General features: G+C 66.9%; 48 protein-coding genes, 1 other RNA gene and 1 pseudogene (2 of these 50 running past the window's edge). 21 read left to right on the plus strand and 29 right to left on the minus strand.

The annotated features are described in order from the left end of the window. Both XarjCFBP7645_RS06490 and XarjCFBP7645_RS06495 read right to left on the minus strand, forming a co-directional pair. On the minus strand, positions 1-7,347 hold the 5' portion of the coding sequence (locus XarjCFBP7645_RS06490) for a glycoside hydrolase family 94 protein (RefSeq protein WP_104536624.1). 1,311 nt of this gene lie to the left of the window's left edge; the window shows 7,347 of its 8,658 coding nt (coding positions 1-7,347); the start codon lies at positions 7,345-7,347; its stop codon lies off the left edge, out of view. Between the two features lie 30 nt (positions 7,348-7,377). After that, a complete protein-coding gene (locus tag XarjCFBP7645_RS06495) occupies positions 7,378-7,881 on the minus strand; it encodes a hypothetical protein (protein ID WP_146096273.1) in 504 nt (167 codons plus the stop codon). A gap of 360 nt (positions 7,882-8,241) precedes the next feature. Here XarjCFBP7645_RS06495 and XarjCFBP7645_RS06500 point away from each other — a divergent pair, with 360 nt between their 5' ends. The 5 genes from XarjCFBP7645_RS06500 to XarjCFBP7645_RS06520 all read left to right on the plus strand — a co-directional run bounded on the left by XarjCFBP7645_RS06500 (position 8,242) and on the right by XarjCFBP7645_RS06520 (position 13,074). After that, the gene (locus tag XarjCFBP7645_RS06500) at positions 8,242-8,628 is read left to right on the plus strand and encodes a BlaI/MecI/CopY family transcriptional regulator (protein WP_104536626.1); all 387 of its coding nucleotides are present in this window, start codon (positions 8,242-8,244) and stop codon (positions 8,626-8,628) included. 3 nt (positions 8,629-8,631) lie between these two features. Beyond that, positions 8,632-10,344 carry a M56 family metallopeptidase gene (locus XarjCFBP7645_RS06505; protein ID WP_104536627.1) on the plus strand — a complete coding sequence of 571 codons (1,713 nt, stop codon included), beginning with the start codon at positions 8,632-8,634 and terminating at the stop codon, positions 10,342-10,344. 859 nt (positions 10,345-11,203) lie between these two features. Next, positions 11,204-11,710 carry a hypothetical protein gene (locus tag XarjCFBP7645_RS21640; RefSeq protein ID WP_221230812.1) on the plus strand — a complete coding sequence of 169 codons (507 nt, stop codon included), beginning with the start codon at positions 11,204-11,206 and terminating at the stop codon, positions 11,708-11,710. A 60-nt stretch (positions 11,711-11,770) separates the two neighbouring features. Next, positions 11,771-11,842: non-coding RNA, sX9 sRNA (locus XarjCFBP7645_RS06515), on the plus strand. 101 nt (positions 11,843-11,943) lie between these two features. Then, the gene (locus XarjCFBP7645_RS06520) at positions 11,944-13,074 is read left to right on the plus strand and encodes a saccharopine dehydrogenase family protein (RefSeq protein ID WP_104536774.1); all 1,131 of its coding nucleotides are present in this window, start codon (positions 11,944-11,946) and stop codon (positions 13,072-13,074) included. A gap of 204 nt (positions 13,075-13,278) precedes the next feature. Here the strand turns inward: XarjCFBP7645_RS06520 and XarjCFBP7645_RS06525 are convergent, their stop codons facing one another. Next, positions 13,279-14,787 (minus strand): ribonuclease H-like domain-containing protein, encoded by a 1,509-nt coding sequence (locus XarjCFBP7645_RS06525; RefSeq protein ID WP_104536629.1) that lies wholly within the window; start codon positions 14,785-14,787, stop codon positions 13,279-13,281. Beyond that, positions 14,784-17,279 (minus strand): DEAD/DEAH box helicase, encoded by a 2,496-nt coding sequence (locus XarjCFBP7645_RS06530; RefSeq protein ID WP_181126194.1) that lies wholly within the window; start codon positions 17,277-17,279, stop codon positions 14,784-14,786. The genes XarjCFBP7645_RS06525 and XarjCFBP7645_RS06530 overlap by 4 nt, the downstream gene beginning before the upstream one ends. Positions 17,280-17,454: 175 nt before the next feature. Here XarjCFBP7645_RS06530 and trhA point away from each other — a divergent pair, with 175 nt between their 5' ends. The 3 genes from trhA to XarjCFBP7645_RS06545 are packed head-to-tail and all read left to right on the plus strand — an operon-like array spanning position 17,455 to position 18,717. Next, on the plus strand, positions 17,455-18,117 hold the full coding sequence (trhA, locus tag XarjCFBP7645_RS06535) for a PAQR family membrane homeostasis protein TrhA (protein ID WP_166775349.1): 663 nt from the start codon (positions 17,455-17,457) through the stop codon (positions 18,115-18,117). Between the two features lie 55 nt (positions 18,118-18,172). Continuing rightward, on the plus strand, positions 18,173-18,430 hold the full coding sequence (locus tag XarjCFBP7645_RS06540; RefSeq protein WP_016902922.1) for a type II toxin-antitoxin system Phd/YefM family antitoxin: 258 nt from the start codon (positions 18,173-18,175) through the stop codon (positions 18,428-18,430). Next, positions 18,418-18,717, plus strand: a complete 300-nt coding sequence (locus XarjCFBP7645_RS06545) for a type II toxin-antitoxin system RelE/ParE family toxin (protein ID WP_104536630.1) — start codon at positions 18,418-18,420, stop codon at positions 18,715-18,717. The genes XarjCFBP7645_RS06540 and XarjCFBP7645_RS06545 overlap by 13 nt, the downstream gene beginning before the upstream one ends. Before the next feature lie 118 nt (positions 18,718-18,835). Here the strand turns inward: XarjCFBP7645_RS06545 and XarjCFBP7645_RS06550 are convergent, their stop codons facing one another. Together XarjCFBP7645_RS06550 and XarjCFBP7645_RS06555 are read right to left on the minus strand one after the other, a co-directional pair. After that, the gene (locus tag XarjCFBP7645_RS06550) at positions 18,836-19,360 is read right to left on the minus strand and encodes a hypothetical protein (protein ID WP_104536631.1); all 525 of its coding nucleotides are present in this window, start codon (positions 19,358-19,360) and stop codon (positions 18,836-18,838) included. 335 nt (positions 19,361-19,695) lie between these two features. Further along, entirely contained in the window at positions 19,696-20,766 is a 1,071-nt protein-coding gene (locus tag XarjCFBP7645_RS06555; protein ID WP_104536777.1) for an ATP-grasp fold amidoligase family protein, read from the minus strand. Between the two features lie 462 nt (positions 20,767-21,228). On the opposite strand from XarjCFBP7645_RS06555, the gene XarjCFBP7645_RS06560 reads away from it, so the two are divergent. Beyond that, positions 21,229-21,942, plus strand: coding sequence for a hypothetical protein (locus XarjCFBP7645_RS06560; RefSeq protein WP_104536632.1), 714 nt, complete (start codon positions 21,229-21,231; stop codon positions 21,940-21,942). 138 nt (positions 21,943-22,080) lie between these two features. Then, a complete protein-coding gene (locus XarjCFBP7645_RS21335; RefSeq protein WP_146096274.1) occupies positions 22,081-22,380 on the plus strand; it encodes a hypothetical protein in 300 nt (99 codons plus the stop codon). Positions 22,381-22,501: 121 nt separating this feature from the next. Here the strand turns inward: XarjCFBP7645_RS21335 and XarjCFBP7645_RS06565 are convergent, their stop codons facing one another. After that, complete coding sequence (locus tag XarjCFBP7645_RS06565) at positions 22,502-22,723, minus strand: XAC0095 family protein (protein WP_181126195.1); 222 nt, start codon at positions 22,721-22,723, stop codon at positions 22,502-22,504. A gap of 609 nt (positions 22,724-23,332) precedes the next feature. On the opposite strand from XarjCFBP7645_RS06565, the gene XarjCFBP7645_RS06570 reads away from it, so the two are divergent. The 3 genes from XarjCFBP7645_RS06570 (at position 23,333) to XarjCFBP7645_RS06580 (ending at position 25,986) form a co-directional block, all read left to right on the plus strand. Beyond that, entirely contained in the window at positions 23,333-23,755 is a 423-nt protein-coding gene (locus XarjCFBP7645_RS06570; protein WP_104536634.1) for a SymE family type I addiction module toxin, read from the plus strand. Then, positions 23,745-24,485 carry an RNA polymerase sigma factor gene (locus XarjCFBP7645_RS06575; RefSeq protein WP_258079510.1) on the plus strand — a complete coding sequence of 247 codons (741 nt, stop codon included), beginning with the start codon at positions 23,745-23,747 and terminating at the stop codon, positions 24,483-24,485. The genes XarjCFBP7645_RS06570 and XarjCFBP7645_RS06575 overlap by 11 nt, the downstream gene beginning before the upstream one ends. A 274-nt stretch (positions 24,486-24,759) precedes the next feature. After that, entirely contained in the window at positions 24,760-25,986 is a 1,227-nt protein-coding gene (locus tag XarjCFBP7645_RS06580) for a M35 family metallo-endopeptidase (RefSeq protein ID WP_104536636.1), read from the plus strand. 157 nt (positions 25,987-26,143) lie between these two features. Here the strand turns inward: XarjCFBP7645_RS06580 and XarjCFBP7645_RS06585 are convergent. Together XarjCFBP7645_RS06585 and XarjCFBP7645_RS06590 are read right to left on the minus strand one after the other, a co-directional pair. Continuing rightward, positions 26,144-26,449 (minus strand): annotated as a pseudogene (locus XarjCFBP7645_RS06585) (hypothetical protein); the annotation flags it as partial. 254 nt (positions 26,450-26,703) lie between these two features. Continuing rightward, positions 26,704-26,883 (minus strand): CsbD family protein, encoded by a 180-nt coding sequence (locus tag XarjCFBP7645_RS06590; RefSeq protein ID WP_104536637.1) that lies wholly within the window; start codon positions 26,881-26,883, stop codon positions 26,704-26,706. Positions 26,884-27,095: 212 nt separating this feature from the next. Here XarjCFBP7645_RS06590 and XarjCFBP7645_RS06595 point away from each other — a divergent pair, with 212 nt between their 5' ends. After that, complete coding sequence (locus XarjCFBP7645_RS06595; protein WP_104536778.1) at positions 27,096-29,351, plus strand: ATP-binding protein; 2,256 nt, start codon at positions 27,096-27,098, stop codon at positions 29,349-29,351. Positions 29,352-29,419: 68 nt separating this feature from the next. On the opposite strand, the gene XarjCFBP7645_RS06600 is transcribed toward XarjCFBP7645_RS06595, so the two are convergent. The 4 genes from XarjCFBP7645_RS06600 to XarjCFBP7645_RS06615 form a co-directional block, all read right to left on the minus strand. Beyond that, positions 29,420-30,598: an HDOD domain-containing protein gene (locus tag XarjCFBP7645_RS06600; RefSeq protein ID WP_104536779.1), complete on the minus strand. Its 1,179-nt coding sequence runs from the start codon at positions 30,596-30,598 to the stop codon at positions 29,420-29,422. A 629-nt stretch (positions 30,599-31,227) separates the two neighbouring features. After that, positions 31,228-31,539 carry a protealysin inhibitor emfourin gene (locus tag XarjCFBP7645_RS06605; RefSeq protein ID WP_104536638.1) on the minus strand — a complete coding sequence of 104 codons (312 nt, stop codon included), beginning with the start codon at positions 31,537-31,539 and terminating at the stop codon, positions 31,228-31,230. Next, a complete protein-coding gene (locus XarjCFBP7645_RS06610) occupies positions 31,536-32,606 on the minus strand; it encodes a M4 family metallopeptidase (protein WP_104536639.1) in 1,071 nt (356 codons plus the stop codon). The genes XarjCFBP7645_RS06605 and XarjCFBP7645_RS06610 overlap by 4 nt, the downstream gene beginning before the upstream one ends. A 110-nt stretch (positions 32,607-32,716) precedes the next feature. Further along, a complete protein-coding gene (locus tag XarjCFBP7645_RS06615; RefSeq protein ID WP_104536640.1) occupies positions 32,717-33,373 on the minus strand; it encodes an SDR family oxidoreductase in 657 nt (218 codons plus the stop codon). A 186-nt stretch (positions 33,374-33,559) separates the two neighbouring features. On the opposite strand from XarjCFBP7645_RS06615, the gene XarjCFBP7645_RS06620 reads away from it, so the two are divergent. From XarjCFBP7645_RS06620 to proP, 5 genes are all read left to right on the plus strand, one after another. Continuing rightward, positions 33,560-34,018 (plus strand): NUDIX hydrolase, encoded by a 459-nt coding sequence (locus XarjCFBP7645_RS06620; RefSeq protein ID WP_104536641.1) that lies wholly within the window; start codon positions 33,560-33,562, stop codon positions 34,016-34,018. 289 nt (positions 34,019-34,307) lie between these two features. Beyond that, entirely contained in the window at positions 34,308-35,444 is a 1,137-nt protein-coding gene (locus tag XarjCFBP7645_RS06625) for an alpha/beta hydrolase (protein ID WP_181126196.1), read from the plus strand. A 101-nt stretch (positions 35,445-35,545) separates the two neighbouring features. Continuing rightward, complete coding sequence (locus XarjCFBP7645_RS06630) at positions 35,546-35,944, plus strand: host attachment family protein (protein ID WP_104536642.1); 399 nt, start codon at positions 35,546-35,548, stop codon at positions 35,942-35,944. A gap of 21 nt (positions 35,945-35,965) precedes the next feature. Next, positions 35,966-36,301, plus strand: coding sequence for a thioredoxin family protein (locus tag XarjCFBP7645_RS06635; protein WP_104536643.1), 336 nt, complete (start codon positions 35,966-35,968; stop codon positions 36,299-36,301). Between the two features lie 359 nt (positions 36,302-36,660). Continuing rightward, positions 36,661-38,151: a glycine betaine/L-proline transporter ProP gene (proP, locus tag XarjCFBP7645_RS06640; RefSeq protein ID WP_104536644.1), complete on the plus strand. Its 1,491-nt coding sequence runs from the start codon at positions 36,661-36,663 to the stop codon at positions 38,149-38,151. A 131-nt stretch (positions 38,152-38,282) separates the two neighbouring features. Here proP and XarjCFBP7645_RS06645 read toward each other — a convergent pair whose 3' ends face one another. After that, positions 38,283-38,756 (minus strand): SRPBCC family protein, encoded by a 474-nt coding sequence (locus tag XarjCFBP7645_RS06645; protein ID WP_104536645.1) that lies wholly within the window; start codon positions 38,754-38,756, stop codon positions 38,283-38,285. Positions 38,757-38,930: 174 nt separating this feature from the next. Here XarjCFBP7645_RS06645 and XarjCFBP7645_RS06650 point away from each other — a divergent pair, with 174 nt between their 5' ends. Continuing rightward, entirely contained in the window at positions 38,931-39,719 is a 789-nt protein-coding gene (locus tag XarjCFBP7645_RS06650) for an EcsC family protein (protein WP_104536646.1), read from the plus strand. An 88-nt stretch (positions 39,720-39,807) separates the two neighbouring features. Here XarjCFBP7645_RS06650 and XarjCFBP7645_RS21340 read toward each other — a convergent pair whose 3' ends face one another. Then, on the minus strand, positions 39,808-40,164 hold the full coding sequence (locus XarjCFBP7645_RS21340; RefSeq protein WP_146096275.1) for a hypothetical protein: 357 nt from the start codon (positions 40,162-40,164) through the stop codon (positions 39,808-39,810). A gap of 183 nt (positions 40,165-40,347) precedes the next feature. Between XarjCFBP7645_RS21340 and XarjCFBP7645_RS06655 the strand changes: the two genes are divergently transcribed. Beyond that, the gene (locus tag XarjCFBP7645_RS06655; protein WP_104536647.1) at positions 40,348-40,992 is read left to right on the plus strand and encodes a DUF938 domain-containing protein; all 645 of its coding nucleotides are present in this window, start codon (positions 40,348-40,350) and stop codon (positions 40,990-40,992) included. Between the two features lie 127 nt (positions 40,993-41,119). On the opposite strand, the gene XarjCFBP7645_RS06660 is transcribed toward XarjCFBP7645_RS06655, so the two are convergent. The 14 genes from XarjCFBP7645_RS06660 to XarjCFBP7645_RS06725 all read right to left on the minus strand — a co-directional run. Then, positions 41,120-43,024, minus strand: coding sequence for a carboxypeptidase regulatory-like domain-containing protein (locus XarjCFBP7645_RS06660; RefSeq protein WP_429001455.1), 1,905 nt, complete (start codon positions 43,022-43,024; stop codon positions 41,120-41,122). Continuing rightward, a complete protein-coding gene (locus XarjCFBP7645_RS06665) occupies positions 42,996-45,263 on the minus strand; it encodes a hypothetical protein (RefSeq protein WP_181126197.1) in 2,268 nt (755 codons plus the stop codon). Before XarjCFBP7645_RS06665 ends, XarjCFBP7645_RS06660 begins: the two co-directional genes overlap by 29 nt. Next, the gene (locus XarjCFBP7645_RS06670) at positions 45,260-46,447 is read right to left on the minus strand and encodes a BatA domain-containing protein (RefSeq protein WP_104536650.1); all 1,188 of its coding nucleotides are present in this window, start codon (positions 46,445-46,447) and stop codon (positions 45,260-45,262) included. Before XarjCFBP7645_RS06670 ends, XarjCFBP7645_RS06665 begins: the two co-directional genes overlap by 4 nt. A gap of 43 nt (positions 46,448-46,490) precedes the next feature. After that, the gene (locus XarjCFBP7645_RS06675) at positions 46,491-47,387 is read right to left on the minus strand and encodes a DUF58 domain-containing protein (RefSeq protein ID WP_104536651.1); all 897 of its coding nucleotides are present in this window, start codon (positions 47,385-47,387) and stop codon (positions 46,491-46,493) included. Between the two features lie 13 nt (positions 47,388-47,400). Then, complete coding sequence (locus tag XarjCFBP7645_RS06680) at positions 47,401-48,393, minus strand: AAA family ATPase (RefSeq protein WP_104536652.1); 993 nt, start codon at positions 48,391-48,393, stop codon at positions 47,401-47,403. 213 nt (positions 48,394-48,606) lie between these two features. Continuing rightward, positions 48,607-49,425, minus strand: coding sequence for a DUF4159 domain-containing protein (locus XarjCFBP7645_RS06685; protein ID WP_104536653.1), 819 nt, complete (start codon positions 49,423-49,425; stop codon positions 48,607-48,609). Next, positions 49,422-50,756 carry a TldD/PmbA family protein gene (locus tag XarjCFBP7645_RS06690; RefSeq protein WP_104536654.1) on the minus strand — a complete coding sequence of 445 codons (1,335 nt, stop codon included), beginning with the start codon at positions 50,754-50,756 and terminating at the stop codon, positions 49,422-49,424. The genes XarjCFBP7645_RS06685 and XarjCFBP7645_RS06690 overlap by 4 nt, the downstream gene beginning before the upstream one ends. A 14-nt stretch (positions 50,757-50,770) precedes the next feature. Next, the gene (locus XarjCFBP7645_RS06695; RefSeq protein WP_047129859.1) at positions 50,771-52,405 is read right to left on the minus strand and encodes a TldD/PmbA family protein; all 1,635 of its coding nucleotides are present in this window, start codon (positions 52,403-52,405) and stop codon (positions 50,771-50,773) included. A 570-nt stretch (positions 52,406-52,975) separates the two neighbouring features. Beyond that, positions 52,976-54,604: a TldD/PmbA family protein gene (locus tag XarjCFBP7645_RS06705; RefSeq protein ID WP_181126198.1), complete on the minus strand. Its 1,629-nt coding sequence runs from the start codon at positions 54,602-54,604 to the stop codon at positions 52,976-52,978. A 124-nt stretch (positions 54,605-54,728) separates the two neighbouring features. After that, on the minus strand, positions 54,729-54,884 hold the full coding sequence (locus XarjCFBP7645_RS21645; RefSeq protein WP_181126199.1) for a hypothetical protein: 156 nt from the start codon (positions 54,882-54,884) through the stop codon (positions 54,729-54,731). Between the two features lie 230 nt (positions 54,885-55,114). Next, positions 55,115-55,369, minus strand: coding sequence for a DUF2164 domain-containing protein (locus XarjCFBP7645_RS06710; RefSeq protein WP_104536656.1), 255 nt, complete (start codon positions 55,367-55,369; stop codon positions 55,115-55,117). 120 nt (positions 55,370-55,489) lie between these two features. Beyond that, the gene (locus XarjCFBP7645_RS06715) at positions 55,490-55,876 is read right to left on the minus strand and encodes a hypothetical protein (RefSeq protein WP_104536657.1); all 387 of its coding nucleotides are present in this window, start codon (positions 55,874-55,876) and stop codon (positions 55,490-55,492) included. An 80-nt stretch (positions 55,877-55,956) separates the two neighbouring features. Further along, positions 55,957-56,424, minus strand: a complete 468-nt coding sequence (locus tag XarjCFBP7645_RS06720; protein ID WP_104536782.1) for a LuxR family transcriptional regulator — start codon at positions 56,422-56,424, stop codon at positions 55,957-55,959. Positions 56,425-56,721: 297 nt separating this feature from the next. Further along, positions 56,722-57,030, minus strand: the final stretch of a protein-coding gene (locus XarjCFBP7645_RS06725) for a class 1 fructose-bisphosphatase (protein WP_104536658.1). 708 nt of this gene lie beyond the right edge of the window; 309 of the gene's 1,017 nt are visible here — the last part of the coding sequence; its start codon lies off the right edge, out of view — the gene reads right to left on this strand; the stop codon is at positions 56,722-56,724.

Raw genomic sequence — 57,030 nt, forward strand, 5'->3', positions numbered from 1 at the left:
GGCCAGCGCCGGCTGCGCGTGCACCATTGCCATGCTGTCCTGCAGCTGGTCGCGGAACCCATACGCGCCACCGGACTGGTAGTAGCCGCTGCGTGCCAAGAACCGGCAGGCGATGGTCTGATAGAGCAGCCAGCCGTTGGCCAGCAGGTCCACTGCCGGATCGGGCGTGCTCACCTGCACGCTGCCCAGCACCTGCTGCCACTGCGTGCGCACCGCCAGCAAGGCGGCCTGCGCTGCGGCAACCCCGCGGCTCTGGCGTGCCAGTGCCAGCGCGGTGTCGCGATCAACTGCAGCGCCCAGGCGGAACACCGTTTCGAAGCTCTGTTCGGGCGCCAGCGTCACCGGAATCTGGATCGCCGCGCACGGGTCCAGGCCCGCACCCACGCGCCCGGACAGGCGTTGCCGGCCGAGTGCGGCGGGCGCGGCCAGGCTGCCATTGCGCCCGATGAATTCGCTGCGGTCTGCGGTGATGCTGCGGCTGGGCGCATCGGCATCGAAGAACGCCACGCGCCCGTCGAACTCGGTGTTGTACGGGTTGCGCGCGGTCAGCACGCTGCTGCCCAGGTCCACCTCGCTGACCACATGCTGCTGCGAGCGTGTGCGGATGTCGCCCAGCACCCACTCCGCATAGCCGGTGACGCTGAGCCGGCGCGGGCGCCCTGACAGATTTTTCAGCCGCAGATGGCTGAACTTGATCGGCCGCTCCACATCGACGAACACCCACAGCTCGCTGCCGATGCCGTGTTCGATATGGGTGTAGACGCTGTAACCGAAACCGTGGCGCACCGTGTAGCGAGCGTTGCCGCGACACGGCAGCGCCATCGGCGACCACACCTGGCCGGTGCTTTCGTCGCGCAGGTAGAAGGCCTCGCTGGAGGTATCGCCGACCGGGTCGTTGTGCCAAGGCGTGAGCCGGAATTCGTGCGCGTTCTCGGCCCAGCTGTAGCCGGGGCTGCTGTCGCTGACCACCGTGCCGAACTGTGCATTGGCCATCACATTGCACCATGGCGCCGGCGTGGCCGCGCCTTCGTCCAGGGTGATGCGATATTCGCGGCCGTCGGCAGCGAAGGCGCCCAGGCCGTTGTCGAACAACACCGGTTCCTCGGCTGCGGCCTGCAGGGTGTTGTCCAGGTAGGCGGCGTGGGTGCTGGTCGGATGATCGACGCTGTCCGGCTGCTGCACCGGCTCAAGCAATGGCGGCTGCGCGCGTGCGCTGGGGTGACGTTGCAGTTGCGCGTCCAGGCTGCCGTTGGCATCGCTCAGGATCGCGCGCGCCACGGTTTGCAGCAGCACGCGATCTTCCTGCGAGATGTGTTCGATGGCACGCACGAAGATGCCGCCGGAGCGGTCGAGCACATTGGCCTCCGGGTCGGCGGCAATCAGGCCCAGGATGGCGTCCTGCAGCGATTGCCGATAGCCGGCCTGGCTTTCGTTCCAGATCACCAGATCCGCGCGCAGGCCTTTCAGGCGCCAGTACGCGTGCGCCTGCACCAGCTGCCGCACCAGCTCCAGATTGTCCGGGTCGGCGATGCGCAACAGCACGATCGGCAGATCGCCGGAGATGGCGTGACTCCACAACGCCGACTGGCCGCGATGGTTGTGCAGCAGCACCTCGTTGTCGGCGCGCAATTGCGGGTCGACGAACAGCACGCGTGCGGCCAGTCGTTCGTAGAGCATCGCGTCTTCCAGCGAGGCGTTGATCTGCCGGCGGGTGACCTGGCTCTGGGTCAGCGCCAGGTCGAACACGCGATCGGCCAGACGGCGGTCGCGGTACTTGTCGATCAACGCGGTGCAGGCCGCGCGCTGGGTGCCGACGCCGTAGACGATGTCCACCTGCGCCTGTTGATCCGGTGCCAGCGAAATACGGCAGCGGATCGCCACGATCGGGTCCAGCACCGAGCCGGCCGCGCCGGTCAGGCTGGCCTGATCGTGCAGGGCCAGCGGATTGCGGGTGCTGCGCCAGCGCCCCACAAACGCGGCGCGGTCGGTCTCGTAGGAGATCGACGCCACGTCGGCATCGTGCACTGCCACCAGATGCAACATCCACGGCTGCGCCTCGTCGTGCCCGCGCGGGCGCCGCGTGCACAGCAACGCCTGCTTGTCGGCCAGGATCTCGGTCTGCACGAACAGGTTGCTGAAGGCCGGATGCGCCTCGTCGGCCTGCGCCGGTGCCAGCACCACTTCGGCGTAGGTGGTGATTTCGATCACGCGTGTCTGCCGCGAGCGGTTGCGGATGCGCAGCCGGCGCAGTTCCACATCGTCCTCGGCGGAAATGGCGATTTCCAGGTGGCTGTCGTAGCGCTGGTGGCTGCCCTTGAACTCGGCCTTGGCCTCGGAAAAGATCGCCTCGTAGCGCTCCACCGGTACGCAGGTGGGCTGATGCGCGGCCGACCACACCGCGCCGCTGTCCACATCGCGCAGATAGCAGAACGTGCCCCAGTGGTCGCGGGTGCCGTCTTCGCGCCAGCGGGTCACCGCCATGTCGCGCGCGCGGCTGTAGCCACCGCCGGCCGAGGTCAGCATGCCGTGGTAACGCCCGTTGGACAGCAATTGCAGCGCCGGCTGGGCCAGGTTGGGGTCGCGATGGATGCGCAAGGCCATGCCTGCCTCGGCGGCCACCGGGCGTTGCGCCGCGTCGGCCAGGCCTTTGACGTATACGCCGGCGCGCGGCGCGCGCTCCTGCAGCAGCAACACCGTGGCCTGGAACTGCGGGTCGGCGACAAAGCGCCGCTGCATCGGCGCATCGCGCAACACGTGGTCCAGCGCCAGCAGCGCCATGCCCTGGTGGTGCGACATGAACGAGCGTACCAGCGCATGCTGTTCGCCACGCGGCACCCGCGACGGGGTGTAGTCGATCGCCTCGTACAAGCCGAAGCGCCCGCCGAATCCCAGCGCCTGCAGCTGCTGCAGGTTGCGGCAGGCCGCATCCGGTTCGACCATCAGTGCCATCGCGCTGGCATACGGGGCGATCACCAGATCCTGGCCCAGGCCGCGCTTGAGCCCCAGGCCGGGCACACCGAACGCGCGGTACTGATAATTGCGCCGCGTATCGACCGTGTTGTAGCCCGATTCGGACACCCCCCACGGTACCGCGCGTGCGGTGCCGTAGCGGATCTGTGCCTGCACCGCACCGCGCATCGAGCGGCTCAGCAGCGTCTGCGGGTAGCTGGGCATCACCAGATCGGGCATCAGGTACTCGAACATCGAGCCGCTCCACGACAGCAGCGTCGGTTCGGCGCCGGTGTCGGTGAGCGTGCGCCCGAGCGCGAACCAGCTGTCCTGCGGCAGCTTGCCCTGGGCGATGGCCACGAAGATGCCCAGGCGTGCCTCGGAGGCGAGCAGATCGTAATGCCCGCTATCCAGGCGCTGGTCGTCGACGTTGTAGCCGATCGAGAGCAACTGCTGGGCGGGGTTGTAGAGGAAGTCGTAGTCCAGCTGCGCCAGCTGCCCGGCGATATGCGCAAGCCGTTGCAGCTCCTGCACGCGTCCGGCGGCCCAGGCCTGCACGCCGGGTGCGTGGTCGCTGACGGCGAGTTGCCGCAGCGTGGCGACCGCGGCGCCAGGGGGCTGCGTCGCATGCGCATCGGTACCGGCGGGCGTGGTTGCGCAATGGCCCACTTCGGCCAGGGCCGCCTCGCAGCTGTCGATCAAGCGTTGTGGCCACGGCTCGTCGTCGTCGCTGTCCGGCATCAGCGCCAGGATCGTGTGGCTCTGCGCCAGCAGCAGGCGCAGCGCCTGGTCGGCCTGGTGCAGGCTCGGCGCGGGCTGGCTGCAGATGCTCTGCAAGGTTTGCGACATTGCGTCCAGCGCCTGGTCGGCGGCGTCGCTGCGTGTCTGCGCTTGCGATGCCAGCACGCCCAGGGTATCGGCCAGTCCATCGAACACCGCCATCGCCACCGCCGGTGCATCCACCAGCGCCAGCAGCCCCTGCCGCAGCGTCAACAGATGTCCGACCAGGTTGCCGCTGTCCACGGTGGAGACGTAGCGCGGCAACAACGGCACCAGCGTTTCGGTGTCGTACCAGTTGTAGAAGTGGCCGCGATAACGCGGCAGCGTTTCCAGCGTGGTCAAGGTATCGGCCACGCGGGTCATCACGCCGGCCACCGTCAGGTAGCCCAGATCGTAGGCGGCCAGATTGGCCAGCAGGCCCAGGCCGATATTGGTCGGCGAGGTACGGTTGGCCACCACCGTGACCGGGTACTCCTGCACGTTGTCCGGCGGCAACCAGTGGTGCTGCGCAGTGCAATGGCTCTCGAAGAACGCCCAGGTGCGCCGCGACAATCCACCGAGGAAGGCGCGCTGCTCCTGCGACAACTGTGCCACCGGCGCGGCGGGCTGCTCGCCCAGCCAGGCCATCAGCCAGGGTGCGCCCATCCACGCCAGCCCCAGCGGCAATGCCGCCCATAACGCCAATGGCGACCACCACGCCACCGCAGCGATCGCCAAGGCCGCACTGCAGGCGGCGCCGGCCATCAGTTGTTGCTCGGCATTGCCGCTGCGCGCGCTGCGCTCCACCTCGCTGGACGGCGCCCACTGCAACAAGTGGCGCCGGGTGATCGACATCCGCACCAGGGTGCGGGCGATCGCCGACAGCTGCAGCCCGGCTTCGAATGGCAGGCAGGCCAGCACCACGCCGGTGCGCAGCAGGTGCTGACGCAGCCCCGTGCCGACCTGGCGCGCGTGATGGCGCAGTCCCAGGCCCTCCGGCGGATGCGCCAGTGCATACAGCGCCGAACACAGCCCCGGCAGCAGCCACAGCACCAGCAGCCATAGCGTCCAGCGCAAGGGTGTGGGCGAGCACAGCCAGCCGATCAACAACAAACTCAAAGCGGCTGGTGCCACCAGGCTGCGGCGCAGGTTGTCCAGCAATTTGCCGCGCGACAACCACGACAGCGGATTGCGCGCGCGTCGGCCGCCACGGTCGGGCACCCACGGCAACAGCCACGGCAGCAACTGCCAGTCGCCACGCACCCAGCGCGCGCGCCGCTTGGCATCGGTGGCATAGCGTTGCGGATGCCGTTCGTACAGCCGCACGTCGCTGAGCAACCCGGCGCGCACATAACAGCCCTCCAGCAGGTCATGGCTGAGCACACGGTTGTCGGGGAAGCGGCCGGCCAGCACCTGCTCGAAGGTGGCCACCGCATAGATGCCCTTGCCGATGAAGGAGCCTTCGCCGAACAGATCCTGATACACGTCCGACACCACGCGGGTGTATGGGTCGATGCCGGGCTCGATGCCGAACATGCGCGCAAACCGCGATTCGCCGCCCTCGCTCATGCCGGTGCCCAGGCCGGGCTGCAGAATGCCGTAACCGGCCTCGACGATCTGCCCGGACGCATCCATGCGCGGCACATTCAACGGATGCGACATCGCCCCGACCAGTGCGCGTGCCGCATCCCGTGGCAGGTGGGTGTCGCTATCGAGCGTGATCACATAGCGCACCTGCACCAGCGCGGCGACATCGCCTTGCACCTGCAGGAATTCGCTGGCCGCCTGCTGCCGCGCGTCGTCGGCGCAGAGCAGGCGGTTGAGCGCTTCGAGCTTGCCGCGCTTGCGCTCTGCACCCATCCAGCAGCCCTCGCCAGCGTTCCACTGGCGTGCGCGGTGCAGCAGGAAGAAACGATCGCCGTGCGCATCGGCATAGGCCGCGTTGAGCCGGTCGATGTGTTGCGCCGCGTGCGCCACCAGCGCCATGTCCGCAGGCAGCGATGCTTGCCCGGCATCGAGGAAATCGGTGAGCAGCGCGAAGTACAGCTGCGCGTCGCGGTTGGCCAGGTAATGCACCTCCAGCGCGCCGACCAGCTCGTCGATGGTATCGTGACTGGCCAGCATGCTCGGCATCACCACCAGCGTGCGGCAATCGGGCGTGATGCCGGCACGCAGGTCCATGCGCGGCAACGGACGTGGGCGCACCCACAACGTTGCCACCCAGTTGACCAGCGCAATGCCCAGCTCGCTGGCGGCCAGCAGCGCGATGCCGGCGGTGATCCACCACAGCGTTGGCGGCACTGCGCCCACGCCCTGCAGCAGCACGCCGGTCCACAGCAACGCGATCGCTGCGATCGGCAACAGGTAGACCGGCAACGCAACGCGACGCGCGTGCGGGCGAGGGGGTGTGGGCGTATCTGACGCGGCTGGGTCGCGCAGCGCGGCACGCAGCCGCGGCAATCCCGCATCCACCAGGTAATAGCCCACGTGGCTGGCCACCGGCATCGCGGCATCTGCGTGCGCCGCCAGCTGCAGCACCGCCTCGGCCACGGCCGGCTCGTCGCGCTCCAGGCGCTGCGCCAGCTGTTCCACCACATGCCGGTAGCTATCGCGGGTATGGAAATCCATACGTGCGTAGACGTCGGCCGGATCCTTGCGCAAGCGCTGCTCGACCACGCTCATGGCCTCGACGAAGTCGCGCCAATCCATTTCATCCAGGAACCGCAGGCTACCGATGCTGTTGCTGATCGAGACCTGCTCGGCTGCCTGGCGCTGGCTTTCGGCGTGCACCAGCGCTTCCACACTGTGGCCCTCGCTTGCCAGCCATTGCTCCACCCAGGCGCTGGCCATCGACAACACCGGCCCACGGCCCTGGATGCCGCGCGTGAGCTCGGCCACGAATGCACCGGTCGCCGGCGGTTGCGAGCGCGCCAGGTTGGCCACCACCACCACCACATCCTTGGGTTGCGTGGCGGCAGTGGCGTTGAGCAATGCCGCCCAATGCGCCGCCAGGCTGCTGTCGCGTCCATCGTGCATGATGTCGTCGGCAATGCGGCGCAGGTTGTCGATCAGCGCCAGCCGCAACATGATCGGAATCGCCCACAACTCGCCGAGCTTGAGCGGTGCCACCTGTTGGTAGGCGGCGATGAAGCGGCTCAACGTCACGACATCCACGCGCCCGTCGCCATGCGCCACCACCTGCAAGCCCAGCTCATAGACGCGCGGCAGACCGACCGAGGTGGGCGTGCGCACGCGCGGCAATTGCCGGCTGTAACCGGGCGGAAGATGCTGACGCGCCAGGCGCATCTGTTCTTCGACCAGATAGTAATTGTCCAGCAACCATTCGCCCGCCGGGTGCAATTGCACGCCGTCGGCCGCCATCTCGGTCAATCGCGCAGCAGTGCTGCCAAGCGCGCGTTGGTTGGATTTGAGTTGCGCCAGCAGCAGTTCGCGCGCGGGCCCGGTGTGCAGCACATGTGCCTGCGCCAGGGCCTGTCCCAGCGCCTGCATCTGTTCGTCGCCGAACAGGGCCGCGCCTTGCGGCGCTTGAGCGACCGGGGACTGGTGCAGCGTTGCTGATGGCCGCGTAATCGACTGCCACCAGAGAGAGAACGCAGAAGCCTTCCGCTGTGGCGGCATCGAGACATGACCTGTGCAGCATCTGCGCCGCTAGAGGTTGCGATCATGCGCGCTGGCATGGTGGCGCATGTGAAGGCAGCCCGCTGCATCTACCTGCAGTGCCTGCGCGTGTGCGCGATACGTCTGCGTATTCTCGGCGCGGACCATCGATCGGGACTGCGCTTGCTCAACAGGCGCACCCAACTCGATCAAGGCAATGTCATCCGAACCAGCCAGAAAGGCGCGAATCTTGGGCGGATCGCCCGACTTCAAAGTTTCCTGGCCCGATGCGTCGGACGTACGCTTGTAGCCGGGGTGGACGAGTACCCGAGCAACTTTGTAGGCAGCCCCGTCGATGGCCACCTCCGCGTCCATGCCGTCCATGGGAGCCGCCTGTGCGGCGGGAATGACCCACTTCCGCGCGATGAGGACACCATGTCCTTCGCCCGGCATGTCCGCCGGAGCCGGAAACGCTGATTGATCGATTCGATACGTTGAATCGTCAACATCGGCACGGACGACAACGCCCTTTGCTGCCGATGAAAGGGTAAACAAGGCAGTAGCAAGTTCACGTCGGCTGTCCGCTTAGGATCGATAGCCGACGCAATCTTGATGCCCCGGTTGGCCCCGTCAAATTCGTGCATCTGGCAGCAGGAAAACTGCCTGTCGGAATCGTCTGCTCGGAAGAAACGCTCGCAGCACTGATCGTCGTTACTGGCCGGCGAGCTGATGCGTCGGGATGTTCAACGTCATCACTGCGCGCTCAAGATATTCCTCACCAATCAGCTTGGGGGATGCCGGACGGCACCTGCGTTGCCCAGTCCTTCATCTACACCGCCCCCCCTGCCATCCGACCTATTGACTACACCTGTCGTCACGCTTACGGTGGCGACAACTGTAGTCAGGGAGAGCGGCATGCGTGGCAAGACCATCGGGGACCAGGAGCTGGCCCTGCTGCAACACATCGAAGAACAACGGCACACGAGCGTCGGCGAAGTGGCGGCCGCGTTCGGTGAGCCGCGTGGGCTGGCGCGCTCGACCGTGCTGACCATGATGGAGCGGCTGCGCACCAAGGGCTTCCTGCGCCGTAAGCAGGTGGATGGCGTGTACCGCTACAGCGCCACCGCCGGCCAGGACGACGTGGTGCGTGGCGCGGTAGGGCAGTTCGTGGAAAAGACCTTGCAGGGTTCGGTGTCGCCGTTCGTGGCGTGGATGTCGCAGCGCGCCGAGGTCAGCGATACCGAACTGGCCGAACTCGAAGCCCTGGTCGCCAAGCTGCAATCGCAGCGCAAGGAGGATTGAGCCATGTCGCCCCTGATCGAATCGCTGTTATGGAGACTCGGCGCCACCAGCGTGCAGACCGCAGTGCTGACGCTGGCGGTGTGGGCGCTGTGCCGTGGCGTGCGCCGCTTGCCGGCCACCACGCAGACCTGGCTGTGGTGGCTGGTGGGCGTGCAGGCCGTGGTCGGCCTGTTGTGGAGCAGCCCGGTGCAATTGCCGGTACTGCCGGCGCACACGTTTGAATCTGCGCTTGGCAGCGCCGACACGTTGGTGCCGGTAGCGACGGCTGCCGTGCCGGCATCGATGGCGGCCAGTGCGACGGCGCACGCCATGGAGGTCGCGATCTGGTCGTCGTGGTCTGTATGGCTGTTGGCGGCGTGGGCGGCCGGCGTGCTGGTGATAGCGACCGGCACGGTGCGCGCCTACTGGCGCAGCCGGGCGTTGGCGCGCGCTGCCCAGCCTTGCACCGACAGGGCGTTGGTGTGGTCGCTGCAGATGGCGGCCGAGGCCCATGGCTTGTCGCGCGCACCCGCGCTGCGGCTGTCTTCGCAGATCGACTCACCGCAGTTGATCGGCCCGTGGCGGCCGGTGTTGCTGCTCCCGGCCACGCGTTTGCCACAGATGGCCGACGACGACCTGGACATGGCACTGACCCACGAGTTGATCCACCTGCGCCGCCGCGACCTGTGGTGGGGGTTGCTGCCATCTCTCGCCCAGCACCTGTTTTTCTTCCACCCGCTGGTGCATCTGGCCGCACGCGAGTACGCCATTGCCCGCGAAGCCGCCTGCGATGCCGCCGTGGTCGCCGGGCATCGCCATTGCCGTCACCACTATGGACGCCTGCTGCTGCAGCTCGGGGTGTCGCCACGTCTGCTCGGTGGCGTGGCAAGCGCCTCGCCGTCGTTCCTCAGCTTGAAGCGCAGGCTGGTGATGCTGCAGGACACCAGCGCCTTTCCGCGGCTGGCCGCGGCGGTGATCCTGGCAACGGTGGCCGTGGCTGGCGTGGTGCCGCTGCGTCTGGTCGCAATGCCGGTGCCGGCAACCTCCGCCAGCATGCGGCCCATCGTGGTGACCGCGCCGGCAGCGCGCACACAGGGCAGCAGCGCTGCGGACGCCGTCGCACCGATGAGCGCACTGCCTGCACCGGCGCTGCCCGCACTGCCTGCGGCACCCGCTGCCCCCGCCTCGCAGGGTGTCATTGCCGATGTACTGGGCACCGAGCAGACGCACGGCGATGGCTGGGATGGGACGCAAGGCGGCTGGGAGGCCGAGCTGGACCGCATCAGCCGCGAGGCCGCCGCCACAGCCATGCGTGACGCGCAAAGCGCCATGCACGATGCGCTGGGTGCGGACAACAGCGAGCTTGAACGTCGACAGGAACAGATGCAGGACGCGCAGGACGCACTGCAGGAAGCGCGCGAACAGCTGGCCTCCCTGGGGCCGGAACTGGCGCAGGCCAGACAGGACGCGCAACAGCAGGCGCGCGACGCCGAGCAACAGATCCGCGAGATGGCGCAGCAGCATCGCCAGGCGCAATACGCGTATGCCGCTGCGGTGCGCCAAGCGGCCGAGCTGTCCCGGCAACAGGCTGAAATGGGCAAACAAGCCGCACGTCAGGCCCGCATCGAGGCCGCGCGCGGGCAGCAGCAAGCGGCGCAAGCACAACGGGAGGCAGCGCAAGCGCAGGCAGACGCCGAACAAGCGCAAGCAGACGCCGAACAGGCGCAGAACAACTAGGAGCCATCAACGATACGGGTGCGCCCACCGTCAGGCGGGCGCAACCAGTGCCCGGAGCCGGCATGGACCACGCGTTGGCTGCGGTTTTGGGCCAAGCCGCTTCTTGGCGCGCCATCTACACCGGTCGACGGCGCTCGCACCGTCCGGCCTGCCGCTGCAGCCACCGCACATGGAAAGCCAACCGCAGCGGATTTGCTGCAGACCGCAGGTCGCGTCAGCAACCGTCTCTAGCGGCCACGTCTGGGCAACGGTGGCGTGCAGTCCCCGATCCGCTCCCGGCCGTGCACGGCCGGGAGACCGGCGGCAGCGGTAAGCATTGCCTGACGCCAGGTACCTGCCGGCGTCGTGCGATGGCAGCGCACCAGGCAGCAGCTGCATGACATGGGCCCGCCACAGCCCGGCACTTCCTGCGTGACGACGCTGCGCAGCGTCGGCAACGCCGTGGCCGCGTGATCGCTGTTTCCTACCCCGCCGGTGTCTTACGCAGGCGGCACCTACCGAGCTGTGACCTTCGTGGAGATCTCTCATGATCCAGACCGCTTCCCCCTTGTTGTGCCTACGCACCGCGTTGTTGCTGGCCATCGCCGCACTCGCTGGTTCCTCGCTGATCGCATCTGCATCTGCATCTGCAGCACATTCGCGTGCGTTGGCTGCCGTGCCGGCAGCGCCCGCCACCCCGGTGCTGCCGGCACCTGCGGCTTCTCCTCTCGCACCAACAGCGATCGCGCCAACCGCGCCGTCGGCACCCGTCGCACCCGTTGCGCCCAGTGCAGCAGCTCCGGTCACACCGCGTGCCAGAGCAAACGCAGCGTGCGGCAAAACCGCCGCAATCACCCAGGACGAGGGCGATGCCTATGTGTTGGTGCACGGCGAGCACCAAGTCATGCATGGTTCGCTCAGCGATCTGCAGACCGCACGCGCGTACGGCGGTAATGGCCAGCGCGTGTTGTGGTTCCGCGCCGATGGCGTGCAGTACCTGGTGCGTGATCCGACGCTGATGCATCGGCTGAGCGCGGCCCATGTCCGCAGCCGGCAACTGGCCGACGTCCAGGCCACCGTGGCGGCGCGTCAGCAGGCAGTGAGCGAGCGCCAGGCCGCACTGGCCGCGCAGCTCTCTGCGCAGACCGAGCCGCGTGCGCTTCAGGCCTCGACACGCACGCCCTCGGCCGCTGCGTCCGCAGCCTCGCAGCAGGGCGCGATGCCCGACGCGCTGCAGGCGTTGGCGAAGGAGCAGCGTGCATTGGCCGACAGGCAGGCCGCGTTGGCGACCAAGCAGGCCGGTGCGTCCAAGCTCGCCACACGCGAAGCGCTCAAGGTGCTGCGCGAGGCATTGGCCCGTGGCCTGGTCACAAGGGTTTCCGGTTAGAGCGTTCAACAGATCACTGCGCTCACCGCCAGGTGGGCGCAGTCGGTGCTCGGAATCGGCATGTACCACGCGAACACTGCGGTTCTGAGCGCGCCGCCCCGCCTGGCGGCCGCTCGCTACGTTGGGTCAGCCGCTCTTGGTCGCACCGTGTCGCCATCGTGCGGGCACGCCGGACGCGCTGGTGCCGGTCTGCTCGCCGATACTGTGCAATGGGTGCAAACGGCGAGCAGGCGATGACGTATCGGGTGGTGGTGGTGGGTGGCTTCGGGCATTTCGGTGCACGCATCGTGCGGGCGCTGGCGGCGGCGACGCAGATCCAGGTGATCGCGGCCGGGCGGCATCCCGGCGATGTGGCGACCAAGTGGCCGGATGTCGCGCCCGGGCGCATCACCGCCTGCCGACTGGATACCGCGGCAAGCGACTTCGCCGCGCAACTGGCGGCCACCGCCGCCGATGTGGTGGTGCATACCGCAGGCCCGTTCCAGGGCCAGGATTACGCCGTGGCGCGCACCTGCCTGCAGACAGGCATGCACTACATCGACCTGGCCGACGGCCGCACCTTCGTGCGCGATTTCCCCGCTGCACTGGACGCCGTGGCACAGCAAGCGCAGCGTGTGGCCATCAGCGGCGCCAGCACCTTGCCCGCACTCTCCAGTGCCGTCATCGACGCGTTGCTGCCGCGCTTTTCGGCCCTGCATGACATCCGCATGGTCATCGCGCCCGCGCAAGGCACCCCGTTGGGCCTGGCGACGGTGCGTGCGGTGTTGTCGTATTGCGGCACGCCGTTCGAGTGGTGGCACGACGGTGGCTGGCAAACGGTGGTGGGCTGGGCCAGGCCCACACGTGCGCAGTTCGCACAGCTCGCACCGCGCCTTGCATCACCGTGCGATGTGCCCGACCACGACCTGTTGCCGCAGCGCTATCCCGGCGTGCGGACCGTGCAGTTTCGCGCCGCGTTGGAGGTACCGTTCCTGCAGCGCTGCCTGGCGACCGTCGCCTGGCTGCGTCATTGCGGCGTGCCATTGCCGATGGCGCGCCTGGCTGACGTGTTCGCACGCGCCGCGCGCTGGTTCGACCGCTTGGGCACCGACCTGGGCGGCATGCGCGTGGAGCTGCGCGGCATCGGGCACGCTGAAACCAGCAGTCGTCAGCCGCTGCGACTGCAGTGGGACCTCACCGCCCCGATGCTGCACGGCCCGGAAATTCCCTGTTTCGCCGCGATCCTGCTGGTACGCAAACTTGCCGAAGGGCAGGCGTTACCGATCGGCGCGCATGCCTGCATGGGCTTGTTGACGCTGGCCGAGTTCGAGCAGGAGTTTGCAGCGTGGCAGATGACGACTGAGGTGTCGGAAGTACCTGCGTAGGCGCATGTTGCACAGCACAGCGCGAGTCCCTCATGCGCGCAGCAAACCATGCGAGAACGAGGCACGCTCCCGAAAAAGCGGGGCTTTACGCAACACTTACCTTCACCTGCGCAGCGTGAGACGGTCGGGGACCTTCCATGGCGCATCCATCACGGCAGCCCTTGCAGGGTCTGCGGTGATCGCGCGACCGATCACGCATCGAGCTCACGGCGCGTCCAAGAGCGGAATCACCTCGCGGTCCTGCGCGTCCGCCGCCACCAGGCGCTGCATCAGCAGCGACAAGGTCACCACGTCCTGATGATTGTGCTCGGCCACGCGGCGCAGGTTGCGCGCGCTGCCGCCGCGCAGGTAGCTCAACCAGGCGGCCGGGGCCTCGGAGCCGGGCAGGTCGTCCTCGCGTACCACGCGCAGCAGTTGCCGTTCGATGGTGGCCAGCTTGCAGTTCTCCCAGGTGCCGCGATAGCGGCGACGGGTGGGAAACAGCAGGTCAACATGGTCCAGCGCGGAGATCGGGTCGCCGCGGCGCGCCAGCCGGTAGCGCGTCTTCAACAACGGTGCGTCGTAGCAGCGGCCGTTGTAGCTGGACAACACCGTCTGCGGCGACAGCCAGCTGCGGAACAGGTCCAGCATCGCGCTTTCGGCCGCCATCGTGGACATCATCAGTTGCCGCACGCGCAGCCCGCTGCCCTGCGTAGCGTCGGTGTACCAATCGGCCACGCCGATCATGAAGGCGCGCGTGCCGGTGCCGCCGGCCAGGCCGGTGGTTTCGGTGTCGAAGAACAGCAGATTCATCGGGTCCACCGCGTCCTCGCGCTTGGCGAAGGCCAGCGACAGGGCCTGGTGCGGAATCGGCTGCGGCAGGAAGGCGTCGATCAGGTGCAGGCCGGGCGCGATCTCGTTGCCGGGCAGGTGCCGATCGGTGGAGGCCGCACGCAGCGGCGTGTGCGCCGAGACCGCGCGCTCGCGCAGGCCGATCATCTTGCGCAGGCCGGCGATATCGGTGCGTCGCTGCGGTGCCGGGATGGATGTCGGTGCGGCAGGTGTCGCGCGCACAGGCGACACGCGCGCTGCCGCATCGACCGCCGCACCTGCCGGCTTGTGGCGCACGTCGTGGTCCACCCAGGCAAACGCCGAGCTATCGCGCGCAGGCGCCGCAGCAACCGGCGCCTGCAGGGCGCGGCGTGTCACGGCCGGCGTGGTGGGCTGGGGACGCGGTGCACTGGCAGCCTCTACGCTGCCGGGCTGCGCGCTTTGCGCAACCGCATCGCGCGGCAAAGCGTGCGGCGCAGACGCAGCAGCACCGGGGGCAGTCTGACGTTGCGCACGCGTGGGCATCACCGCATCGTCCTTGCGCGCGGTGGGCGTCAGCCCGCCGACCTGGCGGCGTAGCAGGCGCAAACGTTCTGCGCTCACCCCAGCATCGCTGCCAGGCACCGGTCCTGCCGGCGCACCCGTCGGCTGCGCCGTTGCAGGCATGCCACCGGCGGCGCGTATGTGCGCATCGCCTGCAACAGCGCCCGCACCAACTGCATCACCGGAGATTCGCCCCACCGCTGCACAGTGCAGCCGTCGTGCATCGGTATCCGCATCCACCACACGGGGCCCATCCGCAGCATCCACTGCATTGCCATGTGCAACCGGCACCAGCGCAGGCACATCGGCGTGCCCGGCCTGACGCCGCAACAGCCGCAGCCGGTCCGCACTCACGCTCATGCAGGCACGTCCAGCGCCAGGTCGTCGTCCACCCGGGTGGCATGCCGCAACGGCGCATCCGCATCGACCAGCAACGCCAGCACGGTCAACGCCAGCGACTTGGGCGACTCGCCCTTGGCTTGCTCATGCGCGGCCAGCACCGGGCCCACGCAGGCCGGGCAGCCGGCGCTGCAGTCGCAACGCCGCACCAGCTCGTCGGCGCGCTGCAGCAGCTCGGCCTGGCGCAGCCACAGCGGCTCGCTCAGGCCCACCCCGCCGGGGAAGTTGTCGTACAGATACACCGTGGGCACGAACGCCTGCTGCAATTCCACCGCGCCTTGCTCGCCCTCGTCCACGCCACGCAGCTGCCCGCGCCCGGTCTGGTCGGCCACCGCAAACCACGCGCCGTCGCCATTGCCCACGGCTTTCTGCAGGTCGCGCGCATCGGCCATCACCGCCACCGTGGCCACCACGTGCAACGCGTAGGCCGCCCCCAGGAATCCGTCCAGTGCATCCTGCTTGGAGGCGAATGCCTTGCCCAGCGTGGCCTGCGGCAGCTGCCACCACACCGCGGTGGTGTGCAGTTCCTGGTCGGGCAGATTGACCGGCCCATAGCCGATGTTCTCGTGCGTGTAATAGCGGATCTTCTTGTAGCCGGACACGCGCCGCACCACATGCACCTCGCCATGGTGCGAATCGCCGCGCCCGGCCACGCCGCCGTCGAAGCGGTCCAGCACCTTCAGCTTGGTGTAGTCGATGCTGTCGGTGTAGTAGTCCACATGGGTGCGCGTGACATAGGCCTTGCGGCCTTCCCAGTCCAGCCGCTCCACCTGGTACGGCGTGCTTTGCACCATGTGGATGGCGCCTTCGTACAAGGTCAGCGCAGCGGCCGAATAATCCACCTCGGCGATGATCTGCTGCTTGCCGTCGCTCTTGTCCACCACCACGAAGTTGCCGTCGGCCACCGAGCGCAGGCTCACCGCATTGGCGGGGTAGCTGTCGGCGATCCACTCCCAGCGGTCGCCTTCCTGGTGGATCACTTCGCTTTCGGCCAGCGCTTCTAGGAACACCAGCGGATCGATCGGCCCGAACGGTTCGCTGGCGATGAACGGCAGTTCGAACGCCGCGCAGCGGATGTGGTCGAACAGGATCAGCGGCTGGTCCGGCGCAATGCGCGCATGTTCGGGCGAGGCATCGGCGAAGAAATCCGGATGCCGCACCACGTACTGGTCCAAGGGTTGCGAGCTGGCCACCAGCACGCCCAGCGCCGGTTGCTGGCGGCGCCCGGCGCGGCCGAAGCGCTGCCAGGTCGCCGCCACGCTGCCGGGGTAGCCGTTGAGGATCACCACGTCCAGCGCGCCGATATCCACGCCCAGCTCCAGCGCCGAGGTGGAAATGATGCCGTCGATGTTGCCGGCGCGCATCGCGCGCTCCACCTCGCGCCGCTCGGTGGGCAGATAACCGCCGCGGTACGCACGGATGCGTGGCGGCTTGCGCGGGTCGTGGTCGAAGATGTCCTTCAGGTATTTGGTCAGGACTTCCACCATCAGGCGCGTCTGCGCGAAGACCAGCGTCTTCAGCCCGCTCTTGATCGCAATGCGCGCAATGCGGTTGCTCTGCGAGCGTGCCGATGCGCGTAGCCCCAGGTCCGCATTGACCACCGGCGGGTTCCACAACAGCACATGCTTGTCGCCGGTGGGCGCGCCGGACTCGGTGATCGCATGCACCCGTTCCTCGATCAGCGCCTGCGCGTGCGCATGCGGGTTGCCGATGGTGGCCGAGCACAGGATGAACTGCGGGTTGGCGCCGTAGAACGCGCAGATGCGCTTGAGCCGGCGCAGCACATTGGTGACATGGCTGCCGAACACGCCGCGATAGGTGTGGATCTCGTCGATCACCACATAGCGCAGGTTCTCGAAGAACTGCGCCCATTTGGTGTGATGCGGCAGGATCGCCTGATGCAGCATGTCCGGGTTGCTCACCACGATGTCGCCATGCAGGCGGATCGCCTGGCGCGCATCGCCAGGCGTATCGCCGTCGAAGGTGAAGGCCTTCACCCCCAGCGCGCCGGCGCGGTTCAGTTCCAGCAGCTCGGCCACCTGGTCCTGCGCCAGCGCCTTGGTGGGGAACAGGTACAGCGCCTTGGCACCGGAACGCATCGCCGCGCTCACCACCGGCAACGTGTAGCACAGCGATTTGCCCGACGCGGTGGGTGTCACGATCGCCACATGGTCGCCGCGCTGGGTGGCCGCCCACGCGTCGGCCTGGTGGCTGTAGAGCTGGCTGATGCCGCGCGCGCGCAAGGCGTCGGCCAGCGCGGCCGGCACGTCGGCGGGAATCGGCGCATAACGGCCGTCGCGCCCGGGCAGGGTGAAGCTGCCGGTGATGCGGTCGTGGTAACGCCGCTCCAGGCGTTGCGTGAGCAGTGCGCCATCGCGGCTGGGCAGGCCATCGGTGGTGGCCAGCGCGCGTTCGGCGGTTTCGGTGCGGGGAGCGAGGGCAAACGGAGGCATACGGCGGCTCCCAAAGAGGGGCATGAGACAGGGGAGGTGTCTCAGGGTATGAGACCAGCGCCAACCCGGCGAGCCTGTGTCACTGAGCGGATTCAGCAAGCCGGGTATTCTGTTGCCCCCAGCCGCGTCGCCGTTGCTCTGCACGCTGCGGGCTCCCCCATCCTGAAGAATTGCCGTGTCCGTGCCCCTCCGCGTCACCGCCCCGCACTACAAGACCCGCTCCGCCCGCCGTGCCGATGTGATCGTGCATGCCGCCGGCCTGTTCCTGGCCATCGTCGGCGGCGCGTGGATGGTCTGGCGCGCGCATGCCAACCAGACCATGTTGCTGGCCACCTGCGTGTACGCGCTGGGGCTGCTGGTGATGTTCGGCTGCTCGGCGGCCTACAACTTCGCCCCGCCGCAGCGCCAGCCGATGCTGCGCAAGTTCGACCACGCCGGCATCTTCGTGATGATTGCCGGCTCCTACACCCCGTTCCTGCTGGTCGCCCTGGACGGCACCTGGCGCTGGGCGATGATTCTGGGCGTGTGGGGCGTGGCCTTGTTCGGCGTATTCGCCAAGCTGTTCCTGCCCGGCATCGCCAAGGGTTTCTGGGTGGTGATCTACCTGCTGCTGGGCTGGGCCGGCATCGTGGTGATCAAACCGCTGGTGGCCGGCCTGGACAGCACCGTGCTGTGGCTGATCGCCGCCGGCGGCGCGTTCTACACCGTGGGCGTCACCTTCTACGTGCGCAAGTCGCTGGTCTACAACCGCGCCATCTGGCACGCCCATGTGCTGGGCGGCGCGCTCTCGCACTGGTGCGCGATCTGGTTGTGCCTGCGGCCGTTGGGTGGGGTGTAGCCTCGCCCGGCACAGCCGACGTGCCCCACCCACAGTGATACTTTAGTGTCACTGCATGCGCACAGAACTTGTCACCACGCTCAAGCGGCAGGCCACCGAGCTCCTCGCAGATGTCGAGCGCGACAAGGAGCCGATCCTGATCACCCAGCATGGCCTGCCCAGCGCATACCTGGTGGACGTCGCCAGCTATGAACGCATGCAACAGCGCATGGCGATCCTCGAAGGAATTGCCCGTGGTGAAATGGCGGTAGCCGAAGGCCGCAGCCTGAGCCACGAGCAAGCCAAACAACGCCTGGCGCGATGGCTGAAATAGTCTGGTCGGAGCCGGCGGTGGCCGACCTGGACGCGAGTGCCGACTACATTGCACTTGAGGACGCTGCCGCCGCAGCGGCACTGGTGAGACGGGTGTTTGCGCATGTCGAGCAATTGGCCGAACACCCGGAGAATGGAAGCCGGCCGCAGGAGCTCAAGCGCTCCCGCTACCGTCAAATCGTCGAGCCACCTTGCCGCGTGTTCTACCGTGTGGACGGGCAACGCGTTGTCGTGGTTCACGTGATGCGCTCGGAGCGGTTACTTCGGAAGAATCGTCTTTCGCGCTGACAGGTGCGTCCATCTTCCAGCTGTATCGCATTGCACACGCGTTGCGGCGCATGCGCCCACACCGCGCGCAGGCACGGCTTACAGCGCCACCCGCTCAATTAAAAAGCGGCTCACACCCTCACAGCTTGGTCTTCATCACCGCCTCGAACGCCGCATCCGGCGCGATGCTGTCGGAGAGCACAATCACCGAATGCAGCGTGCCCTTTGCCTGCACGTTGTATTCAAAGCCCACCGGCTTGCCGCCGCGGCTGAACACCTCAATCTCGCTGTACTCGCCGAGCCGGCCTTCATAACTCTCGCGCTCCAGCCCGTGCTCCTTGGCAAAGGTGCCGGCGGCGGTGCGTGCGCCCTGCCACACCGCGTCTTCGTAGGTGATCGGCTGCAGCAGGCTGATCAGGTGGGTCGCGCAGGCGCTGGTGCTGGTCACGCCATAGCCGTCGACCTCGCCCAGCAACGGGATCTTGCGGACATCGCGTTTGGGCGTGGCGGTGACCGTGCAGCCAAGCTGCTGCAGATCGGCAAGCGTGAAGTGCTCGGACTCCGGGCGCGGCGCGCTGGGGGTGGCCGTGCCACCGCCGTTGCAGGCAGACAGCAGGCCCAGCAATGCGAGCGGCAGGAAGGTGCGGGGAGAAACGTGCGACAACGGTGACGTCCTTGTAAGGGGAAAAGGTGCGCATGGAGCGGTACCACGCCACGTGCGGGCACCTGCGGACGCGGAGTATCCGCTGCCTGGCCGCTAGCGCACCAGGCGCGGTGTGGCCGGCCGCTGTGCGGCAGCGTGGCCACGCGCGCGCTCACCAGTGTGACCGGGGCCGGCCTGTGCAGGCGTTGCGGATTATCGCATTGGCACGATCACACCCGGGCAAGCGGTGCATGGCGCCTGCGCGGCCGGCCGCACCCGCCGTGCGCCTGTAACGCATGCCCGTGCACACCGGCCATGCGCGTCTTGGGGCGCAGGCAATGGTGCGATGACCGGACTCACCGCACCGGCGACCGCATCCCGGCCCCGAAGCCCTGCGCGGGGAACCCTGCCTCCAGCGGCGCACGCCGCTGTATCCACATGTCGCCCATCATCCGGTCCAGGCCACGGTCCAGCCCGGTGACCAGCCCCGCGCCCGGGGTGAAGGTCAGCTCGCCAAAAAAAACCTGGCCATGCTGGATGTACCAGTCCACCCGCACGTAGTCGAAGTCGCCGGCCAGCTGCTGGCTCAGGCCCAGCGCCTGCTCCAGCAACGCGGGCGCGCAGGGCGGGGTGCGCCCGTCGTCGCGGATGCGGTGGAAGGCCGTGTGCAGGTTGTTCACGAAGAAGGTCATCGCCAGCTTGGGCGTGTCGAAGCGCCCGTAGATCACCTGCAGCACATACTGGAAACTGCCATCGGCCTGCCGGAACATGTGGAACTTGTAGTCCACCGGCACCTGCTGCGCATCGCCGATGTACTGCTCCACCAGCAGCCGTGGCGGAATATCGCGGTAGTGGATCTCGCGCACCTTGTCGGAAAAGTCGGTGCGCAGCCACTGGCCGCAGCGCTCGATGATGCGCCGTTTCTGCAGCGCGTCCGGCTCCTCCCGCACCACCTCCACCATCGCCGCGCCATGGTTGGCCTTGATCACGGTCTGCCGCCACTGCGGCAGGCGCAGCAGCTCCTGCGGGTCGGTACTGTCCAGCAGCAGCGGGATCAGATGCGCCTGCCCGATCCTGGCCGCCACGTATGGCCGCACCGCAAACTTGTCCGCCAGCCGCCGGTACAGCGGGTAATCCCCGTGCACGCACTTGCGGTAGAGGATCTTCTCGTTGAAGCACTTGGGGTCGTACAGATCCGGCAGCCGGCCGAAGGTGTGCAGGTAGTACAGCCGGTCCTGGTGCCGCCACGGCAGGGTGCGCAGCAGCCCGCGCGCGCCCTTGCGCAGCAGGCGCTTGAGGCTGATGGCGTCGGTGCCCGGCGGTGCGGTGCGGCTGTCGCCTGGAGATCTCGTCGACGCCGGCAGCAGCGCAGCCCATGGCTGACCTGCCCCACCGTATGCGCCCAGCGGCTGCGGCTGCAGCCCCACCCTGTCGTCGGCCATCGCCAGATCCTTCTTCCGTAGTAATGAGACATACATCACATTTAAGTGTGATGCATGTCACGGTATACGGAAAGATGCAGATCAGGGTTGCGAATTGTCTCAAGCGGCCCGACTGCGCAAAGAGCGCAGCGCATCGGGTAAGAAGGCCACGCCCGGTGCCTGCGCTAGCGCCCGCTTTGGTGCACCGCGCAATCGTGGGCAGGTAAGGGCCGTTGATCACGGCCGCCTGGCGGGCGCCGTGCCAGGAACGGGCAGAACATCGAGCGCAGGCCCCAGGCGCGCGGCACGTACGCGATGGCGCACATGTGCTTTGCCATCGGGGCGGCATTGCATGCGGCGCGGTGTGGGCAGCCAATGCCAGCGCGGCCGGCGAGGGGATGCAGTCGCATTGCGGGCAGGCATCACGCACCATCACGCACCGGCACTGCAGCCCGCAACGGATGGCCCATGCACGTCACCAAACTCCTGCCCCTGGCCGCACTGAGCCTTGCGCTCGGCGCCTGCGCAAACCCGGACCAGCCCGCACAGGCCGGCAAGGCGCCCACGTCTGCGCTGGCGGCACGCGGCCCGGCCGTTGCCCAAGGCAACGCCGCCGCACTGCCGCCCGACCAGGCGGCCAACAGCAATCCGCCCTCGGCAGGCCAGCAGGCAAGGCGCTATCTCTGCCCGCAAGGCCCCAATGCCTGCCCGGCCGGTGGGCCGTTGATCGCCAATTCCGATGCAGAGGCGCAGTGGCTGTTGCGCCACGGCTACCCGACGGAGCACGAACTGGCTCGCTTGGAAACGCTGACGCTGGACCAGCTCAAGGCCGAGTCGCAGGCAGGCAACCAGGCCGCCACGGTGATCTATGGCAAAAACACCGCACTGGCGGGCCGTTTTTATCAGGGCATCGACATCCTGCGGCGGGCCGCGGTGGCGGGGAACCTGTATGCGTACTACGGGCTGTCGGATGTGTATGCCAGCGACACCGCAAACAAGAACCTGGTCGACAGCCTGGCCTACCTGCGCCTGGCCTACCTGTTGGGCGATGCAAAAGCCTCGGCCGTCATCGCATCGCGTGGTTTGAGCAGCATCGAAAACGTTGTTGCCGACGAGCGCGCCGCGTCACTGCACAAGACGTTTTCCAAGTACCAGCGGCCCTCGCCACGGCCGTTGGAATAACGCCTATCAATCAGCCCCACATCAAGTTGCGGAATCTTCGCAAACGCCCCGGCAGTAACATCGATAAACACGAGCGGCCGCTTCGCCACCAAGCGGTTGGCGGCATAGATCAAGTTACTTTAGGAGTCAGGCGGCAGCATGAGATATCACGATGGCTCGGAAGTCAGGCTCGGGGATGTGGTCAGCATTCCGTCGCCGGCTGGAGAAAAGCAAGCCCGTGTCGTGATGCTCGGCGACACTAAAGAGCATCTAGACATAGACCCTGGTTTCGTCGAATGGGTGTTAGGTGACGCCATCTTGGCTTCAACATCGATCTTCGTGGAATGGCTAACCTCGACGCCGTTTACGCATTCCGACCCACATTTCGCGCCCGTAGGAAACTTCATGTCGACAACGGTCGATGAGCATGTTCACTTCAAATGCCGCGCGCCCGCTTAGCAATGCATTCAGGCCAAACGTACTCCACGGGTCGGTTTAACTCAGGCGCCCCAGGACCGGGCAGTGGTAGCTCCCCAAGCCAAGATACGGACGCGTGCGCTGCGTCCGCGCAGGCACGCCGCTAGGGTAAGGTGCCCAAATCCGCGAGTACATCGTCCACCTGCTCGGACAGGTGCTGCAGGCAATGCGCCCATTCCTGCAATGGAATTGTTGGCGTCCCCAGCGTCGCTTCGTCGCGGGTGCGTGGTGTTGCCAGGGTAGCGAGCAGGCGCAGCTGGTCGCGCACGCGCAGCAGGTGGTAGTGCGTGCCTTCGGACATCCAGTAACCGGGTTCGTTGTGCATGCCGCTCTCCTTGCCGTGAGGCAGCTCCCGCTGCACAACGCAGCGGGATGCCGGGAGGCTAGAAACCGCAGACAGCCGGCGGGCTTATTCCCCTTGCGGGTGTTGTATTCGCCGCCCTCCCGGCGCAAGAACGCCGAGCAGTGCCAGGCCAGATGGCCGAGCACAAAAAACCCACCAAGTTCTCGGAGGTGGGCACCGCTGTCTGTGTGGAGTTTCTAGGCTCCGAGCGGAAGTGTGCGTGTGGCGGTGAGTTGGGTCAAGGTGAAGCGATGCCCGGCGTGTAGAGATGCGGCTTTTCACGAGGTTTTTCGAATGGACACGCGGCCCAATGACGCACTAGTTACCAGTTGACACACCGCCAAACAGGTAGCAATCTCGGCTGCAAGGAGCCTAGAAACTCCTCAGACAGCGGTACCCACCTCCGTCAAACCGGTGGGTTTTTTGTGCCCGGATTCTTTGTACGAGTGCAGCCGACGAGATGCCTACGTCGGAGTGCCGCTAATGCAAAGCTGTTTGGGAAAACACTTCTGAAGTCTGTCTGTAGTTTCTAGCCTCCCGACATCCCGTTGCGTTGCTCAACGGGGCCTGCTCGTCAAGGAGGGCTTTGCCATGCGTCGGTCCACGTCCAGTCCCAAGCCATCGCGCAAGCGCGCCACGGTACCACCGCCTACCGAAGTGGTCTGGCGCTCGCTCGATCCCTCGCTCCAGCCGCGGCCGTACCTCGAACGCACGCCCATCCCCGAACCCCGCGCCGAACCCCGCACACCATGGCGGCCCGGCCGTCCGCGTGCCCCGCAGCAGTGCACCGTCGGCTATGGGTACTATCCCGACAGTCACCAGCGCATTCCCACCCTGCGCCTGCGCGGCCGCTGGCTGGAACAATTGGGCTTTGCCATCGGCAGCAAGCTGCACATCCGCCAGCGCGATGGCGAACTGGTCATCAGCGTTGTAAGACCCACGCTGATCACGCCGCAGCGCATGCGCGCACCGCATGTGCCCGGCCCGTTGCTGGAGACGTCGCATGATGATTGAGGGCATGACCGGCGCGTCGCGTGCAGACCGCCACGGTGTCATCGGCCAGGTGGTCGCGGCACGCACGCACGCCGCAAGCGCGGTGCCAGTTGAGCGATACGGCAGCCACCCGTGGCGCCAACGCGGCGCATACGCCGTGCGCGCATTGCCCACCCGCGCGCGCGCGGCGGGCATCTATGTACTTGGCCGCTTCACCACGCGCTGGCACGTGTGCGAGGAGCGCGTGCCGGCCAGGGAACGCTTCGACCAGGCCGTGGTGCAGCTGCATGCAGAGGTGCTGGCCTACATGCGGCGACGCCTGCGCGACCCGCACACCGCCGCCGACCTCGCCCAGGAAGCGCTGCTGCGCCTGCTGGCCTACCGCAACACGCCTGACATCCACAGCTACAAGCTGCTGCTGTACCGCATTGCCCACAACGTGGTGCTGGAGCATTGGCGCACGCGCCACCGCAGGCACGCCTCCCGCCATGTACCGCTGGAGGGCAGCGAACCGCTCGCCGCCGCCGGCACGGCGGTGGACCAGCTGGTGGACGCCCGCCGCACCCTACAGCACCTGCACACCCACACGCTGCCCGCGCTGCCGCCCAAATGCCGCCAGGCCTTCATGCTCAACCGCTTCGACGGCCTCACCTACCCGGAAGTCGCCGCCGTCATGGGCATCTCGGTCAAGATGGTGGAAAAGCACATCAGCCGCGCCCTGGCCGCCTGCCGCGCGGCGGTGGGTGAGTAATGCCATGGCATTGCACTGTGAAGGTTGGCTATGCATCACGACCAGTTTGATAAATGCACTAGGCGATCACCCCGGCCAGCCTGACCACGAGGAAAAACGTTGTCATTCACGAGGTAGCAGAGAACTCTACCGTCTCCATCCAAGACCCACCTAATATCGTGTCTGGATAAATCGGGCTCCGTTGACGCTGCGGCATACCTGTGCTTTTATGCTCAAGCACCGTCGCAACATTGAAAAATAATCGACAAAGTTTTTAACTAACAAGGAGTCGGCAATGCGTGCATGGAGAGTAATGGCAGTAGCGGGATTAATAATCTTCTCTCACTCGGCATCGGCTGCGGGGCGATTGAATGTAAAAATTGAGCAGGCAGTTAAATCTGTCAGTAGCGATAAGCCAGTAAGTAATGAGCAGGGTGAGACGGGTATACGAGTTGTTGCTGTCAATCTGGGTGATCAGGACATTGAAGTCGTAGACCAGTCTTTTCCAAAGACCAACAGAAGTGGTCTTTTAATGAACAATGTTTTCCGTGTCTTGGCAGATGACGGAAGCGAAGCCCCATATTTTGGCATCTATGTCAACATGGAAGGCGCACCAGAAGATGTATATGTCAAAGTGGGTCCAAAGCAGAAAAAGGCGGTGGACGTAAATATTCAATTGAATTATCGTCTCAAACCAGGGCAGCATTACACGGTCAGCTTGAGAAGCCCTTCTCTTTATTTAAATAGACCTAAACTGGCTTTCAAGAACGCATCTCGAGACTCACTTCGGGCATCGTGGCTTGAAGCGTCCTCAAATGACGTCAGGATCTTTGCTGGCAAGCAGCTAGATGCCGGATTGACATCGCCGGAGAAACGTCTTCGCAAGACGATTGAGTCGGAATTCGCATCCTGTAGCGCAGCTCAGGTCCAACATGTTGAAAAAAACGTAATACCGCAGTCGACCGCAATTGCTTACGAAACTCTTACTGAATACGGGCAGCAGACGAAAGTACAGACCTTCGACGTACCTCCATATGTTGATATGTGGTTTGAACCGACTGCGCGATTTACGACTTGGTTTGGCGTCCATGGCGATCCTGATGACTATCTTCCAGACGACCAATTTAACGATAATATGGTGTTCGCCACATGGTATCGATTAACCAGTGATTCGGCGAACCCCAAGCCGCCGGTTTCTATTACTTGCCAATGCGACCCAGTGGAAAATAACGTTTCTCCGAATGCTTTAGCTTGGGTCTCGCCTGGAATGCTATATCAAGTTAATCTATGCCCACGTTTCTTTGAGTCGCCCCCATTTCCAACGGTTTACGATGAATCTTCTCAAGTGGGAACATTTTTGCATGAAATCACGCATTTTTCAGACGAAATCGTAGACGGGACGATTGATGCCCCTTCAGGTTACACGTATGCCGGAACAAAGGCGCTGGCTGGTAATCGCGCTCTCGCGGTGCGGAATGCTCAATCCTACAAGTTTTATTATTTAAATTTGGATTTCAATTAAATTAAATTTCGATGACAGGATTGATGTGTATAGCGGCTGCGGAGAGGGCTTGGTGAAAGAAGCGTGAGCTATTCACTCCTGCAGGGCATAGGCGAGGAGATCTAATTCCTCTTCGAAGCTAAAGTCCTGTCAGCTGGGATGGGGATTGGCGGGGTGCCTACCCGCCCTGACACCGCTGCCAGCCACCCGCAGCCGCCGACGCCTGCTCCCATCCATTGTGCAGCCGCTTCATCGCCTGCCCGCCTACGCACGCATAGCCCAGCTGCTTGGCCTCTGCTGTGCCCAGGCCGGGCAGCGCGATGATGGAATCTGACGGAGCAGGCCGCCCTTGCCGATGCGCCTAGTGGCGCAGGGTCATGTTCTCGATGCCCTGGCAGTAACGCACCATGCCCGGGTGCGGGTGTGCGCGGTGTTGCTCGCAATTGAAGGGCGTGGTGTCGCGCGCCACGGAGTTGTCCGGCTGCCACCATCTATCTCAAGAATAGCTGCCGCGACCAGCGAACACTCCTGGCGATTAGCAGATGGAACAGAACACACGTCCAAGCCCCCAAAAACGCCAACGCCCCGATCATGTCGGGGCGTTGGTGCGATCTCTCGCCGACGTGGGCTTTGCCGTCTGCGCTGTCGCGCGTTACGGCTGCCGGCCAGTCCACTGCCTCGGCGCTGCGGGCCTCTCGCCCGCCGGCAATGCAATCGACGCTGACGCCTTCGATTGACTTACTTGGACGCGTCGCGAACCTTGTCTGCGACCTGGCCAGCCTTGTTCTGCACCTTGCCGACGTTCTTTTCGGTCGCGCCTTCCAGTTCGGTACTCTTGTCGCCAGTGACACGGCCGACGGTTTCCTTGATCGAACCCTTGACCTGCTTGGCGGTGCCTTCGATACGGTTCTTGTCCACGGTGTGCCTCTTACGGTTGGGGTGTGGACGGCCAGTCTGGACCCGGGTGGTGTGAGTGCGGCGTGGGCATGCCGTCATCCGCGCGTCAGTACACGCAGCTCTTGCATTGATCCATGCGCAGCACGCTCGCGGAGGCGTACGCCTGCCTGCACGTCTTGCCGAGGCCGCTGCATGCCACAATGCGCGCACTTTTTGCCAGGCAATGCCGTCACGTGAGCACAGCGCGCCCCGCCATCGAGCCCATCGGTCTGGACTTTCTTGCCGGAGGCGGCGAGATGGGGGCCTTGATGCGCGCCCACGATTGGGCCGCCACGCCGCTGGGCGCGCCCGACACCTGGCCGCAGTCGCTGCGCTCGTCGTTGTCGGTGGTGCTCAACTCCACCCTGCTCGGGGCAGTGCTGTGGGGGCCGGAGCTGCGGATGTTCTACAACGACGTTTACCTCGGCTCGCTGGGCGACCGTCATCCGCATGCGCTGGGGCAGCCGGTGGCAGAGGTGTGGGAGGAGACCTATGCGCCGACCGCCCAGGACTTCGACCGGGTACTGCAGACCGGCGAGGGCTTCGGCCAGGGGGTCATGGCCTTGCCGATGCTGCGCAACGGCGTCAGCGAGATGACCTACTGGAATGCCACCGCCTCGCCGATCCGCGGTGAAGACGGCAGCATCGTGGGGCTGATGAACATCGCGATCGAAACCACCACCCAGGTAGCGGCCGACCGCAACCGCGACATCCAGCATGCGATGTTGAGCAACGAAAACACCCATCTGGTGCATGAGGTGGTCAACCGCACCAGCGAGCGCGATCGTGCGCTGGAAGCCGAAACGGTGGCGCGCCGCAATGCCGAGCGGGTGCAGCTGGCGCTGGCGGCCGGGGCGATCATCGGCACCTGGATCTGGGACCTGCCCACCGATGCGTTTTCGGTGGATGAGGCGTTTGCGCAGAACTTCGGCTTCGATCCGTCCACCAGCCGCAGCGGCCTGACGCTGGAACAGGTGATACGGACGGTGCACCCGGACGACCGCGAGGGGCTGCGCGCGGCCATTGGCGAGGCCATCGCCCGCGGCGGCGCCTACGCGCACCAGTACCGGGTCAAACGGCGCGACGGAAAGTATTACTGGCTGGAAGCCAATGGCCGGGTCGAAAAGGGCGCCGATGGCACGCCGTTGCGGTTTCCCGGCGTGCTGCTGGACATCGAGGCGCGCCACGCACTGTCGGAAGAGCGCGACGGCGCGCTGGCGGCACTGCGCGAGTTGAGCGACACGCTGGAGCAGCAGGTCACCGAGCGCACGCGCGAGCTGATGGCGGTGGAAGAAGCGCTGCGCCAATCGCAGAAGATGGAAGCGGTGGGGCAGCTCACCGGCGGGCTGGCGCACGACTTCAACAACCTGTTGGCGGGCATTTCCGGTGCGCTGGAGCTGATGAGCCTGCGGATCGAGCAAGGCCGTTATCGCGACCTGGAGCGTTATGTGGCCACCGCGCAGGGCGCCACTACGCGCGCGGCCGCGCTGACGCACCGCTTGCTGGCGTTTGCGCGGCGGCAGACGCTGTTGCCCAAGCCGACCAACGTCAACCGGCTGGTGGTGGACATGCTGGAGCTGATCCAGCGCACGGTGGGCCCGGGGATCTGCGTGGAAAACATCGCCGCTGCCGAACTGTGGCTGGCGCTGGTGGATGCGCCGCAGCTGGAGAACGCACTGCTCAACCTGTGCATCAACGCGCGCGATGCGATGCCCGACGGCGGGCGCCTGCGCGTGCAGACCAGCAACCGCTGGATCGACCGCGAGATGGGCCAGCAGCTGGGCATGCCGGAAGGGCACTACCTGTCGCTGTGCGTGAGCGATACCGGCACCGGCATGCCGCCGGATGTGGTGGCGCGCGCGTTCGATCCGTTCTTCACCACCAAACCCATCGGCGAAGGCACCGGCCTGGGCTTGTCGATGATCTATGGGTTTGCCAAGCAATCCGGCGGGCAGGTGCGCATCCATTCGGAAGTGGGCAAGGGCTCGACGGTGTGCATCTACCTGCCGCGTCATGCCGGTGCCGACGACAGCAGCGACAGCGGCACCGCCACGCTGGCACTTGCGCCCTCGCTGGCCGGCGAAACGGTGTTGATTGTCGACGACGAGCCGTCCATCCGCCTGCTGTTCACCGAGGTGCTGGAAGAGCTGGGCTACACCGTGCTGGAAGCCGGCGACAGCGCTGCAGGGCTGGGCATCTTGCAGTCGCCGGTGCGGATCGATCTGCTGATCAGCGATGTCGGCCTGCCCGGCGGCATGAACGGGCGGCAGATGGCCGATGCCGCGCGCGTGGGCCGCCCAAAACTCAAGGTGTTGTTCGTCACCGGCTTTGCCGAACACGCGCAATTGAACGACCGCCACCTCGAACCCGGCATGGCGGTGCTGGCCAAGCCGTTCAGCGTCAGCCTGCTGGCGACGCGGGTCCAGGAGATGATTGCGAGCGAGGGCTGAGCGGTGGGGTGCTGCACGTGCGCTCGTCAGGGCACGTGGGTGCCCGACCTGCCGCAACCGGACCGGCCTCACTCCACGCTGGAAGCGACCAGCCGTTGCCACAGCGCGGCATTGGCCGCGTGGTCCGGCTCCAGCGTGGACAGCACACTGAGCGCGTGCTCCTCCTGCTCGGCGCCATGGCGGGCGAGCATGGCCAGTGCGGCGGCCAGCCGGCCATAACGCAGCGCCATGCCGAGCGAGGTGGTCAGCACGGTGGCGTCGTGCTCGGGGCGTTGCTCGTCCAGCGCGGTACTCAGCGTGGCAGGCAGATCCCAGGCGGTGACGATGGTCTTGGCGACTGCGGCGGTGTGGCGTTCCACTAATGCGGCGGCCACTTCCAGGCTGTAGGGCAGGGTCGGGCGCTCGGCATAGGCATCGCGCAGCACGCGCAGGATCACCACCGCGCCCAGGCCCTGCAGCAGGCCGGCCAGCTGCGCCGACAAGCTGTCGCCACCGCGCTCGCGCATGTAGGCAGCCGCGGCTGCGGCGGTACGCAGGGCGTAATCCCACACGGCGGCCGGCAGGCGCGCGTAGAGGCCGCCCTCCAGGCTCAGCACCGGCTGCATCACTGCGGCGGCGACGATCTGGCGCACGCCCTCGGTGCCGATATGCACCACGGCCCGCTCCAGGCTTTCCAGCGGGCCGCCCTGCGGGCGATACAGCGCGCTGTTGGCGATGCGCAACAGGTTGGCCGCCAGCGCCGGGTCCTGCGCGATGATCGCGGCGATGCCGCGACCGGAGGCATCCGGGTCGTTGACCGCGCGCATCAGCTGCGGCAACAACTGCGGGCGGCGCGGCAGCAGCTGCGGGCGCAGGTCCACGTGGTCGAGCGCATTGCCGACCGCAGCCAGCACCGCGGCCTGCGCCGGGTCGGTCGGCAGGTGGCCCTCGGCCAGCGACGGGGTGGACATCACCGCGGCATACATGCGGCGCAGCAGTGGCTGCATCGGTGGCGGCCCGGGCGGCAGGGGCTGCGGTGCAGCGGCGGTAAGCGCCTGTGCCTGTTGGTGCGCCTGCACCTGCACAGCCGCCTGCCCCGGCGCGCGCGCTGCCGGTGTGGCATGCGCACCAGCGGCGGAGACGGCGGACGTGGCAGGGGTACCGGCGGTTTGCGCACGACGGCGCAGCAGCAGCCACGCAATGACACCGGCAAGTCCCAGGCCGGCAAGCAGGCCGGCAGCAAGCAGCAACACAATCACGGGCGTCATAGATTTTGTCTGATCAGTGGCGCGACTATCCGCGAAGCCGGTGTTGACGGCAATGCAGGCGTGCGGCGCCGGGCGAGGCCGAACGCCGCCGATGGCATTGCCCGCGTCCGGCAACTCGCCTTCGGAGTTGCCGCCCAGCGTCTTGCGGCGCTGTGACGATGGGTTCGACGCGCCCTGCTGGCTGGCACCCTGCCGATCACGGTGCAGTGGCCCCGCCGCCATGCGGCTCCAATCTGCGGGCGCTGGAGGTGGACATCCCGGGCAGATGCCGCCGCATGCCTGTCAGTCGGGATGGCCGATGCGCTTGCCTTGCCGGCGCAGCGGGTGCAGGCCCGGGCAGATCGGCATGCGCGCAGCCAGCCCGGACACCGGCAACGACCTGCTGCACTGCAGCGACGAGCGGGTGTCTTCAAGTTGACCGCTGCGCTGCACGTGGCGCTAACGCAGCAGCCCGCACTATGCGTCACCAGCTGTGCAGCCCTAGAGCATCTAGGCAGCTTAAAGGGTGCAGGCATCCGCAGTTGGACCACTTACCGTCGACAGACACCGCGCAATGCGCGGTGTTTTCGTTTGTGGTGGGCGATGGGCACGCGTGCTGTGGCGCGGGCGGCGGCATCGTGGTGCGACCGCTATAGGGTGCCCTGCTTCCATAGCCGCACGATCGCAGCCGGTGCATGTTCTTCGGGGATGCGCAGCGGCTCGCTGGCGCCGTCCCAGGCGATGCTGAAGTAACGGCGGTCGCCGCCACCGGCCTGCGGATGCGGCAGCGCATGCGCCAGGCACTGGTCCAGCAAGGTGCGCAGCTGCAGACGCTGCGCATCGTCCAGGTCATCGATCACCAGCTGCCGTTCGCGCCGCATGGCGGGGAAGGCGGCCACCCCGCCTTCGCGTGCCAGCCGCAAGGTCACGCCTGCATCCACCGGCGGACGCTGTGGACTCATGCGAGCACGCCCACGTCGCGCCAGGCCTGTTGCACCGCGGTTGCCTCGGCGCTGCTGGCGCCGTAGTCCGCACCGGCAATGCTGACGGTGAGCGCGGCAAAGGTGGCAAAGTCCGCACCGGCGGCCAGCTCGCCGCCGCTGAGCGCGCGGTACCAGATGCGGCCGGTCTTGTCCCAGGCGTAGCCACCGATGGCCACGGCCGCGCGATAGAACGCGTGGTTGGGGATGCCGGAGTTGTAGTGCACGCCGCCATCGTCCTCTTGCGTGTCGACGTAGCCGGCCATGCTGGCAGGCTGCGGATCCTTGCCCAGGGCCGGGTCATCGTACGCGGTGCCGGGCGCGCGCATCGAACGCAGGCCCACCCCGTCGATGCCGGGCATCAACAAGCCGGCACCGATGATCCAGTCCGCCTCGCCGGCCTGCTGCCGCAACGTGTACTGCTTGATCAACACGCCGAATACATCCGACAGCGACTCGTTCAAGGCGCCGGACTGGCCCTGGTAGATCAGGTTGGCGGTGCGCTCGGTCACGCCATGGCTCAGCTCGTGGCCCACCACGTCGATGGCGATGGTGAAGCGGTTGAAGACCTCGCCATCGCCATCGCCGAACACCATCTGCTCGCCGTTCCAGAAGGCGTTGTCGTAGCCACGCTCGTAATGCACGGTGCCGATCAACGGCATGCCGTCGCCGTCGATGGAATTGCGCCCATACACCGTCTGGAAGAAGTCGTGCGTGGCGCCGAGATAATCGTAGGCCTCGGTTACGGCCACATCGTCGGTGGCGGCAGCGCCCTCGGCGCGGACCAGGGTGCCGGGCAGCGCGCTGCCTTGCTGGGCGTCGTAGATCTGCCGCTGCACCGCTTGCACGGCGGGCGTGCTCGCAGCATCGGCGGCCAGTGCCTGGGCGCGTGCAAGCAGGCCGGACGCGCGCTGTTGCCGCAGCTGCGCGGTGATCTGCCGCGACAACAGCGCGCACTGGCGTGCACGCTCGGGCGCCGCCCGGGCCACATGGTCCAGCAGATACGGCGGCAGGATGCCGGCACGGCGTGGCGTGACGAATGCAGACATAAGCGACCTCCACGATGGGCTGCGTCTGTGACTATGCCGAGGCTGGCTTTAGGAATTCGTTAGGCCCATCCACCGTGCGCCCCGCGCGCCGGTTGCGATAGGCGCGGCGTTCATTCCAGCTGCGACAGGGCCTGCTGGATCGGCGTCTGCCCGTCGATGAAGCCCACCGTCTTGCCGATGGTGGCCGGCGTGGCCAGTGCCGCCGCAATGACCTGCGCCACGTTGGCGCGCGACACGCCACCGTCGCCAGCGCTGCCCGGGTCGCACGTGATGCGGCCGGTTGGCGGTTCCTGCGTGAGTCGCCCCGGCCCCAGCACGGTCCAGTCCAGCGTGGTGCTGCGCAGGTGCGCATCGGCCGCGGCCTTGGCCTGGGCGTAGGCAAAGAATCCATCGTCCGGCCCGATGCCGTGTTCCAGCCCGGCACCGAGATAGGACACCATCAGGTAACGGCGCACGCGTACCTGCGCGGCAGCATGCATCGACCGGATCGCTGCATCGCGGTCCACCGCGTAGGTGCGCGCCGCATCGCCGCCACCGGCGCCGGCCGACCACACCACCGCGTCGTGGTCGGCCAGTTGCGCGGCGATCGCAGCGGTGTCGGCCTGTTCGATATCCAATACCTGCGGGGTGGCGCCGTCGGCAATCGCATCGTCTGCGTGCGCAGGATTGCGAAACAGTGCGGTGACCGAATGCCCGCCACGCACCAGCAACGGCGTGAGCAGACGTGCGACCTTGCCATGGCCGCCGATCACGACGATACGCGACATCCCAACCTCCAACACGGTGCGCCGGCGCGGCGCGGACTGCGCGCATCCTCGCCAACATGGCGCTAAGGCAGCGTCATTGGTGTGGATCGGCGTGGAGAGCGCTCCGTACCATCATGCACTTGCAGATGCGTGGATGCACCACCTGCCCGCCGCACATCTGGGACACTACGCGGCACAACCTCCGGGATGCCTATGTCCAGCTCGATCGATACCGACCTTCGTCCACGCGTCGGATGCGGCGCCTTCATCCGGCGCGCCGATGGCCGCCTGCTGCTGGTGCAGCGCGGGCGTGTGCCCGAGCAGGGCCATTGGGGCCTGCCCGGCGGCAAGGTGGACTGGATGGAAACGGTGGAACACGCGGTGGTGAGAGAAGTGCTGGAAGAAACCGGCCTGCACGTGCAACTGCAAGATGTGCTGTGCATCGTCAGCTACTTCGAGCCGGACCTGGCGCCGCCGCAGCATTGGGTCGCGCCGGTGTATCTGGCCGTGACCCAGGGCAGCGAGCACGCCGTGCGCCGCGAGCCCGAAGCGATCGCCGACATCGGCTGGTTCGCGCTGGACGCACTGCCGTCGCCACTGACCACCTCCACGCTGCAGGCGTTGCAGCATCTGCCGCCCACCGCAGCGTCGGCACCTGTCGCCTGAGCGCGACGATGGGCTCGGTGCATGGCATCGACACGTCGGCAGGCGCAGTGTCGGCGCTGGCGGTCGCGAGATCTCGATGTCCGCTTGGATGCAGAGGAACACATGACCATGCTGCGATATCCAACGCTCGCGCACGCTTGATGCAATCATCCGATTGCACGCTGCGTTGTGCGTAGTTGCAGCATTTGCGTTACATCGCGTCGTTACATGCAACGGCATTGTCTGCACGCGATGCAAGCCGGCCGCTGCCGGTATCCTTGGCGGTTCGACTTGCCTGGGACGGCACTGCATGACACGTCATTGGTTGAACAAGACGCTGGCGCTCACGTTGATCTGTACCGCGTGCAGCATGCACGCAACCGCCGCCGAGCCGGCACCACCGGCCCCCGCTTCGGCCCCCGATGGCATCCGGCATGTGCCCGCCTTCGACCTGCCGGTATCGGAATATCTGAGCCCTGCCGCGCGTGCGCATGTGGCCGCCGGGGTGGCCCGCGTCGATCCGATGGACAAGGCCGACAACGCCACCTTGCTCAAGCAATTGCCGAGTCTCCGCGCCGACACCGAGCGTTGGGCCGAAGGCGTGATTGCGCAGCTGCGCACGCGCTACGCGGTGGAGATCACGCCCGAAACCTGGAATGGCGTGCCGGTGCTGCGGGTGGAGCCGCGCACGCGCACACCCGAGCAGGCCAAGCGCCTGTTGATCGAACTGCATGGCGGTAGCTTCGTGATGGGCAGCCCGGCCTCGTTCGGATTGATGGAAGCCATTCCGCTGGCGGCGATGACCGGCATGACCGTGGTCGCGGTGGATTACCGGATGGGGCCCGAGCACCATTTCCCGGCTGCCAGCGAGGATGTGGCGGCGGTGTATCGCGCTGCGCTCAAGACCTATGCGCCCGAGCGCATCGGCCTGTTCGGTTGTTCGGCCGGCGGCGTGCTCACCGGTGAATCGCTGGCGTGGTTTGCCAAGGAGCAGTTGCCGATGCCGGCGGCGGCCGGGCTGTTCTGCGCCGCAGGCGATGCGCGCTACCGCGGCGATTCGCGCAGTGTGGTGGCGGCAGTCAACGATGCCTTGTTGCCGGACAAGGCCGGTGCGTTGCCGATCTGGGAAGACCTGTATTACGGCGACAACGTGGACTTCCACGATCCGCTGGTCTCACCGGTGTTTTCCGATGCGGTGCTGCGGCAGTTCCCGCCGACGCTGTTCCTCACCGCCACGCGTGCTGCCGAGCTGAGCAATGCCGCCTACACGCATTCGCGCCTGGTGGACCTGGGCCGCGAATCGGACCTGCATGTCTGGGATGGGTTAGGGCACGCCTTCCACCTCACCAATGCACTGCCGGAGAGCCAGCAGGCGCTGCGGGTGGCGGCGCGTTTCTTCAGCAAGCACCTGGGTCTGCCGCCTCCGCCGCTGGCGGCACCACGCTAACGCCATGCTGACACCGGCTAGGCGCGGTGCTTACATCCTCTCGCCTAGGTTGAGGCCGACTGGCGTTGCACATGCAGCGCCGCTCTAACAAGGAGAATCGAATGAGTCTGCAAATTCCTCAGGGTGCGTTGGTGGTGGTGGCCGATGGCGGCGAAGCGCGCTGGTTCACCAACACCGGTAACGAGGCCAAGGTGGTGCTGCGCCAGCATGCGCGCACCGATGTGCAGAACGTCGACGACGATGGCCCGGCCGGCAAGGCGCCGCAGGATCTCAGCGAGGCGGACATGGACGAAATGACGTTCGCCAAGCAGTTGTCGCATGCCTTGAACGACGGCGCGCTGAAGCACGAGTACACGCATCTGGTGCTGGTGGCCGATCCGACGACGCTGGGCCGCGTGCGTCCGCTGCTGCACAAGGAAACGCAACAACGCCTGGTTGGCGATCTGGCCAAGGACCTGACCAATCTGCCGCTGGAAGACATTCAGCGCGCACTGTCGTAAGCACAACGGAGCTGTCACACGATGGGGTTTGTTCGCGACTACGCCACCCAGGCGCCCGAACGTAGCGCGGTGGATGCACAGGCCGGTCTGCAGGTGCTGGAATTCGGCACCGACTGGTGCGGCCATTGCATTGCCGCGCAACCGCTGCTGCAGAAATTGTTGGGTGGCGTTGCAGCGCTCGACTATCGCAAGATCGAAGATGGAAAAGGACGGCCCTTGGGCCGCTCTTTTCGTGTCACGTTGTGGCCGACCATCATCCTGCTGCGCGACGGTGTGGAAGTGGCACGCGCCGTGCGCCCGCAGACGCGCGAAGATCTGCAACCGCTGCTGTCGCAGCTGGGTGCGGCGCTGGTGTAAGCGAGTAACGCGCCTGATCGATGGCGCGTAAATATGGCAGGACATGCGCAGTGCAGCGAGGGCGCGATGCGCGCGCCCGATGCGCCAGATGCCTTGAAACAAGCGGTTTTCCGCGATGCTCCACCATCGCGGCTGCAGCGATCTGCGCGCTGTAGTACCATAACCGGCTGATCAAGCCCTTGGGCATTGCCCACCCCCTTGGTCATCTGTCCCGCAGCGTCGCTGAATCCACGCGGCCGTCCGGGAATGCCTCCGGCGTCATCTTGTGCATGTGCCATTGCCATGCCTGCGTGATGCGCCGTGTCCTGTGCGTTGCCGGGGCGAGCGGGCAGCGATGGCCGCACATGGAGACACAATATATGCACGACACGCGCGCGATTGCCTCGCACTTCGGTTGGTTCAAGCGCCGCCGCCAACTGCAACTGGACGAAGTCACCGTGGTGGATCGCGGCATGTTGCGCAAGGCCGTGGGCGCGGCCGCATTGGGCAATGCGATGGAGTGGTTCGACTTCGGCGTGTACGGCTATCTGGCAGTGACGCTGGGGCAGGTATTCTTCCCGGCCAGCAATCCCACCGCGCAGTTGATCGCCACCTTTGCCACCTTCACCGTCGCCTTCCTGGTGCGGCCGATCGGCGGGCTGGTGTTCGGCCCGCTCGGCGATCGCTACGGGCGGCAGAAGGTGCTGGCCGCGACCATGATCCTGATGGCCCTGGGCACCTTCAGCATCGGCCTGATTCCGTCCTACGCCAAGATCGGCCTGTGGGCACCGGCGCTGCTGTTGCTGGCGCGGCTGTTGCAGGGGTTTTCCACCGGCGGCGAGTACGGCGGCGCGGCGACCTTCATTGCCGAATACGCCACCGACCGCAATCGCGGATTGATGGGCAGCTGGCTGGAATTCGGCACCCTGGGCGGCTACATCGCCGGCGCCGCCACGGTGACGGCGCTGCACATGACCGTGACCCAGGCGCAGATGCTCGACTGGGGCTGGCGCGTACCGTTCCTGATTGCCGGCCCGCTGGGGCTGCTGGGCCTGTACATGCGCATGAAGCTGGAGGAAACCCCGGCATTTCGCGCCTATACCGAGCAGTCCGAACAACGCGAGCGCGAAACCGCCGCGCAGGGCCTGCTGACGATGCTGCGCCTGCATTGGCCGCAGCTGCTCAAGTGCGTGGGCCTGGTGCTGGTATTCAACGTCACCGACTACATGCTGCTGACCTACATGCCCAGCTATCTCAGCGTCACCATGGGCTATGCCGAGAGCAAGGGCCTGTTGCTGATCATTCTGGTGATGCTGGTGATGATGCCGCTCAACATCGTCGGCGGCCTGTTCAGCGACAGGCTGGGTCGCCGGCCGATGATCATCGGTGCCTGCATTGCGTTGTTCGCGCTGGCCATCCCCTGCCTGCTGCTGATCGGCAGCGGCCATGACGGCTTGATTTTTGCCGGCCTGATGCTGCTCGGCCTGGCGCTGGTGTGCTTCACCAGTTCGATGCCGTCCACATTGCCGGCGCTGTTCTACACGCCGGTGCGCTACAGCGCGTTGTCGATCGCCTTCAACGTGTCGGTGTCGTTGTTCGGCGGGACCACGCCGCTGGTGACCGCCTGGTTGGTGGAGCGCAGCGGCGACCCGATGGTGCCGGCGTACTACCTGATGGGCGCGGCGGCGATCGGCCTGGTGACCATGTTGTTCGTGCGCGAAACCGCCGGCCTGCCGCTGCGCGGCTCGCCGCCGGCGGTGGCCACCGATGCCGAGGCGCGCGCGTTGCTGCGTGGCGACAGCCCGGTGACGGTGGACGCGCAGTTGCCTGGCAGCCCAGCGCCAGCCATGGGCCAGCCGCGCACGGCATAGGCGGACTCCGGGCGAGCGACCGCTCCATCACGGGTTCGCCGGTGCGGCCGGCACGCAAAGCCGCGTGGTCTGACGCAGCGGCGGCAACCGTGCACGCCGCGATGGCAATGGGTGCCTGCAGACAGTTGCCGCTAGCGCGGCGCGCGGCCGCCGCTGTCGGGCAGCGCAGGGCTGCGCATATCGGCCGACGGCATGCCTTCGCCGGTTTCCACATAGCGTTTGAGACTGCTGCCCAGGAAGAAGCGCCAGCCGCGGGCGCAGGCTTCCTTGCAGGGCGAGTCGCGGTAGCCGGAGTGTTCGAACTCCACCTGCGTGCCCTGGCTGGTCGGGCGCAGGTCGAAGCGCATCACCGTGCCCTTCCAGGCGTCGGTGTCGAGCATGTTGGAGGCGTGGCAACGCCAGCGCACCAGACGGTAGTCGGCACCGTCGTCGATGCTCAACTCCACCCGCCAGCCTTGCCGGCTCCAGTCCAGCCGCACCCGGTCCTCGACCAGGCTCACCTCGCGCGTCCACCAGCGAGCCAGTTGCCTGGGCTCGGACAACGCGGCACAGACCACCTCCGGCGCGGCCGCAATGACGACGCTGTGGCGGATCTCACGATTCATCTGGTCAGCATTGGCTGCATAGAGCCCGATGATCGCGCATTTTGCCGGCCAATTGCAGAAGGGCTTTTTTTGCCGGCCGAGTCCGCTCGTCTGGCGCTCACGTGGCGCTGGGTACCATCGGCGCAAGCCCCCCAACGACGAAGAGCAGGCATGACGACGCTTCCGATCCCGGTGATGGACGTTGCCGCGCAACGCGATCTGGCCACCGCGCACGCGCTGTTGGAAAACCCCGGCGTGGCCGCCCAACTGGCCAATGCACTAGGCGCGCCGATCGAGAGCCTGATCACCCGGCGGCTGCCGAAACTGGTCACCCGCAGCATCGATGGCGTCACCCGCCGCGCGCTGCAGGTGGCGATGAAATCGGCGTTACTGAGCCTGCGCGGCAAGACCGATTTGCAACAACCTGCGTCTACCGCACGCCACACCCTGGCGGTGGCTGTTGCCGGCGGCGCGGGCGGATTCTTCGGCCTGCCCGGCCTGCTGGTGGAGCTGCCGGTGACCACCACGGTGATGCTGCGCTCCATCGCCGATATCGCACGTTCCGAAGGCGAATCGCTGCACGATCCGGAAACCGCGCTGGCCTGCCTGGAAGTGCTGGCGCATGGCGGACGCAGTGTCAGCGACGACGGCGCCGAGTCGGGCTACTTCGCGGTGCGCGCGGCGATGGCGCAACAACTCAGCGCTGCGGCGCATTACGTCGCAGCGCACGGGTTTGCCAGCAAGGGCGCGCCGGTGCTGGTGTCGCTGGTGTCGCGCGTTGCGGCCAGGTTCTCGGTCAATGTCGGCGAAAAACTCGCCGTGCAGGCGGTGCCGCTGGTCGGTGCGGTCAGCGGCGCAACGCTCAATACCGTGTTCATGCGCCACTTCCAGGCGATGGCGCGCGGTCACTTCATCGTGCGCCGGCTGGAGCGGCGTTATGGCGAGGATGCGGTGCGACGCGCGTATGAGGCATTGACAAGCTGACTGGTGAAAGCACCGAACCAGCAAGGATGGGGACAGATCCTTGCGGTCCGGAGCCGCTATCGGTTGACGCGCAGGTTCTTGCCTGAGTTCACAGAGGTTGCGGTGTACAGAGTGCGCGCGCACTCGCCGAACCGATAAACTGATTGTTGGCGTCGCTCACCATGACATTGGCGGTGATGAAGGTATTGCCACGTGGGCAATAAAAATTGCAATCCTCGCTATTGGTGCAATTTCTGGGGAAGATGGCGCCAGCAGTATTGTTGAATGTCCATGCATATTTGAATGGCGCTGGTGATCCTGGGCTGTCTACGCCAGCCCAGCAATAATCACTGCCTGTGCAGTCGAGTATTACAGTCGAAGCTTGTGCATTTGCAGTGGGTGCGGCAGCAAAACTCGCAGCAATCGCTAGCAAGCTCGTGGTCAAAAAAGCAACGGCCTTGTTCATGCAGATCTCCTCCGGAGTATGTCCCCGCGTCATCACGCACAAACGATAGCGAGGCATTTGGGATGGGTATCGCTAAATCGATGGGCATGCGCCTGCGTGAAAACCACCGATGAGCGCATGAGCTCGTTGGATGTTTTGCATCCATAATGCAGAGACGTCCTGACGTTTCTCTTGATATTCCTTATGACCAAGCCGTTCTCACCTGCATCCGCACGCAACCGCGATCCGATCCTGGAGGTGTTGCAACGGCACTTTGCCGACCGCCGCAATGTGCTGGAAATCGGCGCCGGGACCGGGCAGCACGCGGTGCATTTTGCGGCGGCGATGCCGTGGTTGCGCTGGCAGGCCAGCGATCATGCCGACCATCTGCCGGGGATGACGCAGTGGCTGGACGCGGCGGCATTGCCGAATACGCCGCCACCGATTGCATTGCAGGCGGTGCTGACGCCGACACCGGGTTTGGCACCCGCTCCACCATTGCCGCCTGTGCAGGCAGGCGCGCCTGCCGGCTATGACGCTGTCTATAGCGCCAATACCTTGCACATCATGGGCTGGCCGCAGGTGCAGGCGTTGTTTGCGGGGCTGCCGGCAGTGATGGCAGCGGATGCGCTGCTGGTGGTGTACGGGCCGTTCAACCGCGATGGTCAATTCACCAGCCAGAGCAATCGCGCGTTCGATGCGATGTTGCGCGTGCGCGATACCGCATCGGGCATTCGCGATGCCGAAGCGGTGGATGCACTGGCGGCGTCGGTGGGCTTGCAGTTGATCGACGACGTGGCGTTGCCGGCGAACAACTGTTGCCGGGTGTGGTCGCGCCAGTCGCGTTGAGGTGTGTCGCCGATGGTCTGCCGATGTTGCAGCACCGCTGTTTCCCAACTCAATGCATTTCAAGTACGACTGTCTGAAAGCAGCACCGCACGCGATCTTGCGCTGATGTGGCCATGCACTGCCGCAGTCAGCGCCTGCGTCGTTCCAGCCACCACACTGCTGCGGCCAGCGTGAGCCAGGCCAGCAGCCAGGGCCAGCGGGTGCCGGGCTGCGGTGTTGGCGCGTGGAGGGTCGCGGGCGTGTCGATGGCAGCCATGGCAACGGTGGCGTCGCGGGTTTGCTGGGTACGCAGCGCGGGGGCGTCGCCCGGCGCGCGGACATAGAGCCAGCGGTGTTCGGTGCCGGTCTGCAGACGATGCCAGCCGGCGGTGGTCGGCCAGTAGGCGGCGCAGGCCCGGGCGCCGCTGGCCGGATCGATCAGCAGCGCTTGGGGCGTACCGGCAGGGCCGGTGACGCCTGCGTCCACGGCGGCGCCGCATAACGTCATGCGGTGTTGCGACCAACCCGTCTGCACTGCAGCGGGCGCGCTGCCGCCTGCGCGGGCGACTGCGCTAAACAGCTGCGCCCACAGCGCGGCATGCAGGTCGCCGCGGCCGGCCAGGACCAGGGCAAAGCTGTCTTCGATCAGGCCGATGCCGATGCGGCCGCGGCCTTGCGGCCGCCACCAGCCCAACGCGCTGCCGTCGTCTGCGCGTGCGGCGATCACGGCATCGGCCTGTTGCGGCTGCAGGGTGCGGCGTTGCAGGGGCGGCAGTGGCGTGGCGTCGGCCGGCGCTGCGGCTGGGTCGATGGCGCCGGGCGATGCCAGCGCCCGCGGCGCGGGGACCGCGATGCCGGTGCTGCCGCCTGTCACGGCCAGGCCCAACTCGCCAAGCGCGGCGCGGGCGGCAGCATCCAGGGGGCCGTCGGTGCGCACCAGCACGCCCAGGCCACGGCCGATCGCAGCGCGCACGCCCTGGCGCTGCGCGTTGCCCAGGGCGACTAGGCGGCGCTGGTCGATGACCAGCAGGTCCAGCGTGTCCAGGCTGGCGGCATCCAGCGCGATGCCCTCGCCCAGTTGCATGCCCGGGCCGACGGCGATCTGGCTGCGCACCTGCATGCCGGCATCGCTGGCCCAGCGGCGCAGGTATTTCAGTTCCGGCTGCGGTGCGCCGGCCAGCAACAGCACGCGCGCGGAGGGCACTGCGGCGATCAGCACCGGCACCTGTACCCGGCTATGTTCGGTGCCTGCGGCATCGCGCAGGCGCAGCGCGAACAGCACCTGCCCCGGTGCGCGCGCCAGGCCACGCAGCTGTACCTGGCCGGCCGCATCGGCGGTGGCGGTGTCGACCACCTGCCCGGCGGGGTCCAGCAACTCCACCCGCGCGCCCGGCAGGCCCTGCACGCGCGCGCTGATGGCGATGCGTTCGCCGGGTGCGGCCGGTGGCGGCGTGGAGACGGCGACCAGACCGGTCGGCGCCGGAGCCAGCGCCAGCCGCACAGGGACGCGCAGGCCGTCGCGGTCGCGCGCCGGCAGGCCGCTGCCATGCACGACCAGGGCGGTGGTGCCGGGCGCGCGCCGCAACGCGGTGGCCAGGTCCGGTACGCGTGCCACGCCGGGCAAGGCGGGCGCCTCGGGCAAGGCGACCCACGGCGCAGCATCCGGGCGAACCTGGTCTGCCCGGGTGCCTGCGCTGGCGACATGCAGTTCGCTCGCGCTGCCGGCACGCGGCGGCGGCAGCAGCACCGGGTAGAGCAGGCCGGCCAGGAGCGGTTGGGCTGCGAGCAACAGCCACAGCCGGGCGCGCGTGCGTGGTTGCCGTGCATGTGCGCGCAGCAGCCGGAACCAGCTCACCATCACCAGCAGCAGCAAGGCACTGCCGACCAGCCAGGGCAGCGCGAGCGTCATGCCGGCGGCTCCGCTTGCGTGCATCCAGCCCGCCGTGGCCCCAGGCGCCGGGTTGCCGCGCGCGCGTGCAGCAGGCGCAAGCTGCCGCGTGCGGTCAACCGGGGCGGTGGCAGCATCATGGTTGCGGCTCCTGGCGCAGGGCATCCAGATAGCGCTGGCCGCGCGCGTCGGCAGGAGCGCGTCGGTGCAGCGGGGCCGGCGGGGCGACCAGCGTGCGCCAGACCTGGGCGCGCAGCTGGGCGCGGCAGCTGGCGCAAGCGGGTTCGGCGCGCAGGGTTTCCACCGCCGCGGCCAGGCCCAGCGGATCCTGCAGGCGCTCCTGATGGGTCTGCAGCCACTGCGCGTAACGGGCCAGGGTGGCGTCGGGTACCGGGGCCTGCTCGCCGAGGGCGTCCCACAGCTGCAGGGCGGACGGGTCCGGGTCCGGGCGGCTGTCCAGGCCGGCGGCACGGTCGCCCAGGCCGGCGCGGTCGCCGCTCAGGCGGCGGCCGGGGTCGATCGGCGGCAACTGCGTGCCGACCCGTGCCAGGTAGATGCGTTCGGCCTGCTGCACCTGCTTGATGAAGCCCAGCGCCTTGTTGGCAAACGGCAAGGCACGCTCCGGGTGGCCCTGGCGCAGCTCGCCCTCGGACTGCCACATCTGGTCCAGCGCGGCGCGCAGCAGCGCGCGGGTCTGCGGGTCGAGCAGGGTGGCGGCTTCGGCATGGTCGTGGGTGTGCCCGAACTCGGACAGCACGTCCTGCGCCTGGCCGAAGCCGCCGCGCTCCGGCGCCCCGTCGCCATGCGCATGGTCGTGGTCGTCCAGCGCGGCAGCGCCGGCCTCGGCGGCGTGCTCGTGCGCATCGTGCCCGTGTCCGTCCCGGGCGGGCGCGGGCGCCGCAGGCGTTGCCGGCGCATCCGCGGTGGGCATGTCGGCGGTGGGCAGAGCGTCGGCCGGGGCGTCGCTGGTTGGCGCTTCGTCGGCGGTCGGCGGGCCCTTGGGCGCGCCTTCGCTCTCTTCGCCCAGGAACTGGCCGTAGCGCAGCCGCAGCAGGCGCTGGTCCACGCCGATGGCGTCGGCGCGCTTGAGGTAGGTGGCCGCCTCCAGGCGCGGCTTTTCCTTCAGCAGCGCCTGCGCGTCGATGATGATCTGGCGCTGGCTGCGGAAGTAGGCCGGCAAGGCCTGCTTGACGCTGGCCTCCAGGCCGGCGGCCATGGTCTGCTCCGGCGGTGGCCAGCGCAGGATCACGCTGGCGCTGCGGCCTTCCTGCGGGCCGGGCTGGCGGGTGTCGTGCACGATGAGCTGGGCGATCAGGTCGTCGCCGGCGGCCATGCCCAGCGCCTGCGGCTGCAGCGTGGTGGAAAAGCCGCGCTGCCGGGCCGGGCCGCTGCCGTTGAGGGTGCGGCGCTGGGTCTTGAAGGTGATGTTCTCGCCGCTGCCCTGGGCCAGGGTCAGGCGCAGCTCGGCGCCGGCGGCGACCGCGTAGTCGTCGCTGGCCTCGAAGCGCAGCGTCCAGCCGCGATTGCCCGTCTGGGACGGCGTCCACAGCACCAGGCTCTGTTCGGGCGTCAGCACGCGCACCTGCGGCGGGCGGTCCGGCAGCACGTCGAGGCGGTGCAGCTGGCGGTCGACCGGCGCGCCGTCGATGAGGATGCGGTACAGGGTGGCGCGCTCGGCGACCCACTGGCCCTGCCATCGATCGGTCTTGCCTTGCCGGGCCAGCGCAACGCTGCGGCCGTCGCTGAGCCGCAGCGCCACGCTGCGCGGGGCCGGGTTGACCTGCAGCTGCCAGTCCAGCCGGGTGCCGGTCGGCACGCGCGCATCCAGCCCGGGCAGGCGTGCGGGCGGCAGGCCGGTGTAGGCGGGCGGGGTGCTGTGCAGCCGCGCCTGACCCAGCGTGGGGGCGCCGGTGCCGGCACGGGCGGCGGCGATCCGGTCGTTGGCTGCGGTGGGCAGGTAGGCGGGGTGCGGCCACAGCAGCACCGCTATGCAGGCGAGCAGGCCGGGCAGGCCCCATGCCCAGGCGCGCCGCCGCGGCCAGGCCGGGCGCAGATCGCGCGGGGTGCTGCGCAGGCGCTGTTCCAGGCGCCGGCGTTGCAGGGCCTGCAACGGGCCGAGCTGCCCGGCCGGGGCGAACAGCAGGTCGCTGCTGTCTTCCAGATCCGCGTCGCGATCCAGCCGGCGGATCAGCCAGGCCTGGTCCAGCCGGCGGGCCGCCAGCAGCGCCGCGCCGATCAGCACCAGCAGGCCCAGGAGCAGCAACGGCAGGATCGCCGGCTGCGCACCGGCGCGCCACGCCAGCAGCGCCGGCAGCACGGCCAGCGGCAGCCCGCACAGCAGCACGCCTGCGGCCTGCCGCCGCCGCGCGGCCTGCCAAGCGTGGCGCAGGGCCGGCGTGCTCATGCCGCGCTGCTCCGGCGGGGCGCGGTGGCCAGCCAGCGTTCGATCGCAAACAGCAGCAGCACCAGGCCGATCAGCCATGGCGCCAGCGGCCAGGGGGCGCTGGCCAGGCGGATGGCGGGGCCGCGCTGCGGCTGCTGGGTCTGCGCCAGTGCGCGCTGTGGTGCGGGTGTCGACTGCAGGGCGTCGTGCAGGCGGGTGGGGAAATCGGCGTCCAGCAGCGCCGGCAGCCGCTGCGGCTGCAACGGCGCGGCCCAGCGCAGCAGGCGGCCGCGGCCAACCGTTGCGGCATCGATCAGCGCGGCGCCGTGTGCGTCCTGCAGCAGCGCTTGCAGCGGGCCAGCCAGTGCGGGCGGGGCCGGGGTCTGCGCATCGAGCAGCAGCTGCCCGCCGGCCGCGACCCAGGCGATGACCGGCGCCGGCGGTGGGCGCTGCGACTGCCATGCCACCACCGTGCCGGCTGGCCAGCGCGCCGGTTCGGCCGCGCTGGGGGCGCTTACCGGCAGCGCGCCGGGCAGTGCCCAGGCGGCATGCACGGCGCGCAGATAGCGCAGGGCCGGGTCGGCGGGGGCGTCGGCGATTGCCTGCAGCCGCAACGGTGGCACGGGCGCCACGGCGGCCGCCGGCGACTGGCCGGGCAGCACCTGCCAGCGCACCTCGCGCGACAGCTGCAGGCGTTGCGCATCCAGCGGCCCCCACTGGCTGGGCACGATCACGCTCAGCGCGGTCTCCGGCGGCAGGCTGGCATCGAGTTCGCGCAGCAGGCTGCCGACCGGCGGCGCGGTGCCGGCGGGCGTGGCGGGTGGGTGTACCGCATCGGCAGCGATCGGCGGGAAGCCTGGGGCCAGCCACACCCACTGCGCGTTGGCCGCGTGGCCGAGCGCCCGGGCCGCGGCCAGATCCACGCCGGGGCTGACCACGACGCGCGGGCGGGCCTGCAGATGATCGCGCAAGGCCGGCTCGGCCAGCAGCAGCGCCACTGCGGCAAGCAGCAGCAGGCGCACCAGCAGCAGCGGCCATTCGTCGAAACGCAGCCGATGCCGGGGCCGTGGTAATGCGCGCAGCCAGCGCAGTGCGGCAAAGTCGGTGGGCCGATGTTCGCTGCGTCGGGCCAGATGGATCAGCAACGGCAGCAGCAACGCGGCCAATGCGGCCAGGCCGGCGGGGAACAGCAGGAGCAGGTTCACTGCTGCGCTCCCTCAGCTGCGGCGCTGGCGCCGGTGTGCCGGCTCATCGCCGCGCACCGTGTGCAAACAGCTCGCGCAATGCCGCATCCGGTGGCGCATCCAGATAATGCCGCGCGTGCGCAATGCCGGCCGCCTGCCAGCGTGCCTGCAGCGCGCGCTGGGCAGCGCCGAAGCGTTGCAGATACGCAGCGCGCATCGCGGCGCCGTCGCCGAGCAGTTCTTCGCCGGTTTCCGGGTCGCGGAAGCGGTGCCCGCCGCTGAAGGGGAAATCGCGTTCGTCGCAGGTCAGCACCTGCAGCTGCATCACTTCGCGGCGTGCGGCGGCGAGTTTTTCCAGCGCGCCGAGCAGGTCCTGGTCGAAGCCGTCGCCGATCGACAGCACCAGCGCGTGTGCGGCGATGCGTTCCCACAGTGGACGCAACGCGTCCATGCCCGGCCAGCGGCCACCGGCGCGCAGCCCGTGCAGGGCCAGCCAGAGCCGGTCGCGCTGGCGCGGCCCGCCCCCGGCCGGCACGGCCACCAGGCCATTGCCATGCACCGCGAACAAGCCGACCTGGTCGCCTTGCTGCAGCGCGACCTCGGTGGCGCACGCGGCCAGGGTCGCCATCGCCTGCAGGCGCGTGACCTGCGGGCGCGCCTGGTCGGCCTGGCCGGCGGAGGCGGTGGCATCGAGCAACAACCACAGCGTCAGCGGGCTTTCGCGCTCGGCCTCGCGCACGAAGAAACGGTCTGAACGGGCGTAGAGCTTCCAGTCGATCTGGCGCAAGGCATCGCCGGGTTCGTAGGCGCGGTACTGCGAGAATTCCAGCCCGGCGCCGCGGCTGCGGCTGGCGTGCTGGCCGATCCCCTGTGCGCCCTGCGCCTGCCGCGCACGCAGCTGCAGGCCGCGCAGGCGGCTGCGCAGCTCGGCAGGAATCAGTGCCGGCACGTCCATGCTCACGCCGCAACGCGCCTCACGCGGGGAATGGCACGGCGCGCAGCAGCGCGGCGACCACATCGTCGGCGCTGCGTTGTTCGGCCTCGGCGGCGAACGACAGCAACAGGCGATGGCGCATCACCGGCGCGGCCAGCGCGATCACATCCTCGCGGGTGGCGGCAAAGCGACCATGCAGCAGCGCACGCGCCTTGGCCGCCAGCACCAGCGACTGCCCGGCACGCGGGCCGGCGCCCCATTTGATCCACTGGCGCACGTCCTCGCTGGCCTGCGGGCCGGGGCGGCTGGCCCGCACCAGGCGATTGATCCAGGTCAGCAGATCCGCGCCCACGTGCACGTGCCGCACCTGTTGCTGCAGCGCCAGCACGCTGTCGGCGTCCATCACCCTGGGCACCCGCGCGCTGCCGGTGCCGGTGGTCTGGCTCAGGATGTCGCGCTCTTCCTGCTCGCTGGGATAATCCACCCGCACATGCAGCAGGAAGCGGTCCAGCTGCGCCTCCGGCAACGGATAGGTGCCGGCCTGTTCGATCGGGTTCTGCGTGGCCAGCACGAAGAACGGCGCCGGCAACGCATAGGTGGTGCCGGCATAACTCACCGTGCGCTCGCTCATCGCCTCCAGCAGCGCGGCCTGGGTCTTGGGCGGGGTGCGATTGAGCTCGTCGGCCAGCAGCAGGTTGGTGAAGATCGGGCCCTGCTGGAACCGGAACTGCCGATGCCCGGTGCCGTGATCTTCCTCCAGCAGCTCGGTGCCGAGAATGTCGCTGGGCATCAGGTCGGGGGTGAACTGCACGCGGCGGAACTGCAGCTCCAGCGCCTGCCCCAGCGAGCGCACCAGCAGCGTCTTGCCCAGGCCGGGCGCGCCTTCCAGCAGGCAGTGGCCGCCGGCGAGCAGGCCGATCAGCAGTTGCTCCACCACCGCGTCCTGGCCCACCACCGCCTGCGCCAGGGCCGCACGCAACGCGCCGAGTTGGGAGAGTTGCCGGGTGAGGATGTCGTCGTCGGGGGAAGTCATGGGGGAAGTCTCGTTATGTGGCTGCTGGCGTAGGAGCGCGCTGGCGCGACCCGTTTACCGGTCGATCTTCGTTGCGTAACGGCGGCGTTGGATGTCGTGCTGTCGGTCCGCAGTGCCCGCAAACCATTACGCGATTTCCATAGGAGCGCGCTTGCGCGCGATGCGGCGTTACCGGTACGGCATCGCGCGCAGGCGCGCTCCTACGGGGCGATCTCAATTGGTCAATGCATACATCACGATGTTCACTGCGAACTTGGTGTTGTCTTCGGCCAGGAAGCGTTTGTTGCGCCAGTCGTAATCCCATTCGCAGCCGTAATCCTTGTTGCTGTACAACACGCCGAGCCGGCCGTCGATGCTGATGCCCCTGAGATAATCGTGCACCAGGTCGTCGCCCCAGCCATTGAGCTCGAAACTGGTGGCCGGCGGGCCGTCGGGGAATTTGAAGAATGCGCTGTAGAGACGATGGTTGCTGGGCAGTTTCTGCAGCGCGGTCTTGCCGAAGATGGATGTCATCTGCGCCTCGAACGAGGTGGCGAACAGGCCGTCGATATCGTGGTTGCAATCGTCCACGAACACGAAGCCGCCATTGCGCACATAGCGCTCGAAGTTGCGCCGTTCGGCGGGATTGAACTCCACCAGCTTGTGCCCGGACAGATAGCAGAACGGCGCCTGCAACATGCGCGGATCGGCCAGATCCAGCACATGTTCCTGCGGGTCCACGCGCAGTTGGGTGTAGTCGATCAGCGAGGTGATCAGGTTGGACGGCATGCGCGCATCCACATCCCAATCGCCCGAGTCGTACCGCAGCCGGGTAAACCAGAAATCGTAGTTGCCCGCAGCGCGCGCGCGCCGCGGTAACGCCAACGCAGCGACGCTACCGAGCAGCAATCCAAGGAAATGACGGCGCGTCGCGGGCGCCGCCAGGGCGTGTAGACCGGGAACGGGATGTGCGGGAAAACCATCGGACCGCGAAGAGCTTGCTCCGCTCTCCCATTCCCGATTCCCCACTCCCGATTCCCGGCTCTCAGTCACACCGCATCCGACAACGAGGTAAACGTAAAATCGCGCAGCCGCATCGGCGGAATCATCATCACGTAGCTAGATTCATCGCCACCCACGCGCACCGGCCTGCCCAGCTCGTCGATATTGTTGAGCATGATGATCGGCGATTCGTTGAAGCGGAAATTCTTCACCGGGTACTTGATCTGCCCGTTCTCGATGTAGAAGGTGCCGTCGCGGGTCAGCCCGGTCAGCAGCACGGTCTGCGGGTCGACCATGCGGATGTACCAAGTGCGCGTGACCAGGATGCCCTTCTCGGTGCCGCGCACCAGCTCGGCGATGTTCTTGTCGCCGCCGGCCATCAGCAGGTTGCCCGGCTCGCCGACCGCGCGCTTGCCGTTCTTCTGCGCCCAGAACCGCGAATACTGCAGGTTGGCGATCTTGCCGTTCTCCACGATCGGCATCTTCTCGCGCGGCAGGCCTTCCTCGTCCCACGGCAGCACGGCGGCACGCGCATCCCACGGGTCGGCGGTGATGTTCACGCGCGGGTCGTAGACCTGCTCGCCCAGCTTGTTGCCGCCGCCCTTCTTGGACAGGAAGCTGCGGCCCTCGTCGGCCATGCGCGCATCGAAGTAGCGCATCATGAAAGAAATCAGGCCTGCCGCCGCTGCCGGCTCCAGGATCACCGTGTACTTGCCCGGTTCCAGCGCCTTGGCTGCGGACGAATCGCTGGCCTTGCGCATGGCGATGCGGATGTCCTGCTCGGCCTTGAAGTCGGCGGCATCCTTGAGGTTGCGCCCCACCCAGCCCGAGCCGCGGCCGTCTTCGGTGCGCACGGTGCAGGTGTAGTCGAACCGCGCGCCACGCTGGTAGCCGAAGTTGCCCTTGCTGTTGGCGAACGCGGTAAAGCTCTGGCCATCTTCCAGGAAGCCGGCCGCGATCAATCCCTTGCCCTTGCACGGGGCGATCGAATCGGCGGCCACCTGCGCGCGGAATGCCGGGTCGATGGCGGCGGTGGATTCGCTGAAGGTGGGGCTGGGCCTGTAGGTCTGCTTGTCCACCGCCGGCATGAATTCCGGGTTTTCCGGTGCCAGCCGTGCCAGGTCTTCGGCACGCCGCACCACCCGCTCCAGCGCGGCGTCGTCGAACTCGTTGATGGTGGCGATGCCCACGCGCTTGCCGAACGCCACCTGCACCTGCAGGTCGGTGTTGTCGACGAGGCCGCTGGTGGACACGTTGTTGAGTGCGAAACGGATATTGCCGTCGATCGAGCCGCTGAGCGTGGAGGTGCACTCGTCGGCCTTGGACAGCTTGATGACCTTGTCCAGAATGGCCTTAGCCTGCGCTTCGGTAAGGATGCTCATGTGGGTTTCTCCTGTCAGCCGAGCGAGCGGGCGGTGTTGATGACGTTGATGCCGTCGAAACGGGCGGTGGACGACCCATGCGAGACCGCCGAGGACTGGCTCGGCTGGCCCTTGCCGTCGAAGAACGAGCCGCCCAGGCGGTAGTCGCGTTGATCGGCCACGGCGCTGCAGGCGTTCCAGAATTCCGGCGTGCGGATCTGGTAGGCCACGTCCTCGAGCATGCGGGTGATCGCGCCGTTCTTGATCTCGTAGAACAGCTGGCCGCCGAACTGCGCGTTGTAGCGCTGCTGGTCGATGGAGAACGAGCCGTCGCCGATGATGTAGATGCCGTTTTCCACGTTCTTGATCAGATCGCTGACGCTCAACGGCGCCTTGCCGGCAGCCAGCGACACATTGGCCATGCGCTGGAACTGCACGCTCGACCACGAGTCGGCGTAGCAGCACCCATCGGAGGCGGTCTTGCCGAGGATATGTGCCTGGTCGCGAATGGCCTGGTAATCCACCAGCTTGCCATCGCGGATCAGATCCCACTGCTTGGTCTTGACGCCTTCGTCGTCGTAGCCCACCGCGCCCAGGCTGCCGGGCTGGATCTTGTCGGCCAGGATATGCACCTTGTCGCTGCCGTACTGGAAACCGGCCTTGAGCTTGTCCAGCGTGGCGAAACTGGTGCCGGCGAAATTGGCCTCGTAGCCGAGCACGCGATCCAGCTCCAAGGGGTGGCCGACCGACTCGTGGATGGTCAGCCAGGTGTGCGAGGGGTCCAGCACCAGATCGTACTTGCCCGGCTTCACCGACGGCGCCTTGAGCTTTTCCTGCGCCTGCTTGGCCGCGGCGATGGCATCTTCCTTCATGTCGTAGGACAGGCCGTAATTCACCACGCCATTGGGCGAGACGAACTTGCCCGAGGCGGCGCCATCCAGATATTCATAGCCCAGGCCCATCGGCGCGGACAAGCCGTCGCGGGTGCGGAACTTGCCGCTGGCCTTGTCGATGGCGGTCACGCTCAGCGGCGCCCAGATACGGTGCACGTCCTGGTCGATATACGAGCCGTCGGTGCTGGCAAAGTACTTCTGTTCGTTGACCACGAACAGCATCGAGTTGACGAAGTTGGCACCGGCAGCGGTGGCGGCAGCGTTGACGCCCAGCAGCAGGTCCACCTTGTCCTTGATCGGCACTTCCATCGCGTTCTTCCTGATCGGCGTCTTCCAGCTGACCTCGCCCACGCCCGGCGTGGGCGCCAGCTGCACCGGTGTGCCCTGCACCTTGGCATTGGCCTTGGCGATCGCGGCGGCCTGCGAGGCGGCCTTGGCCACGCCCTGTTCGGTGAGCTCGTTGGTGGCGGCAAACCCCCAGGCGCCAGCCACCAGGACGCGCACGCCCGCACCGATGGATTCGGTGTTGACCACGTTCTGCACCTTGTCCTCGCGGGTGATGACGAACTGGCGCAGATAACGGCCGATGCGCACATCGCAATAGCTTGCGCCGGCCTGGCGCGCGGCGTTGAGGCCGGCATCGGCCAGGCGCTTCTTGCGGCCCACATCCAGCTGCGTCACCAACTGCTCGGCGGCGATCGCCTTGCCGAAGTAGGCGGGCACGATCAGGCCGCCCATGGTCAGCCCGGTCAGGGCCAGGAAATCACGTCGCTGCACGGCAACTCCCCAATGATCCCGCGCGGCGCGCAGGTAGTGCGGTGACGCACAGATCGCTATCTGCGCGGTATCGCCGATTCTTGCCGGGCGATGAACGCTGCGTCAAATGACTTTCGGCAGGGGTCGGTGGGCAAACGCTATACCTGCATGAATCGGGTGGCGCAGCAGGCCTGCACGCGTGGCGAGCGCTGCTGACCGGCTGCGATGGATATGGCCGCGCGTTGAGAGTCTGGATGTCAGGCATGCGTGGTTGCCTGCGATCGTGCATGTGTGATCAGCAGGTCATCTGGTGCGGTGTTGCTTCGGGGGCTCTGGCTGAAAGCGTTCGATCTGCGGCTTGGTTGCAGGGCCCTTGCCCGCCCACCATCGCAGGACACGCCGCAAGTACGTCCGTGTAGGCGCTTACGCGGCATCCATGCCGCGTAAGGTCCCACGACGGTGGGCGGGCAAGGACCTGTCGAGATGATCGGTGTGCACAGTTAAGAGCGGTAAGTGCGTGATGCGCGCTGTTCGATGCTGGTGCGCAAGCTCAATCTCTTGGGCACCGCGCCCTCTACCGACCAGTTTCTCTCAACCTAATGCGCGCGCGGTGTTGATCACGTTGATGCCATCGAAGCGCGCCGTGGACGACCCGTGCGAGACTGCTGATACCTGGCTGGGTTGGCCCTTGCCATCGAAGAACGAGCCGCCCAGGCGGAAATCGCGTTGATCGCAGACCGCGCTGCAGGCATTCCAGAATTCCGGCGTGCGGATCTGGTAGGCGCCGTCTTCCACCAGGCGCGTGACCTGGCCGTTCTCGATTTCGTAGAACAACTGGCCGCCGAACTGCGCGTTGTAGCGCTGCTGATCGATCGAATACGAGCCGCGCCCGTGGATGTACAAGCCGCGCTCGACATTCTTGATCATGTCGGCAACAGCCAGCGGCGTCTTGCCTGCCGCCAGCGAGACGTTGGGCATGCGCTGGAACTGCACGCTGGACCACGCGTCGGCATAGCTGCAGCCATCGGACGCGGTCTTGCCGAGCAGATGCGCCTGATCGCGCGTGCATTGGTAATCGACCAGGATGCCGTCCTTCACCAGCTCCCATTGCTTGCTCTTGACGCCCTCATCGTCGTACCCCACTGCGCCCAGGCTGCCGGGCTGGGTGCGGTCGGCGACGAAGGTCACCGCATCGCTGCCCCAGCGGAAACCGGCATCGCGCTTGTCCAGCGTGGCGAAACTGGTGCCGGCGTAATTGGCCTCGTAACCGAGCACACGATCGAGCTCGAGCGGGTGGCCCACCGACTCGTGGATGGTGAGGAACAGGTTGCTCGGGTCGATTACCAGATCGTACTTGCCGGCCTTCACCGACGGTGCGGTAAGTTTGGCGCGTGCCTGTTTGGCGGCGGCGATCGCATCTTCGCGCGCATCGTAGCTGTGGCCGTAGCCGATCAGCCCGCCCGGCAATTGATGCTTCTGGCCGGCATCGCCGTCGAGATATTCGTAGCCCATGCCCATCGGCGAGGACAGTCCGTCGCGGGTGCGGAACTTGCCGCTGGCCTTGTCCACCGCGGTGACGGTGAACGGCAGCCACAGCCGGTGCACATCCTGATCGATATAGGAGCCATCGCTGCTGGCGAAATACTTCTGCTCGTTGATCGCAAACAGGCGCGAGGCCACGAACGTGGCGCCGGCATTGAGCGCGGCCGCGTTGACGTCCATCAGCAGCGCCACCTTGTCCTGCAGCGGCACTGCCATCGCATTCTTCCGGATCGGCGTCTTCCAGCTGACCTGTCCGGCCGGCGTCACCGGCGCCAGCTGCACCGGCGAGCCGCCCAGCCGCGCGTTGGCCTTGGCGATCGCCACCGCCTGGCGCGTGGCAGTGGCCACGCCATCGCTGGTGAGCGTATTGGTGGCCGCAAACCCCCAGGCGCCATCGGCCAGCACGCGCACGCCCACGCCGCTGGATTCGGCGTTGACCACGTTCTCCACCTGCGCCTCGCGGGTGATCACGAACTGGCGCAGATACCGGCCCACGCGCACATCGCAATAACTGGCACCGGCTGCCTTGGCGGTGCTCAGCGCAGTGTCGGACAAGCGACGGCTGCGCGCGGCATCGTTGGGTGTGAGCAACTGCTCGGCCGCGATCAGGCGCGTGTTCGGCAGCAGCAGCCCGGCAGCACCGATGCCGGACAGGGTGAGGAAGGTACGACGGTCCACGGCGGTTCTCCGTTGAAGGCCAGCGGCACGACTCCCCGCCGCGCCAGCCCCCGAGACTGGCCCGTGTGGGCGACGATGGTCAAGTGCTCCAGACATGGCGCCGCCAGTGGCCTTGCCGCGCAGCTCACGCGGCGATGGCGCGCTGCGCCGTCAGCGCCATCCACCGTGACATGGCCGAAACGAGCGCATCCGGCGTCTGATCGATGCCGTCAAATGGCATGACGCATAACCCGCGGCCATCGCGCTGGACCAGCGCCAGCGCGCGCGCGTCGCTGGCCAACTGTGGTTGGCGCTGCCAGTGCCGGCATGCTCCCGGCGTTGACGTGCACACGCCGGAATCCCAACGATCTCCGTCGTCATGGCGCCCCGAGCGAGACCTTCAGATCGCAGTGTCGTGCTGCAGTCGCTGGTCTACGCCCTAACCCGGCACTCCTCCGATGACGGGCATGTTGTCCCCACTCGCAGCAGAGAAGTGGAACTTCTCAGTGCGGTGGCATGTGAGGTGACGGCTCACTTTCTGAAGTCGGTAGGACGTTCCAGCTGGTAGATCGCCTCACCCAGGTCATCCAGCTTGCTGGCAACGATGGCCTGCGCATCGTAGACACCTCGATTGTAGAAATAGGCCCCCACCTCTTCGGCGAAGAAATCCAGCAAAAACTCCGCATCGAAGCGGCCGATCTGCTGCTTCAGTTCCTCGCTGAAATACAGCTGGATCTTGCGCGTGATCGCCGCCCGCTCGCCTTCGCTGAATTTGATCTCTGTCATGGATGCTCTGGTTGGCTCAACTACGGTATCGGGGCGATGTGCGTTGCGACACAGGCAACTTGGGGCGATTGCTGGCGGTTGAACCCAACCGCTTGCCTGGTCGGCATCGAGATGAAGGGGTTAGATGGCAACCGGCCAACGGGAAGGTCTGCCTGCGCGAAGGTAGTCAAGGTATTCGGACTCGGCAATCCCGAGGTTGGTCCAGCGCGTAGGGTCCGCCGCCAGCGATGTGCTGGCATACGTCACGGCAGCGGCAGCGTCCGCAAAGATGGCAGCAGAGGCACGGGGGCCGTCTGGCTCGAAATATGCGAAGTCATACAGATCCGAATCGTCTTCGCTGCCAACGTCCTTGACGTCATACATCCACACCTCGATGCAATCGTTTGCCGGCCGTAACTCGACATGGCGAATGTATGTTGCATCGACTGGACTTTTCCCGAGAAACTGCTCGACCGACGTGTTGCGCCGTAATGTGGCTGGAAGATCGATCGGTAGAAGATATCGCATACAGGCTCCCTGCCTTCAAACTGCCGCTGCTCCTCAAATGCATCGAGCCGCGCCGCGATGCGGCGTCGGCTCGCCGGCATTCATTTGAACTGACTTGCCGCGCGCTTGAAATATGCCGTGCGCATCACCGGGTTGCCGTCCTTGAAGTACGCTTCAATCTCGGTCATGACCTTGCCGTCGGCGCTGACCGTGTAGGTGCGTGTGGATGCCGGGACGCCTTGATACATCAACTGCATCACCAGCACGCCGGGCTCGGGCATTTTGACTGCGGCGCGATCGACCAGGTAGGTGCCCGAGGCCTTGCCCGGTGTGCCGTCCAGCAACAGCGTGGAGTGCGCCTGCAGCGTCTTGTTGTCGTGTTCAATGATCTCGGCGCTGGTGGCCCACTTGTTGCCTGGAACCTGCTTGAAATCCAGGACAACACGTTTGGGTCGTGCAGCCGGTGGCATCGGCAGGCTGCTAGTGTCCAGCAGCCAGGTTCCGACCAGTGGCGATGGCGCGGTTGATGCGGAGAAGGCGGGTGTGGCCTGCAACATGACGGCAGCCACCAGTGCAACACATGCGGTCTTCATGAGAATTCCCTTATCGATATGTGATCCCTGCGGGCAGTCAGACGACTGCTTGCAAGGCATTGCGCGTAGAGATCGACTTCCCGTAGACCGTCCCACTCCGGTCCGAGGGCGATACTCCCCCCTGCCCGATGGTCAGTCAACTGACGGCACGATGTGGCGGTTGGCACAGCGTTCGCTGATCGGCTGGGCAATCGACTTGCGCCACACACAAAGACACCCGCACTCGGCGGGTGTCTTGAGTAAATCGGCATTGCTGGTCGCTAAACCAAAACCTCAGCCCTGCGCCTTATCCGCATACAGGTGATAACGCGTGGCTTCATTCACTTCGTTCTTGGAACCCAAGAACACCGGCACGCGCTGATGCAGCTGCGTGGGCTGGAGGTCCAGGATGCGCTCGCGCCCCGTGGTGGCCGCGCCGCCGGCCTGTTCCACCAGCATGCTCATCGGGTTGGCTTCGTACATCAGGCGCAGCTTGCCCGGCTTGGACGCGTCCTTCTTGTCCCAGGGGTAGATGAAGATGCCGCCGCGGGTGAGGATGCGGTGCACGTCGGCGACCATGCTGGCGATCCAGCGCATGTTGAA

The sequence above is a fragment of the Xanthomonas arboricola genome, assembly GCF_002940665.1.
In the GTDB taxonomy this organism is placed as follows: Bacteria; Pseudomonadota; Gammaproteobacteria; order Xanthomonadales; family Xanthomonadaceae; genus Xanthomonas; species Xanthomonas arboricola_B.

What these genes read in the sequence shown, in the direction of transcription:
- XarjCFBP7645_RS06540 (WP_016902922.1), top strand. Translation starts at nt 18,173, where the DNA reads ATGCGCACAGAACTTGTCACCACGCTCAAGCGGCAGGCCACCGAGCTC.
- XarjCFBP7645_RS06610 (WP_104536639.1), bottom strand. Translation starts at nt 32,606, where the DNA reads ATGTCTGCATTCGTCACGCCACGCCGTGCCGGCATCCTGCCGCCGTAT.
- XarjCFBP7645_RS06520 (WP_104536774.1), top strand. Translation starts at nt 11,944, where the DNA reads ATGACGTATCGGGTGGTGGTGGTGGGTGGCTTCGGGCATTTCGGTGCA.
- XarjCFBP7645_RS06710 (WP_104536656.1), bottom strand. Translation starts at nt 55,369, where the DNA reads ATGACAGAGATCAAATTCAGCGAAGGCGAGCGGGCGGCGATCACGCGC.
- XarjCFBP7645_RS06615 (WP_104536640.1), bottom strand. Translation starts at nt 33,373, where the DNA reads ATGTCGCGTATCGTCGTGATCGGCGGCCATGGCAAGGTCGCACGTCTG.
- XarjCFBP7645_RS21335 (WP_146096274.1), top strand. Translation starts at nt 22,081, where the DNA reads ATGAGATATCACGATGGCTCGGAAGTCAGGCTCGGGGATGTGGTCAGC.
- XarjCFBP7645_RS06680 (WP_104536652.1), bottom strand. Translation starts at nt 48,393, where the DNA reads ATGACTTCCCCCGACGACGACATCCTCACCCGGCAACTCTCCCAACTC.
- XarjCFBP7645_RS06580 (WP_104536636.1), top strand. Translation starts at nt 24,760, where the DNA reads ATGCGTGCATGGAGAGTAATGGCAGTAGCGGGATTAATAATCTTCTCT.
- XarjCFBP7645_RS06570 (WP_104536634.1), top strand. Translation starts at nt 23,333, where the DNA reads ATGCGTCGGTCCACGTCCAGTCCCAAGCCATCGCGCAAGCGCGCCACG.
- XarjCFBP7645_RS06645 (WP_104536645.1), bottom strand. Translation starts at nt 38,756, where the DNA reads ATGAATCGTGAGATCCGCCACAGCGTCGTCATTGCGGCCGCGCCGGAG.
- XarjCFBP7645_RS06660 (WP_429001455.1), bottom strand. Translation starts at nt 43,024, where the DNA reads ATGCCCTGCGCCAGGAGCCGCAACCATGATGCTGCCACCGCCCCGGTT.
- XarjCFBP7645_RS06630 (WP_104536642.1), top strand. Translation starts at nt 35,546, where the DNA reads ATGAGTCTGCAAATTCCTCAGGGTGCGTTGGTGGTGGTGGCCGATGGC.
- XarjCFBP7645_RS06575 (WP_258079510.1), top strand. Translation starts at nt 23,745, where the DNA reads ATGATGATTGAGGGCATGACCGGCGCGTCGCGTGCAGACCGCCACGGT.
- XarjCFBP7645_RS06665 (WP_181126197.1), bottom strand. Translation starts at nt 45,263, where the DNA reads ATGAGCACGCCGGCCCTGCGCCACGCTTGGCAGGCCGCGCGGCGGCGG.
- proP (WP_104536644.1), top strand. Translation starts at nt 36,661, where the DNA reads ATGCACGACACGCGCGCGATTGCCTCGCACTTCGGTTGGTTCAAGCGC.
- XarjCFBP7645_RS06690 (WP_104536654.1), bottom strand. Translation starts at nt 50,756, where the DNA reads ATGAGCATCCTTACCGAAGCGCAGGCTAAGGCCATTCTGGACAAGGTC.
- XarjCFBP7645_RS06715 (WP_104536657.1), bottom strand. Translation starts at nt 55,876, where the DNA reads ATGCGATATCTTCTACCGATCGATCTTCCAGCCACATTACGGCGCAAC.
- XarjCFBP7645_RS06545 (WP_104536630.1), top strand. Translation starts at nt 18,418, where the DNA reads ATGGCTGAAATAGTCTGGTCGGAGCCGGCGGTGGCCGACCTGGACGCG.
- XarjCFBP7645_RS06635 (WP_104536643.1), top strand. Translation starts at nt 35,966, where the DNA reads ATGGGGTTTGTTCGCGACTACGCCACCCAGGCGCCCGAACGTAGCGCG.
- XarjCFBP7645_RS06505 (WP_104536627.1), top strand. Translation starts at nt 8,632, where the DNA reads ATGTCGCCCCTGATCGAATCGCTGTTATGGAGACTCGGCGCCACCAGC.
- XarjCFBP7645_RS06525 (WP_104536629.1), bottom strand. Translation starts at nt 14,787, where the DNA reads ATGAGCGTGAGTGCGGACCGGCTGCGGCTGTTGCGGCGTCAGGCCGGG.
- XarjCFBP7645_RS06625 (WP_181126196.1), top strand. Translation starts at nt 34,308, where the DNA reads ATGACACGTCATTGGTTGAACAAGACGCTGGCGCTCACGTTGATCTGT.
- XarjCFBP7645_RS06600 (WP_104536779.1), bottom strand. Translation starts at nt 30,598, where the DNA reads ATGACGCCCGTGATTGTGTTGCTGCTTGCTGCCGGCCTGCTTGCCGGC.
- XarjCFBP7645_RS06655 (WP_104536647.1), top strand. Translation starts at nt 40,348, where the DNA reads ATGACCAAGCCGTTCTCACCTGCATCCGCACGCAACCGCGATCCGATC.
- XarjCFBP7645_RS06500 (WP_104536626.1), top strand. Translation starts at nt 8,242, where the DNA reads ATGCGTGGCAAGACCATCGGGGACCAGGAGCTGGCCCTGCTGCAACAC.
- XarjCFBP7645_RS06560 (WP_104536632.1), top strand. Translation starts at nt 21,229, where the DNA reads ATGCACGTCACCAAACTCCTGCCCCTGGCCGCACTGAGCCTTGCGCTC.
- XarjCFBP7645_RS06565 (WP_181126195.1), bottom strand. Translation starts at nt 22,723, where the DNA reads ATGCACAACGAACCCGGTTACTGGATGTCCGAAGGCACGCACTACCAC.
- XarjCFBP7645_RS06650 (WP_104536646.1), top strand. Translation starts at nt 38,931, where the DNA reads ATGGACGTTGCCGCGCAACGCGATCTGGCCACCGCGCACGCGCTGTTG.
- XarjCFBP7645_RS21340 (WP_146096275.1), bottom strand. Translation starts at nt 40,164, where the DNA reads ATGAACAAGGCCGTTGCTTTTTTGACCACGAGCTTGCTAGCGATTGCT.
- XarjCFBP7645_RS06605 (WP_104536638.1), bottom strand. Translation starts at nt 31,539, where the DNA reads ATGAGTCCACAGCGTCCGCCGGTGGATGCAGGCGTGACCTTGCGGCTG.
- XarjCFBP7645_RS06620 (WP_104536641.1), top strand. Translation starts at nt 33,560, where the DNA reads ATGCCTATGTCCAGCTCGATCGATACCGACCTTCGTCCACGCGTCGGA.
- XarjCFBP7645_RS06530 (WP_181126194.1), bottom strand. Translation starts at nt 17,279, where the DNA reads ATGCCTCCGTTTGCCCTCGCTCCCCGCACCGAAACCGCCGAACGCGCG.